Origin of the sequence: Arthrobacter sp. zg.Y820 (assembly GCF_030125555.1) — a bacterium.
Classification (GTDB): Bacteria; Actinomycetota; Actinomycetes; order Actinomycetales; family Micrococcaceae; genus Arthrobacter_B.
In genome coordinates this window covers 113,020-157,569 of the sequence record NZ_JASKLX010000014.1, presented here as the reverse complement: position 1 = coordinate 157,569, position 44,550 = coordinate 113,020, and the positions used below count along the sequence as shown (strand labels likewise).

31 protein-coding genes and 3 tRNA genes are annotated in these 44,550 nt (G+C 65.0%); 17 read left to right on the top strand and 17 right to left on the bottom strand.

The annotated features are described in order from the left end of the window. Positions 1-86: 86 nt before the first annotated feature. A complete protein-coding gene (locus QNN99_RS16175; protein ID WP_229967990.1) occupies positions 87-1,043 on the bottom strand; it encodes a zinc-binding dehydrogenase in 957 nt (318 codons plus the stop codon). 238 nt (positions 1,044-1,281) lie between these two features. On the opposite strand from QNN99_RS16175, the gene QNN99_RS16170 reads away from it, so the two are divergent. After that, the gene (locus QNN99_RS16170) at positions 1,282-2,184 is read left to right on the top strand and encodes an alpha/beta fold hydrolase (RefSeq protein ID WP_229967988.1); all 903 of its coding nucleotides are present in this window, start codon (positions 1,282-1,284) and stop codon (positions 2,182-2,184) included. 16 nt (positions 2,185-2,200) lie between these two features. On the opposite strand, the gene QNN99_RS16165 is transcribed toward QNN99_RS16170, so the two are convergent. Next, positions 2,201-4,222 carry an FAD/NAD(P)-binding protein gene (locus tag QNN99_RS16165; RefSeq protein ID WP_229967986.1) on the bottom strand — a complete coding sequence of 674 codons (2,022 nt, stop codon included), beginning with the start codon at positions 4,220-4,222 and terminating at the stop codon, positions 2,201-2,203. Positions 4,223-4,392: 170 nt separating this feature from the next. Between QNN99_RS16165 and QNN99_RS16160 the strand changes: the two genes are divergently transcribed. The 3 genes from QNN99_RS16160 to QNN99_RS16150 all read left to right on the top strand — a co-directional run bounded on the left by QNN99_RS16160 (position 4,393) and on the right by QNN99_RS16150 (position 7,223). Then, a complete protein-coding gene (locus tag QNN99_RS16160) occupies positions 4,393-4,734 on the top strand; it encodes a hypothetical protein (protein WP_229967985.1) in 342 nt (113 codons plus the stop codon). Positions 4,735-4,831: 97 nt separating this feature from the next. Next, positions 4,832-6,955 (top strand): prolyl oligopeptidase family serine peptidase, encoded by a 2,124-nt coding sequence (locus tag QNN99_RS16155; protein ID WP_229967983.1) that lies wholly within the window; start codon positions 4,832-4,834, stop codon positions 6,953-6,955. A 180-nt stretch (positions 6,956-7,135) separates the two neighbouring features. Beyond that, positions 7,136-7,223: transfer RNA gene (locus tag QNN99_RS16150), tRNA-Ser, on the top strand. A 52-nt stretch (positions 7,224-7,275) separates the two neighbouring features. Here QNN99_RS16150 and QNN99_RS16145 read toward each other — a convergent pair. The 3 genes from QNN99_RS16145 to QNN99_RS16135 all read right to left on the bottom strand — a co-directional run bounded on the left by QNN99_RS16145 (position 7,276) and on the right by QNN99_RS16135 (position 12,251). Then, positions 7,276-8,067, bottom strand: coding sequence for a fumarylacetoacetate hydrolase family protein (locus QNN99_RS16145; protein ID WP_229967981.1), 792 nt, complete (start codon positions 8,065-8,067; stop codon positions 7,276-7,278). Then, positions 8,045-11,002 (bottom strand): FAD-binding and (Fe-S)-binding domain-containing protein, encoded by a 2,958-nt coding sequence (locus QNN99_RS16140; RefSeq protein WP_229967979.1) that lies wholly within the window; start codon positions 11,000-11,002, stop codon positions 8,045-8,047. The genes QNN99_RS16145 and QNN99_RS16140 overlap by 23 nt, the downstream gene beginning before the upstream one ends. 67 nt (positions 11,003-11,069) lie before the next feature. Next, positions 11,070-12,251, bottom strand: a complete 1,182-nt coding sequence (locus QNN99_RS16135; protein WP_229967977.1) for a pyridoxal-phosphate-dependent aminotransferase family protein — start codon at positions 12,249-12,251, stop codon at positions 11,070-11,072. A gap of 308 nt (positions 12,252-12,559) precedes the next feature. Between QNN99_RS16135 and QNN99_RS16130 the strand changes: the two genes are divergently transcribed. The 4 genes from QNN99_RS16130 (at position 12,560) to QNN99_RS16115 (ending at position 17,164) form a co-directional block, all read left to right on the top strand. Next, complete coding sequence (locus tag QNN99_RS16130; protein WP_229967975.1) at positions 12,560-13,927, top strand: SLC13 family permease; 1,368 nt, start codon at positions 12,560-12,562, stop codon at positions 13,925-13,927. Positions 13,928-13,999: 72 nt separating this feature from the next. Further along, positions 14,000-14,851 (top strand): enoyl-CoA hydratase/isomerase family protein, encoded by an 852-nt coding sequence (locus QNN99_RS16125; protein WP_229967973.1) that lies wholly within the window; start codon positions 14,000-14,002, stop codon positions 14,849-14,851. Next, a complete protein-coding gene (locus QNN99_RS16120) occupies positions 14,848-16,044 on the top strand; it encodes a CaiB/BaiF CoA transferase family protein (protein WP_229967972.1) in 1,197 nt (398 codons plus the stop codon). Before QNN99_RS16125 ends, QNN99_RS16120 begins: the two co-directional genes overlap by 4 nt. A gap of 97 nt (positions 16,045-16,141) precedes the next feature. Beyond that, positions 16,142-17,164, top strand: a complete 1,023-nt coding sequence (locus tag QNN99_RS16115) for an aldo/keto reductase (RefSeq protein WP_229967970.1) — start codon at positions 16,142-16,144, stop codon at positions 17,162-17,164. A 52-nt stretch (positions 17,165-17,216) separates the two neighbouring features. Here the strand turns inward: QNN99_RS16115 and QNN99_RS16110 are convergent, their stop codons facing one another. Further along, positions 17,217-18,008, bottom strand: a complete 792-nt coding sequence (locus tag QNN99_RS16110) for a hypothetical protein (RefSeq protein WP_229967968.1) — start codon at positions 18,006-18,008, stop codon at positions 17,217-17,219. A gap of 86 nt (positions 18,009-18,094) precedes the next feature. Here QNN99_RS16110 and QNN99_RS16105 point away from each other — a divergent pair, with 86 nt between their 5' ends. Both QNN99_RS16105 and QNN99_RS17440 read left to right on the top strand, forming a co-directional pair. After that, positions 18,095-18,919 carry a crotonase/enoyl-CoA hydratase family protein gene (locus QNN99_RS16105; protein WP_229967966.1) on the top strand — a complete coding sequence of 275 codons (825 nt, stop codon included), beginning with the start codon at positions 18,095-18,097 and terminating at the stop codon, positions 18,917-18,919. 71 nt (positions 18,920-18,990) lie between these two features. Continuing rightward, the gene (locus QNN99_RS17440; RefSeq protein WP_331461795.1) at positions 18,991-20,076 is read left to right on the top strand and encodes a FadR/GntR family transcriptional regulator; all 1,086 of its coding nucleotides are present in this window, start codon (positions 18,991-18,993) and stop codon (positions 20,074-20,076) included. Here QNN99_RS17440 and QNN99_RS16095 read toward each other — a convergent pair. Continuing rightward, on the bottom strand, positions 20,021-22,240 hold the full coding sequence (locus QNN99_RS16095) for a RecQ family ATP-dependent DNA helicase (protein WP_229967964.1): 2,220 nt from the start codon (positions 22,238-22,240) through the stop codon (positions 20,021-20,023). The two genes, QNN99_RS17440 and QNN99_RS16095, sit on opposite strands and share 56 nt — an antisense overlap. 126 nt (positions 22,241-22,366) lie before the next feature. Between QNN99_RS16095 and QNN99_RS16090 the strand changes: the two genes are divergently transcribed. Further along, entirely contained in the window at positions 22,367-23,773 is a 1,407-nt protein-coding gene (locus QNN99_RS16090; protein ID WP_229967963.1) for a phosphomannomutase/phosphoglucomutase, read from the top strand. A 5-nt stretch (positions 23,774-23,778) separates the two neighbouring features. Further along, positions 23,779-24,255, top strand: coding sequence for a hypothetical protein (locus tag QNN99_RS16085; RefSeq protein WP_229967961.1), 477 nt, complete (start codon positions 23,779-23,781; stop codon positions 24,253-24,255). 71 nt (positions 24,256-24,326) lie between these two features. Here QNN99_RS16085 and QNN99_RS16080 read toward each other — a convergent pair whose 3' ends face one another. Beyond that, positions 24,327-25,865: an aldehyde dehydrogenase family protein gene (locus QNN99_RS16080; RefSeq protein WP_229967959.1), complete on the bottom strand. Its 1,539-nt coding sequence runs from the start codon at positions 25,863-25,865 to the stop codon at positions 24,327-24,329. A 237-nt stretch (positions 25,866-26,102) separates the two neighbouring features. Continuing rightward, on the bottom strand, positions 26,103-27,995 hold the full coding sequence (locus QNN99_RS16075; RefSeq protein WP_229967957.1) for a phosphoenolpyruvate carboxykinase (GTP): 1,893 nt from the start codon (positions 27,993-27,995) through the stop codon (positions 26,103-26,105). A gap of 307 nt (positions 27,996-28,302) precedes the next feature. Here QNN99_RS16075 and QNN99_RS16070 point away from each other — a divergent pair. Continuing rightward, positions 28,303-28,378 (top strand) — tRNA-Arg (locus tag QNN99_RS16070). Between the two features lie 107 nt (positions 28,379-28,485). Here QNN99_RS16070 and QNN99_RS16065 read toward each other — a convergent pair. After that, positions 28,486-29,697, bottom strand: a complete 1,212-nt coding sequence (locus tag QNN99_RS16065; RefSeq protein WP_229967955.1) for an NAD(P)/FAD-dependent oxidoreductase — start codon at positions 29,695-29,697, stop codon at positions 28,486-28,488. Between the two features lie 149 nt (positions 29,698-29,846). On the opposite strand from QNN99_RS16065, the gene QNN99_RS16060 reads away from it, so the two are divergent. Beyond that, on the top strand, positions 29,847-31,319 hold the full coding sequence (locus tag QNN99_RS16060) for a dihydrolipoyl dehydrogenase family protein (RefSeq protein ID WP_229967953.1): 1,473 nt from the start codon (positions 29,847-29,849) through the stop codon (positions 31,317-31,319). A gap of 30 nt (positions 31,320-31,349) precedes the next feature. Here QNN99_RS16060 and QNN99_RS16055 read toward each other — a convergent pair whose 3' ends face one another. The 3 genes from QNN99_RS16055 to upp form a co-directional block, all read right to left on the bottom strand. Beyond that, the gene (locus QNN99_RS16055; protein ID WP_229967951.1) at positions 31,350-31,874 is read right to left on the bottom strand and encodes a SixA phosphatase family protein; all 525 of its coding nucleotides are present in this window, start codon (positions 31,872-31,874) and stop codon (positions 31,350-31,352) included. 58 nt (positions 31,875-31,932) lie between these two features. Next, complete coding sequence (locus QNN99_RS16050; protein WP_229967949.1) at positions 31,933-32,790, bottom strand: winged helix-turn-helix domain-containing protein; 858 nt, start codon at positions 32,788-32,790, stop codon at positions 31,933-31,935. A 500-nt stretch (positions 32,791-33,290) separates the two neighbouring features. Next, positions 33,291-33,926, bottom strand: coding sequence for a uracil phosphoribosyltransferase (upp, locus tag QNN99_RS16045; protein ID WP_229967947.1), 636 nt, complete (start codon positions 33,924-33,926; stop codon positions 33,291-33,293). 84 nt (positions 33,927-34,010) lie between these two features. On the opposite strand from upp, the gene tadA reads away from it, so the two are divergent. The 3 genes from tadA (at position 34,011) to QNN99_RS16030 (ending at position 35,193) form a co-directional block, all read left to right on the top strand. Next, positions 34,011-34,481, top strand: coding sequence for a tRNA adenosine(34) deaminase TadA (gene tadA, locus QNN99_RS16040; RefSeq protein WP_229967945.1), 471 nt, complete (start codon positions 34,011-34,013; stop codon positions 34,479-34,481). Positions 34,482-34,543: 62 nt separating this feature from the next. Continuing rightward, entirely contained in the window at positions 34,544-35,029 is a 486-nt protein-coding gene (locus QNN99_RS16035; RefSeq protein WP_229967943.1) for a pyridoxamine 5'-phosphate oxidase family protein, read from the top strand. A gap of 76 nt (positions 35,030-35,105) precedes the next feature. After that, positions 35,106-35,193 (top strand) — tRNA-Ser (locus tag QNN99_RS16030). An 890-nt stretch (positions 35,194-36,083) separates the two neighbouring features. Here the strand turns inward: QNN99_RS16030 and QNN99_RS16025 are convergent. The 4 genes from QNN99_RS16025 to QNN99_RS16010 all read right to left on the bottom strand — a co-directional run bounded on the left by QNN99_RS16025 (position 36,084) and on the right by QNN99_RS16010 (position 44,161). After that, positions 36,084-41,438, bottom strand: a complete 5,355-nt coding sequence (locus QNN99_RS16025) for a multicopper oxidase domain-containing protein (RefSeq protein ID WP_229967940.1) — start codon at positions 41,436-41,438, stop codon at positions 36,084-36,086. Between the two features lie 44 nt (positions 41,439-41,482). After that, positions 41,483-42,280 (bottom strand): DUF2182 domain-containing protein, encoded by a 798-nt coding sequence (locus QNN99_RS16020; protein ID WP_229967938.1) that lies wholly within the window; start codon positions 42,278-42,280, stop codon positions 41,483-41,485. A gap of 68 nt (positions 42,281-42,348) precedes the next feature. After that, positions 42,349-43,170 (bottom strand): DUF1326 domain-containing protein, encoded by an 822-nt coding sequence (locus tag QNN99_RS16015; RefSeq protein WP_229967936.1) that lies wholly within the window; start codon positions 43,168-43,170, stop codon positions 42,349-42,351. Between the two features lie 49 nt (positions 43,171-43,219). Beyond that, positions 43,220-44,161, bottom strand: a complete 942-nt coding sequence (locus QNN99_RS16010) for a hypothetical protein (protein WP_229967934.1) — start codon at positions 44,159-44,161, stop codon at positions 43,220-43,222. Positions 44,162-44,550 lie beyond the last annotated feature (389 nt).

Here is a 44,550-nt window from a genome sequence, read left to right as displayed (position 1 = left end):
CAAACACCCCCCCCACCCCCCCCGGCGCCCCGCACTTTCGGGGGGGGGGCCGCCGTCGTGCATTGGAAGTGCGGTAAATCGGAAGGCTAGTTGCCGAACCGGGCGACGAGGCGCCCGAGGATCTGGTTGTTCTTGAGCCGCTCAAGGCCCGCATCGATCTGGTCGAACGGAATTTCCTCGTATCCGGGCTGGATCTCGCCGCGGAGCATCAGGTCGAAGACCTCCTCAATGTCGGCCACGGTGCCGCCGAGGGAGCCCTCAATGGACTTGCCCAGGATGGTGTTGGTGGCCACTGTGAAGGTGGGCTTGCCGAGGCCCACCTGGACCACCTTGCCGCCGCGCTTAATGGCGTTGACGGCCTTCTGCGTGGTATCAAAGCCGGCATAGTCCACGATGAGGTCGAAGGTTCCTCCGGCCCGCGGATTCGCGGCATCCACCCACTCTGCGGCGTCCTTGACGCAGGAGACGGCGCCTACCTCCAGGGCGTTCGCCCAGGCTTCTTCCTTCATTTCAGCCACGTGCACCTCGGCGCCGGCCAACACCGCGGCGCGGGCACCGATCTGCCCGAGGCCGCCGAACCCGATCACGCCGACCTTCATGCCCTTGGCGGCGCGGCCGACCTTGATCATGGCGTGATAGGACGTCATTCCCGCGTCGGTTGCCAGGGCGGCCAGGGAGAGGTCCAATCCGTCGGGAACCCGGGCCAGGTCGCGGTAGTCCGCCGCGAGTTTGTCGGCAAAGCCGCCGGGAGTGAACATGCCGGCCGGGGGCTGGATGCCCGAGGAGCACACTCCCACGACGTCGCCCACCTTGAAGCCGGTGACCTCGGATCCGAGCGCGGTAATGACGCCGGCGTTTTCGTGGCCCTGCGTCATCGGCAGGAACGGCATGGCGGAGTCCCCGACCTCCATGTACATCAGGTCGGAATGGCACAAGCCCGCCGCCTGAACGTCGAGGATGACCTGAGTGGGACCCGGAACCGGCTCCGGAACTTCGTTGAGCTGAATCGGCTTGCGATCCCCCACATACTGCCAAGCTTTCACGGAAGGCTTCCTCTCTTGACGGATCGAGGGGCACCAGGTCCCTGCGCGCGCCTTTCTGTCGGCACAGCTCGTGCGAGCATCCTCTGCCACCAGTTTAGGTCTGGGCCGGCGGGCACCCGTTCCCACCCGCGCCGGCATCTGGAAGGATGCGGACCGGGAGGCTGCCGGGCGGCAGCATTTCGTTCCACGCAGGTTTTGTTCCACGCAGGTTTTGTTCCACGCACCTAAGGAAAAACGCATGAAGGCAAACAGGCAGCGGACCGTGGAGACCGACGGCGCCCGGCTGGCCGTGTTCGAGTACGGCCAGCCGGCGGCACCGGCGACCCCCACCGTCCTGCTGGTTCACGGCTATCCCGATGACCACACGGTGTTTGCCGGCGTCATCGAGGATCTGGCCGCTGACCACCGGGTGATCGCCTACGACACCCGCAACGCCGGGGCATCCCGGCTGACCAAGGAATTCCGCGGGGGGACCGGCACGGGGCCGGAGGAGATCGCGGCCGGCAGCCCGCTGGCTCCCTACCGCCTCCCGGTGCTCGTCGCGGACCTCTGCGCCGTGTTGGCGGACGCCGGCGGGCCGGTTCATTTGGTCGGCCATGACTGGGGTTCCATCCAATGCTGGGCAGCGGTTCGTGATGCCCGTGCCGCGGGCCGGGTCCTCAGCTTCACCAGCATTTCCGGGCCGGACCTCGGACATCTGCGCCGCTGGTTTCGGCAGTGCCTCCGCAGTCCGCGCCGCTGGCTTCTCGCCGTCGGGCAGGCCCTGCGAAGCTCGTACGTCGCCTTTTTCCAGCTCCCCGTGCTGCCTGAACTGCTCTGCCGCCGGCTCGGGCCGCAGTACGCCCGGCGGGCGGGAACCAGCGCCGAAGCAGCAACCGGCAATGCGGTCCGCGGCCTCCAGCTTTACCGCGCCAACCTTCTTGGTTCCGGCGTTTCCGCGCGGGAGCCGCTGCCTCCCGTCGAGGTTCCGGTGCATGTGCTGGTGCCGCTGCATGATCCGTTCCTGTCGCCGCGGTTGACGGACGGTCTTGCGGCGGAGGTCCCGGACCTGCGGATCAGCGCCGTGGACGGCGGACACTGGTGGCCCGCCGAGAACAGCGCCGCGTTTTGCCGGATGCTCCGGCAGCTCACCGGCTCGTAGGGCCCGCGCCGGGATCCTAGGGGTGAGGCAGAGCCTGGGCGTTCGCCAGCGGCTGCTTTCCTGCGGTGCTTCCGGCTCCCGCGCCGCCGCGGGCGGCCGAGGCCAGCAGGGCGTCAGCGATGTCGGCGGCATCCCGCAGGGTCCGCGCACCGGCCCGGGCGGGAGATCCGGCCTCGGCAGCGATCGCGGTGCCCCACTGCACCGACGAGAGCTGCAGCCCCAGCACGTACAGGTCCTGCTGCGGTTCGCCGCTGATGCCCACCGGCCGGTACGGCGGCAGGGTGACGTCAAGCCCCGGAGTCACCACCGCGGTGCCGTCCCCGGCCATCATCACCTTGGGCCGGACCAGGCCGGAGTGCAGCATTCCACCGAGCAGCGGAGAAATGTTCCGGTCCACGCGGTTGGCCGGCATCATGGCTTCGACCAGGGTGCGGGCCGCGTATTCGGTGCCCGACCACGGTGAAACCCCGGTGAAGACACCGCGCGCTTCATCCACGTCAAAGCGCGGGTCGGGGCCCACGAAGTGCACGATGCCGGCCCGCACCAGGGCGGCCAGCTGTTCGATCCGCTCGGGCGGCGGCCCGCTGGCCAGCCCCTCCACGAGCGGCTCAAACCAGCCGCGCAGCTCGGTGAGCCAGGACGCTTCGGCGAGTCCGCCGTCGGCCACTATCGCTTTCAGCACCGTGCGCCCGGCGTTGAGCGCGCCGATCATCATTTTCAGCGGATCGTCCTCACCCGCGTCGGAGCCGGCGGCGTCGTCCTCCAGGTACGCGAGGACCGCGTCGTCGAGCTCACGGGCCCCGCGGTACGGGCGCCGGCCCAGCGGCTGGGCCAGGGCTTCAAGATTGGTGCGCCGGGCGGCGGGAACACAGCGGCCCAGGACCTCTTCCTTGGCTGCGTCCCAGTCCGGACCGGGGAGGTCCAGCGCGGCTCGCAGCTCGTCGAGGAAGGCCGACGCCGGCGTCAGCAGTTCGTCAGCGGCCACCCGGGCCAGCGTCGAGTAGTAGGCCCAGACGGCGTCGCGGTGCAGCAGGGGCCACAGATCATGGTCAAAGCCGGGCAAAATGCCCTGCTCCCGAAAAGCGGCTGCAGTTTCTTCGGTGAAGTAGCGCAGCTTGACGCCGCGCGGCACGTAGGACTCCAGCCGGGCCTTTGCCCGGTACGGAGTGCCCCGGCGTGAGGCCGCCACCAGGACGGGCTCGCGTCCGCTGGGCTCGTACCGCAGGGCGCGGCCGGCGGGTTCTCCGCTGGGCACAAAGCGGCCGCCGCGGCCGGAGGTCACCTGAATCATGATGTCGAAAAAATTGAGCCCGAGGCCGCGCACCAGCACCGGCTCGCCGGCCGGAAGCACTGAGAGGTCCACGTCGGAAGGCACGGCCGGGGGCAGGTACCGCAGGTTGTGGCGGTCGGCGGCGTCACGCAGCCGGTCCTGGTCGGCGCTCAGCGCGGCAGGCAGATGACCCAGGGCGAGGACGACGGCGTCAGCGGCCAAGGTGCCTTCCCCGGCGACCTCCACCGACCAGCCCGAACCCGGTTCCGGACGGGCGAGGCTGAGAACTTCGGCGCGCACATGCACCAGCCGCACCCCTGCGGCCGAGGCCGCCTCCCGGAGACGGGCGTAGGTCCACTCCAAATAGCGTCCGTAGACGGCCCGGCTGGCAAACGCGCCGGGGGTCAGCCCGGCAAGTTCTTCCCGATCCGCTGCCGGCAGGTCCGCGCCGGCGTCCGATTCAGTCATCCGGATCCGCCACTGCTCGAAAGACAGCCCGGTCGGTGATGCCGCCAGCTCGGCGGCCGTGGCGCCGGCCGGAACGACGGTGGGGAAAAGGGCGGGGGTGTTCATCAGGAACAGCCGGGACTGTCCGGTGCGCCAGACATGGCCGGGGCCGGGGTTGAACGGATCAAGGACGGTGATGGTCAGTGCCGGCCTGGCGTCGGGGGCAAGGGCCAGATAGCCGGCCAGCGTGCGCTCCACGACAGAGATTCCCCGCGGACCCGCCCCGATCACGGCCACGTGGAAGCTCTGCGTATTCGTCATGCTTCTAGAGTATCCGGCCCGTATGGACTGAACGGTCGGAGCCTGGCCGGGACGGCGCCCGGAGAGGAAGTTCGCGGCAGCCAAAGCCCGCGCTGCCCTGTTGTCCCCTCGCAGGATTGCGTAGCCTGCAGAGAGTTCTGCCCTACGCCTCGATTGAAGGAAGAACCCCCATGTCCCCCTCCCAGGAAGCGGTGGATCTGTTGCACGAGATTGCGGCGGTGCTGCGGGACGACGGGCCGATAGCGGTGGGAACCATGTTCCGAAGCCCCGGGCTGCGGTCCGGGAAGAAAATCGTGGCCTTCCTCGGCTCCGGTGACGTTCTGCTGGTTAAGCTCCCCCGCACGCGGGCCGCGGCCCTGGTGGCGGAAGGCTCCGCCGAACCCGTCACCATGGGCAGCCGCACCATGCGGGAATGGGTCGAAATCCCGACACAGACGGACCCCGACGCCACGCGCACCGCGTGGACGGACTATGCCCGGGAAGCATTCAGCTTCGTGCGCGGCACCGCCTGACGCACCTTTTCCCAGCCGCAGGGGAACCGCGCGGGGGAAGCGCGCAGGGAACCCGCAATCGACCGGCCTCCCCCGGCCGCCGCCCTAGGATGGGCACATGACTTCCTCGACTTCCGACCTGCCCGCCGGCCCCTATGCAGACGACGAGTTCCTCTGGCTGGAGGACATCTACGGGCACAAGCAGCTGGACTGGGTCCGCGCCGAGAACAAGGTCACCGAGGACCTGCTGGCCGAGACCGGCTTCGAGCAGACCGAAAAGCGCCTGCTCGAGGTCCTGGACTCCACCGACCGCATTCCCATGGCGGCCAAGCGGGGCGGGCAGTACTACAATTTCTGGCGCGACGCCGAGCATCCCAAGGGCCTGTGGCGCCGCACCACCTGGGAGAGCTACCTCTCCGACGACCCGCAGTGGGAAATCCTGCTGGACCTGGACGAGCTCAGCCGCACCGAGGGCATCGAGTGGGTCTGGGGCGGCTCCGCGTTCCTTCGTCCGGCCGACGGCGTGTCCTACCGGCGGGCCCTGGTGGTCCTCTCCCCCGACGGCGGCGACGCCGCCCGCTACCGGGAGTTCGACGTCGTCGAGCGCGCCTTTGTGCCCGGCGGCTTTGACATTCCAGCGGCGAAAAACCGGATCAGCTGGGCCGGGCCGGACGAGCTGTACGTTGGCACGGATTTCGGTCCCGGCTCCATGACGACATCCTCCTATCCGCGCACCAGCAGGATCCTGCGCCGCGGCATGCTGCTGGCGGACGCCGCACCGTATTTCGAGGTCCCCGAAGACCACATGATGGCAGTGGTGGCGCGCGACCAGACGCCGGGCTTTGAACGTGACATCGCCGTGGACATCGTGGACTTTTACAACAGCTCCACGTTCCTGCGCTCCAACGATTCGTGGGTCCGCTTGGACGTTCCGCTGGACATGAATGTGGACATCCACCGGCAGTGGCTGGTGCTGCGCCCCCGCACCGATTGGGAACTCAACGGCACCGTGCATGCTGCCGGATCCCTGCTCGCCGCGGATCTGGACGCGTTCCTGGCCGGCAGCCGGGAGCTGGCGACGCTCTTCACCCCGGACCCCGCGACCTCGCTGCAGTCCTGGAGCTGGACCCGCGACCAGCTGCTGCTGAACCTGCTGCGGGATGTCTCGTCCGAGATTTCGGTGCTGGATCCGGCCGGCGGCTGGACGTCCACGGTCCTGGATGCCTGCCCGCCCCTGCATACCGTGGACGCCTATGCCGTGGATGACGAGGACGAGGAGTCCGGCAACGACTACTGGCTCATCAGCACCGGCTTCCTGACGCCGTCCACGCTGTCCCGCGGAACCCTGGGGAGCTCCTCCGGCGGGGGCGCCGCAGTGGTGAAGGAGTCGCCGTCGTTCTTTGACGCGTCCTCCTGCACCGTGGAGCAGCACTTTGCCGTGTCCGCCGACGGCACCCGGGTGCCCTACTTCCAGGTGGGACCGAAGGACCTGGTGCTCGACGGCGGCAATCCCACGCTGCTGAACGGTTACGGCGGCTTCGAGCAGGCGCTGACCCCGACCTACAGCGGAGTGGTGGGCCGCGGCTGGCTGGAGCGGAGCTTTACCGACGACGGCGGGGCGCAGCGTTCGGGGGTGTACGTGCTTGCCAACATTCGCGGCGGCGGGGAATACGGACCCGACTGGCACCGGGCTGCGCTGCAGGAAAACCGGCACCGGGCCTATGAAGATTTCGCCGCAGTGGCGCAGGACCTGACGGACCGCGGAGTCACGTCACGGCAGCACCTGGGCTGCACCGGCCGCAGCAACGGCGGACTGCTGGTCGGCAACATGCTCACCACCTATCCGCACCTGTTCGGCGCCGTGTCCTGCGGGGTGCCCCTGCTGGACATGCGCCGCTACACCAAGCTGTCCGCCGGTTACTCGTGGATTGCCGAATACGGCGATCCTGACGACCCGCAGCAGTGGGAATTCGTGCGGACCTTCTCGCCGTACCACCTGCTGAAGGCGGATGCCGATTATCCGCCCACGCTGATTTGGACGGCCACCAGCGATGACCGCGTCGGCCCGGTCCAGGCGCGGAAGATGGCAGCGCGGATGAAGGCTCTGGGCGTGGAGAACGTCTGGTTCCATGAGGCGCTGGAGGGCGGACATGCCGGAGCATCGGACAACCGCCAGGCCGCCCGGATGTACGCCATGTCCTACGAGTTTCTCTGGGAAGCGCTGACCGGGCGGCTGAAGTAACGTCGTCTGCCCGGGGCGCCGGATGCCGGTTTGCCCCGGGGCGTGCGTATCGCCTAACCGGAGGCTTTGACCGGTCCGGGTGGACGCTACTCCCCGGACAATTCCGCGACGTTTTGCTCTTACCCTCCCCTTATGGGTAGTCTTGTCAGGCTGGCAGCGGAAGCTATCAGAGAGCATTTTGGAGACGTGCCAGAGCGGCCGAATGGGCTTCACTGCTAATGAAGTGTGGGCCTAAAGCCCACCGGGAGTTCAAATCTCCCCGTCTCCGCGCTAAGACCCCCGGGCAACCGGGGGTTTTTTTGTGCCCGGAGAGACGTCCACTAGTCGCTTGCGGAACCTGAGGAAGGCCACTGGACCGTGTTCGACAGCACCCCGATGCCGCTAATCTCCACCTCGATTGAGTCCCCCGGCTTCATCTGACCCACACCCGCCGGGCTGGCCGTCAGCAGAACATCCCCGGGCTGCAGAGTGATCCATTGGGTAATCCAAGCCAGAAGTTCACCAACCCCGAACACCATGTCGGATGTTTCACAGTCCTGAACCGTCTCGGAGTTAAGCCGCGTCTGCAGCCGCAGCGACTCCGGCGCAACGCTGGTTTCAATCCACGGGCCCATGGGACAGAACGTGTCGAGGCTTTTGGCTCTGGTCCATTGCCCGTCGGCGCGCCAATCGCTGGCAGTGACATCGTTGGCGCAGGTGTAGCCAAGGACGTAGTCGTCAAAAGATTCTGGTTTCACGTTCCTTGCCACGCGGCTGATAACAACGGCGAGTTCGCCCTCATATTCCAGCCGCTCCAGGCCCAGCGGGTGTTGAATGACATCTCCCGGGCCAGCCAGGGAATTGCGCCCCTTCAGGAAAATGACGGGTTCTGCAGGGACAGGCTTTCCCAGTTCCGCCAGCTGGCTGTGGTAATTGCCTCCGGCACAGACAATCACTGACGGATCACAGGGATTCAGCAGCATGACGTCGGCAAGATTCGTCAGTTCCGTCCCGCGCGAAGGGTTCTCCCAGCCGCCGGCGAGCTCATAAATCCGGGACCCTTCCAATATGCCAAACATCGGCTGCCGTCCTTTTGCTGCAACGGCTTTCTCAACGAACCGAATGATCCGCACTTCGCGCCTCCCCGCTGGTTTCGGTCAATGCCTCTTGGATAAGCTCCAGCGGATGCCAGGCAGACCTGCGGGTCCCGTGGAAAATCTGCTCGCGGCAGGAAGTTCCGGTGGCCGCGATCACTGTCTCTTTACCGGCTTCTTCAATGGCGGGAAACAGGCGGTCAGCGCCAACCTTCATGGAGATTTCGTAGTGCTCCGCCTCATAGCCGAAAGACCCCGCCATTCCGCAGCATCCGGCGTCAAGATCGACAACCTTCACCCCGGGGATGCGGCGCAGCAACGCCATGGTGGCCGCTGTCCCCACCTCAGCCTTCTGATGGCAATGGCCTTGGTACAGAATGGTCCGTCCTGACAGCCAGGAGTGTTCCGCGAGCGTCAACCGGCCCTCATCAATGGCTTCCGTCAGCAGCGTCTCAATCTGCTGGACTCTTTGGGCCACAGCCTTGACGTTTTCATCCTCCGGGAGCAGGGTTACGTGCTCGTCCCTCAGCGTGTACAAGCATGAAGGCTCGCAGCCGACGATGGGTGACCCCGCGGACGTCCGAGTGTTGAGGTCCCGCGCCATCGCTGCGGCCTTCCCCTTAGCCTCGTCGACGAGGCCCTTGGACAGCGCGGACCGGCCACAGCATCCGGTGCTGGCCAGCTCCACATCCCACCCCGACCGTTGCAGCAGCCGTATTGCGGTTTGCCCTATGTGCGGTTCGGCGTAGGTCGTGAAGGAGTCGGCCAGAAAGTTGATGGTTCCTTGGCTGGCCGGAGTGGTGGAGGCCTCGCTGTGCCGATACCAGCGGACGAGATTCATGAAACGGTAATGCGGCAGTGGCCGCGCCGCCGATATGCCGATGGTCCGTTCACCGATTTTCCGCAGCAGCGGAATCCGGCCCGGAATGTTTGACAGTGGAGCGAATGCGGACCCGAGCTTGTTCAAGGTTCGAATGGCCCCAAAGATTCTGGTCCGCAGCGGAACTCCATGAATCTCGTGATAGTGAGACAGCGTCTCGCTCTTCAGTTTGGCCATATCAACACCCAACGGGCATTCAGCTTTGCACGCCTTGCACATGAGGCACAGATCCAGAATCTCGTGCAGCCGCTCGTCGCCGAGCGCCGCCTGGGGATCGGGCTCTGAAAGTGCCTTGACCAAGGCGTTGGCCCTGCCCCGGGTCGAGTGTTCTTCCTCCCGGGTGGCGATGTAGGAGGGACACATCGCTCCTGTTGTGCTCTTGCGGCACAGGCCGATGTTCATGCAGCGGTCGGCGGCGCCGCGCATGCCCCCGACGACGTCAAAGTCGAGGCGGGTTCGAAAACCGACGGCAGCCGGCAGCATCGCATCCCGCAGATTCTCGGTCATGCTGGGGGCATCAACGATTTTGCCGGGATTCATGATGTTGCCAGGGTCAAAAATTCGCTTGACTTCACGCATGGCCTCATAAAGCTCGTCCCCGAAAATCTCCCGGTTGAACTCGCTGCGGGCCAGTCCGTCCCCGTGTTCGCTTGAGTTCACGCCCCCGAATTCCGTAACGAGGTCTTTGACCTCTTCAGCGACCGCTCGCATGCGGGCCACTTCATCTGGCTTGGACAAGTCAACGAAAGGCCGAATGTGCAGACAGCCCACGGAACAGTGCCCGTAAAATCCGGCCCGCATCTGGTGCCGGTCCAGGATGCCGGCGAATCGGGCCGTGTATTCAGCCAACCGTTCAGGCGGGACAGCCGTATCTTCCACGAACGCGAGCGGACGGTTGGAGCCTTCGCTTGCGGCCATCAGGAGTCCAAGACTCGATTTTCGGACCTTGAGCAGGTCAGCCTGTTCCGCTGCCGTGGACAACTTCAAAGTGGCGTAGCCCCGCCCGTTTTTCTCCCAGAGGGATACCAGCGTGTCCAGGCTCTTCAGGACCTCGTCCCGGTCATCCCCCGTGAAGGACACGAAGAGCAGAGCTGCGGGGTCCCCTTGCAAGGTATGGCCCAGGTTCGCATACTCGATCTTCTGCCGGGACAGATCCAGAATCGTCTTGTCCATGAGCTCCACCTGAGCAGGTTCACAGCTCAAAGAGTCCGCGGTCGCTTCAATTGCCTGCTGAGTCGTGGAGAAATGGCCGACAGCGTAGACGGTATGCCGGGGCTTGGGCACGAGGTCAACCTCGGCGTGGGTGGCAATCACAAGTGTGCCTTCGGAGCCCACCACGAATTTCGCCAAGTCGAATACCGATTCAGCCAGCCTGTCCAGCCGGTAACCGCTCGCCCGCCGCCAAAACGGAGGAAAGCCGCTGGCTATGGCCTCTGCCTTTTCAGTCAGCAGAACCGGCATGTGCCGGTAGATCCGGCCTTCCAGGGTATCGGCTTCGGCTCGGCGCTTCCGTTCATCTTCATCCACCGGTTCCAAGCGGGCAGTGGATCCGTCGGCCAGCACCACTTCCAATGCGCGGATATGATCGATCGTCATTCCATAACGCAGTGAACCGCTGCCGGCAGAGTTGTTTCCCAGCATGCCTCCGATGGTTGCCCTGTTGCTGGTTGACGTGTCGGGGCCAAACATCAGACCGAACGGTTCTGCCGCTCGGTTAAGTTCGTCTTGGACAACTCCGACTTCAACCCGGGCTGTCCGGGCCACAGGATCAACGTTCAGGATCCGGTTCATATGGCGCGAGAAGTCCAGGACAATTCCGGCTCCCACGGTTTGTCCCGCGAGACTGGTACCTGCACCCCGCGGAGTGACGTGTACGCCGAAGTTCCCGCAGATTCGAACCGCTTGGGCCACGTCAGCGCTGTGCAGGGGAAAGACCACACCCATCGGACGCATTGTGTACATGCTGGCGTCACGGGCAAACAGATGCCTGCTGTAGTCATCGAACGCGACCTCGCCCTCGAGTGCCTGCTCGAGTTCTTCAACAAACCCCGCAGGAATTGTTGTTTCCTCTGACGAAACATCCATTGCGGTCATGCTTGTCTCCCTCGCTTAGTGGCGTCGGTGCCGCTGATACCGGGCCTGCCCGTTCCCTGCGCCGCCTCTAGCCCTTCTCCAGCACGGCCATCGCTGCCTCCAGCCCATCCTGTTTGATCGGAACCCCGCTGAGATTCAGGCCCATCTGCACTCCGCCCAGTGTTCCCACCAGTGTCAGATCCTCAAAGGCACCCAGATGCCCAATCCGGAAAACCCTTCCAGCGAGCTTTGACAGCCCGGCTCCGAGGGACATATCGAACCGCTCCAGTATCGTGGCGCGGACATCGTCCGCGTTGAAGGCCTCCGGCATCAGCACTGCTGTCAGAGATCCTGAATACTCCCGCGGATCTTGGCACAGGACCTCCAGTCCCCACGCCTCGACTGCGGCCCGGGTCGCACGGGCGTGGCGCTGGTGGCGGGTAAAAACATTCTCCAAGCCCTCTTCCTCCAGCATCCGAAGTGCCACTTTGAGCCCGTAAAGCAGGTTCGTCGACGGCGTATACGGCCAGAAGCCGTTTTTGTTGGCAGCGAGGATGGGACGCCAGTCCCAGAAGGATTTGGGCAGGCGCGCTTTTTCCGAAGCTGCCAGGGCCTTTTCACTGACCGCGTTGAAGCTGAGTCCGGGGGGCAGCATCAGCCCTTTCTGGGAACCGGAAACCGTTACGTCAACCCCCCATTTGTCGTGGTGGTACTCAATCGCACCCAATGAGGAAATGGTGTCCACAAGCAACAGCGCGGGATGCGACGCAGCGTTCATCGCCTCGCGAATTTCACTGATGCGGCTGGTGACTCCGGTGGAAGTCTCGTTGTGAACGCAGCAAACAGCTTTGATTTCCTGACCGGAGTCAGCGGACAGTTTTTCCTCAACCACGGCTGGGTCAATGCCATGCCTCCAGTCACCCGGCACCATGTCGACTTGCAGCCCGAGATCCTCTGCCATCTTCATCCAAAGAGCGGAGAAGTGCCCGGTTTCGAAACAGAGCACCCGGTCTCCCGGGCTCAACGTGTTTACGAGCGCAGCTTCCCAGGCCCCGGTGCCGGAAGCCGGATAGATGATGACGGGGCCGCTGGTGCCAAAGACCGGGCGGATGGCTTGGAGAATGTGGTGCCCAAGTTCTTGAAACTCAGGCCCCCTGTGGTCGATGGTTGGAGCGGCTATGGCCCTGAGGACTTCGTCCGGGCAGTTCGTCGGTCCGGGAATCTGTAAATAGTGGCGTCCGCTTGTGGTTGCTGCTCGAGACATTCCCATATTTCGTCCTCCCAGAGGGGGCATCAGCACAGCGTCGGCACAAAGCTGCGAAATGGAATTCCATTACCGCACGGAACGCTAGCACCGGCGTGCAGGCCCGTCCAGCACTGCTTTCAGCCCCGCGCGAAGCAGTGCTGCCCAACTTTTCGGAGTTACCAAAAGGAGGTTGACGGGTGTTCTTCTGCGCAACATACTCTCCCCAACGGTATGCATCTCCGATCACGGACAAGAGTTCCGCCCGTTGGACGGCGGGGCCGATCTGTACCGGCTCACGGATCATACGACCCTCAAAGATGTGGGAGACCGAAATGAGTATTGAACTCTTATCGATCCTGGTGCTGGCCGCCTTATTCTTGATCGCAACCGTCCGCCCCGTTCACATGGGTGCCTTGGCGCTGGTTGCAGCATTCATCATGGGAACCATGGTCATCGGTGAGGACGTTGACACCGTCCTGCTGGGTTTCCCGGCAGATCTCTTCGTAATTCTTGTCGGCGTTACCTATCTTTTTGCGCTGGCAAAGGCGAACGGCACCATCGACTGGGTTGTGGTCAAATCCGTAAAGATGGTGGGCGGACGAATCGCGCTGATTCCATGGGTAATGTTCATTATTACCGCCCTGATAACGTCCGTTGGCGCCGTGGTCCCTGCCGCCGTAGCAATTATCGCCCCCGTCGCAATGGGCTTCGCTGTCCGCTACAACATCCGTCCCATCCTTATGGGCCTGATGGTTATCAACGGCGCGAGTGCGGGCGGGTTCTCACCGATCAGCGTCTTCGGCAGCATTGTCAACGGAGTGGTCGTCCGGAGCGATCTGCCCGGCAACCCGGCGCTTCTGTTCCTGTCCTCGCTGCTCTTCAACGTCGCGCTCGGCATAGTTGTCTTCTTCATGTTTGGCGGACGCAGCCTCTTGGGGCAGCGGGACCTTGGTGACGGAACTGCGCGGGCGGCCGGAGGAACCGCAGACGAAGGGGACGGGCCCCGCCCGGCAGGCAAAGGCTCCAGAACCACCCGAGCCGCCAATGCGACCGTCCAGACCATGACGCCCTCCACCGGGGAAGCCCTTGTGACAGACGTGCAGTTGGACCGGCATAAGGTCTTCACGCTCCTTGGCATAGGGACACTGGCCGTTGCTGTCCTCGGTTTCGGATTCGACGTCGGTTTCACCGCAGTCACGATCGCAGTCGTCCTGTCGCTGCTTTCCCCTGAAAGCAACAAAGGTGCCGTGAGCGCCATCGCCTGGCCCACCGTCCTGCTGCTCTGTGGGATCGTCACCTATGTGGCGCTGATGGAGCGAATCGGAACCATCGACTGGCTCGGCAACGGTGTCGCGAACATCGGCACACCGCTGTTCGCAGCCATCCTGATCTGCTTCATCGGTGCCGTGGTATCGGCCTTCGCCTCGACGACAGGGATACTCGGCGCGCTTATCCCGCTTGCCGTTCCGTTCCTTCTCACCGGTGATGTCGGTGCCGTCGGGATGATCATCGCTTTGTCCATCTCCTCCTCGGTGGTCGACTCCAGCCCGTTTTCGACATCCGGCGCCCTGGTAGTGGCCAACTCGCCGGAGGCGCAGCGCGACGCCGTCTTCCGTCAACTCATGGTCTGGGGTTTTTCCATGGTGGTGGTCGCGCCGATTGCCACTTGGCTGATCTTCATCGTTCCCGGGTGGAGCTAGGCGTGGCTGCACCCGTCAGTCGAATATCCACCAATGCCGCGAACACCCAACCTTGAAGAGTCAGGATCTCCTTTGATCGACAACCTGCTATCGTCCTTCGATTCGCCCGACGGCAATGTGCCGGCTGGAATCTTATGCCGAACCGAGGAAGAGGTGGCCGTGGTGGCCATCACGAGCGGCCGCTCACGCAATGCGCTCTCTCTTGGGATGTGGCGGGAGCTCGAAGAGGTGTTCACCAGTCTGTCCGCAAATCCCCGGCTGCGAGCCATCGTGCTGCGGGGCGCGGGCACCGCGGCCTTTGCCGCCGGGGCCGACATCAGCGAGTTCCCGGCGGTCCGGTCCACCGCCGCGCAGGCAGCCTCCTACAACGCCCAGCTCTCCCGGACCCTGCGTGTCATAGCAGGCACCGAGATTCCCACACTGGCCATGCTTCAGGGCTTCGCGGTGGGCGGCGGCTGCGAGTTGGCCTCGGCCTGCGACCTTCGGATCGCCGCCGACAACCTGTCCATTGGAATCCCTGTGGGCAGGCTCGGCGTCATCCTCGGGCTGACGGAGTCACGGCTGTTGGTCCGCCATATCGGCGTGAACGGACTCAAGCGCCTTCTTTTCAGCGGAGAGCTGCTTTCCGCGGAGGAGGCCTTGAGGATGGGTTTGGTCGACAAAGTGGTGCCGGCCGGGGAACTCACAGCGAGTATTTCCACACTCGTGGCTGCGATAACGTCTTCCTCCGCGACCACCATGACAGCGGCGAAGGTGGTCACCGATTTGGCTGGGGAGGTCAACGACCTGGCGGCGGAAAGAGTGCAGGACCTCATGCTGCGGGCCTACGACGGTGCCGATCTCAGGGAGGGCGTTGCTGCTTTTCTCGGTAAACGGCCTCCGGCTTTCGGCGACGTTGTCCACAGCGCGGATTCAGTGAAATGAGGCCCCTCGAGGGATTGGTTGTCCTCGATCTTTCGCGCTACATTGCCGGTCCGACTGCCAGCATGATGCTTGCCGACCAGGGGGCTGAAGTCATCAAGGTCGAGGCGCTGCCGGACGGCGACCCTTCGCGGCAGTCCGGCCCGTTTGTCGATGGCGGAGAGAGCGTCTACTTCATGTCCGCCAACCGCAACAAGCGGTCCCTCGCCGTGGACCTCCGGTCTGCTGAAGGACTGGCAGCGGTGAAAAGGATCGCGGCGACCTGCGACGTCGTCATCGAGAACTTTAAACCGGGGACCATGGCACGGATGGGCCTTTCCTTCGAGGCCCTTTCCACAACAAACCCGCGTTTGGTTTACTGCTCCATCAGTGGATTTGGCAGCGGGCCCGCAGGGTCCTCCATGGCCGGTTTTGATCAGAACGCCCAGGGAATGAGCGGTTTCATGAGCGTTACCGGCACCGATGCCACCGGGCCGCTGAGGGCTGGCATTCCCGTAGCGGATACCAGTACCGGACTGATTGCAGGGTTCGCCGTTCTGGCCAAGCTCCTCGAACGGGACAAGACCGGCTCCGGGGGAATGGTTTCCACCTCCCTGATGCAGTCCATGACCTTCCTGATGACGTACCAGGCCCAGAAGTTCCTCAGTCTGGGAATGGTCGCGTCCAGGGAAGGGAATGACCACCCGCTGATTTTTCCTCAGGGCACCTTCAAGACCGGGGACGGATACGTCACCATTGCGTCGGGCAACCAGCGAATGTGGGAGAAGCTCGCCGATGCACTGGACCTGGGGCATCTGGTGAAAGACCCCAGGTTCGGCACGAACGAGCTCCGCTTGGCGCATCGGGTCGTATTGCGGGGACTGATGGAGGAGCAACTCGCCCTCGACGATTCGGCCACCTGGATCAAAGCGATAAATGACGCCGGTGTTCCCTGCGGACCGGTGTTGGGTGTCGACGAAGTCTTTCGCCATCCGCTGGCGGCCGAACTGGAACTCACCGGAACGGTCAACCACCTCACGTTGGGTGAGATGCGGGTGCTGGGGCGGCCGGCAGATACCGGAGATGACGAGTGGCTGATCTCCGCGCCGCCTGTGCTTGGGGAACACACCGGTGAAATCTTGTCCCAGTACGGCTACACCGCCCAAGAGATTGCTGAGTACGCAAGAATGGGGGTCATCCTTCAATCCAACGGGTGAGGCTGCGGACAGGGAGTCCGGCCGCGGATAGTATGGCATCCCGGTCGTGAAGCTCTGCCCGTCACCTGCCCGTCACCTGCCAGTCAAAGGACTCTCCATGGAAATGCGCCTCCTGGGCCGCAGCGGCACCGTCGTCAGCAGCTACGCCCTCGGCACCATGACCTTTGGCAACGAATCCGACCAGCGGGTGTCCCACAACCTGTTGAACACGTATGTGGAAGCCGGCGGAAACTTCATCGACACCGCCGACGTCTACACCACCGGCGCTTCCGAGGAGATCATCGGCCACTGGCTCTCGGCCCGGCCCGAGGCGGCGCGGAACGTTGTGCTCGCCACCAAGGGCCGGTTTCCGATGGGGGCCGGGCCCAATGACCTGGGCACCTCGCGCCGGCACCTGCGCCAGGCGCTGGACGCCTCGCTCAAACGGCTGGGAGTGGACCACATCGACCTGTACCAGCTGCACTCCTGGGATCCGCTGACCCCGCTGGCGGAAAGCCTCGGTTTCCTGCAGGACGTTGTTACCGCCGGAAAAATCAGTTACTACGGGCTCTCCAACTTCACCGGCTGGCAGCTGACGAAGGCCGTGTACACCGCGCGGGCGCACGGCTGGAACGAACCGGTCACGCTGCAGCCGCAGTACAACCTGCTGGAACGCGAAATCGAGTCCGAAGTGGTGCCGGCAGCGGTCGACGCCGGACTGGGCCTGCTGCCCTGGTCACCGCTGGCCGGCGGCTGGCTCACCGGAAAGTACCGCCGCGAAACGGTCCCCGCCGGCAAGACCCGCGTCGGAGACAACCCCACCCGGCAGTTCCAGGGCTGGGATCTGCGCAGCAACAACGACCGGACCTGGCAGATCCTTGACGCGGTCAAAACCATCGCCTCCGCCCACAGCGCCAGTTCGGCGCAGGTTTCCCTCGCCTGGCTCGCCGCGCAACCGGGGGTGACCTCGGTGATCCTGGGGGCGCGCAGTGTCGAGCAGCTCACCGATAATCTGGGTGCCGCCGCGCTGCAGCTCTCAGCCGGCGAGCTGCAGCGGCTCACCGATCTCAGCCGACCCGCAGTCGGCAACTACCCGTATGGAGCAGACGGGCGCAACCAACGGGCGCGGGAACTGGACTGACCCAGGTGGAATGACGCAGATGGAATGACTCAGTGGCGGCGCGGGGCAGGCGTTAGAAGTCTTCCGGCCGCAGATCCTTGACCCACTTGCTGATTTCATCTTCTTCGGGTGTGGAGGGCGTCTTGTCTGCCGGCCCGCCTTGGGGCTTCCCGGCCGGTGCCGGGGTACTTTTCGGTGCCGGGGTACTTTTCGGTGCCGGGGTACTTTTCGGTGCCGGGGTACTTTTCGGTGTCGGGGTATTTGTCGGTGCCGAGGAGCTGTCGGGGTCCGAGCCGGCGGAGCCTTCCGGATGGGCGCTGTCCCGGCCCGCGCCGGGGTCCGCAGGACGGGAGGTGTCCGGCGCATCGACATCACTGCCGGGAGCGGCAGCCGTTTTCCCCTGCTCGCCCGGTGCTGACGGTGCGCCCGGTGCTGACGGTGCTTCCTGGACCGGAGCTGCCGGACGCGGAGGTTGGAACGGCTGGGGATGCGTGGCCAGGTTTTCCACGGCAGCACCCGCGGCCCGAACACCGACTCCGGTGAACTGCGCATAGAGTTTTACGGCCTGTATGGGGCGGCCCTGCGCGATGGCGGCGTACACCTGCTGGTGCTGGGCGGCGTCGAGCCGGGCGTTGGCTTCCCGCGCCGCCTCCACGGAGGTCCGGGGACCGGCCGATGCGGCCTTGGCTCCGGTTGCTTTGCGGGGAGGCTTGAACTGCTTCGCGGTGCGCGGCTGCTCCTGCTCTGCCCCGTTCGCGTCCGGCCCGTCTCCGTGGACCTGCTTTTTCCGGCGCTGGGCACGACTCACCACGAAATTCACCACAACAATGGCCACGACAAACAGAACAATCACCAGAAACTCCATACAACGATCCTAGCTTCGCCCACGGCACCGGAACCTTCAGGCCGGTATATTGACCTGCGAACCGACCGCCGATCGACGGAGATGCCATGAGCCCCACCACTCCCCTGCGTTCACTGCGCGTGCATGTTGCCGAAGGCATTGCGGAGGTCGAGCTCATCGGCCCCTCGAAGGGCAACGCCATGGGGCCGGATTTTTGGAAGGAGCTCCCCGACGTTTTTGGTGCCCTCAGCGAGGACGACACCGTGCGTGCCATCCTGCTCTACGGCTCGGGTGGGAACTTCAGCTACGGGCTGGATCTGCCGGCGATGGCACCGGTCTTTGCTCCGATGCTGGCCGCCGATGGCATGGATGCCCGCCGGCGCGAAGAATTCCGGCGCCGGATCAGGGACCTGCAGGATTCCGTCAGCTCTCTGGCCCGGTGCGCCAAGCCGGTCATCGCGGCGGTGGACGGGTGGTGCATCGGGGGCGCCATCGATGTCATCGCTGCCGCGGACATCCGCATCGCCTCCCCGTCTGCCGTGTTCAGCGTGCGCGAGGTGAGGGTCGCCATTGTTGCTGATTTGGGCTCTCTCCAGCGCCTGCCCGGCATCATCGGCGAAGGTCCCGCCCGACACCTCGCCCTGACCGGTGAGGACTTCGGCGCCGACCGCGCCCATCAGCTGGGTCTGGTCACGGAAGTGGCGGACGACGTCGTCGGCCGGGGACGCGAGCTGGCCGCCGTGGTTGCCGCGAATCCTCCGCTCGTGGTCCAGGGCGTTAAGCACGTCATGAACCACGGCCCGCACGCCGCAGTCCAATCGGGCCTGGACTATGTCCAGCTGTGGAATTCGGCGTTCCTGGCCAGCCGTGACTTCAATGAAGCAGCCACCGCATTCGCCGAACGCCGCCCGCCCGTCTTTACCGGCAACTGAGGTTCCTGCCGCGGCGGAGGCCTGCCCTCCGGCTGTCTGAGCCTGCCGCCGCGGGCGCTTAAGATAGTCGGGTGGCTGTTACCGATGAAGCGATTACCAAGATCAAGGAAATGCTCATCAGTGGGCGGCTCAAGGCTGGTGACCGGCTTCCTCCGGAGAACGAGCTGAGCGACCAGCTGGGCCTGTCCCGAAGCTCGCTGCGGGAGGCGGTCAAAGCGCTTGAGCTGATCCGCGTCCTCGATGTCCGGCGCGGTGACGGCACCTACGTCACCAGCCTGGAACCCGGTCTGCTGACCGAAACCATGGGCTTCATGGTGGAGATCCATCAGGAAACCTCCGCGCCGGAACTTCTGGAGGTTCGGCGCATCCTCGAACCCGGTGCCGCGGCCCACGCCGCCGCTCGGATTGATGCCCGGGGGCTTGCAGCGCTGCGGACCTGCCTGGATTCGGTGCCACCGCAGGCAACCGCTGCCCAGCTGGCTGCCCACGACTTCACGTTCCATTCCCGGATTGCCCGCGCCTCGGGCAACCCCTATCTGGCGGGGCTGCTGGATTCGCTGACCGGCAGCGCGCTGCGGCTGCGGGCCTGGCAGCGGATTATAGAAGCCGGCGCGGTGTCCGCTGTCCTCGGCGAGCATGCCGCCATTCTCGAGGCGCTGACACTGGGCGACGCCGAGCTGGCCCGTTCCCTCATGACCGTCCATGTGGCGGCCACCGAGCGGTGGCTGCGCCGGCAGCCGGAAGAAACCAGGGCGGTCCAGACTCCCGCGTTCCGCCCGGAACCGGCAGCAGGCGCAGCAGTCGCAGCAGTACCGGTGCCGCCGGAGCCGGCAGCAGTCGCTGCCCCGGTTAATGTTCCGGCCCCGGCGGTTAATGTTCCGGCCCCGGCCCCGGCGAAGCCGGCTCGCGCGCCCGCTTCGGTGCGCACCAAGGTTCGGACGCAGGCGGCGGCACCGCTTCCTTCCGGGATGCCCGAACCCCGGGAGGAAGTGGCCGTTCCGCCGCAGACAAACCGGCCCACTCCCACTCCCGCTCCCATTCCAGCTCCCGCTCCCCAGATTGCGCGGATCGCGCCCGAGCCGGCGTTGTACGAGCTGTTCGCTATGCCTTCAGCGCCAGCACAAAAGGCAGCACGGAAGCCGCGCCGGCCTGCCTGAGCACCCGGCCGGCTTCGGTCAGGGTCCAGCGGCTGTCAGCAAAGTCGTCCACCAGCAGGACAGGTCCGGGATTGGCCGCAAACCAGGCCGCTCCTTCTTCGGGAACGGCAAACTGGTCCCAGACGGAAGCCAACCGGAAGGCGCTGTTGCCGCCCGACCCGCCGGTGGGACCGCCGTGCGGGAGCTGCAGGGCACCCAGATACGGGATGCGGCCCAGGCTGGAGATGCCGTGTGCCAGGGAACCGACCAGCTGCGGACGCGACCGCGACGGAATGCTGACAACGGCCACCGGCCGCTCCTCCCAGCCCCACTGCGCCAACACCTGCACGCAGCCCTTCAACAGGGCTTCATCCGCCACGGTGTCGCCGGCCTCCGGAGCGAAAATCTCGCGCAGCCGTCCGCCCCATCCCAAGTCGGTCAGGCGGGCCAGCGCCCGTCCGGTGGACAGCGCCAGGTCCGGCTTGATCTTTCCCTTTACCGGCACCCCCAGACGGTCCATGCCGGAGGGATACATGCCGCGCGGGTCCACATCCACGCCCACCCGGCTCAGGGCCTGATCGGCGTGATCGGTGGCTTCGGCGGCCACCTCGCCGGAGAACCAGCGGCCGGCGCAATTGTCGCAGCGTCCGCACGGGGCCGCGGCCGGATCGTCGAGCTGGACGGACAGGAATTCCATGCGGCAGCCCGTGGTGCTTTCGTAATCCAGCATGGCCTGCTGTTCCTTCACGCGCGCCGCGGAGATCCGCTCGTACCGCTCCCGGTCATAACTCCAGGGCTGTCCGGTGCCGCGCCAGCCGCCGGACACCCGCTCCACCGCGCCGTCCACCGCCAGGACCTTCAACAGCAGCTCCAGCGGCGAGCGTTTCAGGTTGACCCGCGTTTCCAGAGCTCCGGTGGACATCACGGCGCCCGAGGCCAGCTCCGTCAGCACGGCGTTGGCCGGCCCCTCCGCCGGCATGGAGGAGGTGGCGAAGTACTCCCAGATGTCCTTGTCCTCCGTCCCCGGCAGCAGCAGGACGTCGGCGCTGGGGGTACCACGCCCGGCGCGGCCCACCTGCTGGTAGTACGCCACGGGGGAAGAAGGTGCGCCCAGATGGACAACGAACCCCAGGTCCGGCTTGTCGAAGCCCATGCCTAGCGCGCTGGTGGCCACCAGCGCCTTGACCTCGTTGTTCTTCAGCGCCGCTTCGGCCTGCTCCCGGTCGGCCGGGTCCGTGCGTCCGGTGTACGCGACGACGGGATGGCCGGCCTTCTGCAGCAGCCGGGCGGTGTCCTCGGCCGCGGACACCGTGAGGGCATAGATGATGCCCGAGCCCGGCAGCTCGTCGATGTGGGTCAGGAGCCAGCCCAGCCGCGCTTTCGGGGTGGGCAGCCGCAGCACTCCCAGGCGCAGGGACCGGCGGGCCAGCGCCCCGCGGATGGTGAAGACGTCCTCACCGCCGGAAGCCAGCTGCTCCTCCACGTCCTTCACGACCCGGGAGTTGGCCGTTGCGGTGGTGGCCAGCACCGGCACCGAGGCCGGCAGCTGCTCGATCAGGCTGCGGATGCGCCGGTAGTCCGGCCGGAAGTCATGGCCCCAGTCCGAAATGCAGTGCGCTTCATCGATCACCAGCAGCCCGGAGCGGCGGATCAGCTCGGGCAGATGGGTCTCCCGGAAACCCGGGTTGTTCAGGCGCTCCGGTGACACCAGCAGCACGTCCACCTCGTCCGCCTGCAGCTTGGCGGAGATATCCTGCCATTCCAGCTGGTTGGCGGAGTTGATGGCCACGGCCCGGACACCGGCACGGGCTGCTGCCGACACCTGGTCGCGCATGAGCGCCAGCAGCGGGGACACGATCAGCGTCGGTCCCGCCCCGCGGGCACGCAGCAGCAGGCTCGCCACGAAATACACCGCGGACTTGCCCCACCCGGTGCGCTGGACCACCAGGGCCCTCCGTCCGCCGGCGACGAGTGCCTCAATGGCCTCGTACTGGCCCTCATGGAACTCAGCGGTGTCGTTGCCGACCAGGGCCCGGAGCAGGCGGGTGGCTTCGGTCCGAAGCGCCGGATCGGCGGCTGCGGAGCCTTCCCCGACGATGCCGGCGGCATCCTGCGGCGCGGCGTCCCGCTCGGCGTTCGAACCGTTCTGCGGGTCTGGGTTTTGGGTTTCTTGCTGGAATTCCATACCTCCACTATTCCAGCCGGGGCTGACGATTTCCTCCAGCCGGAAACCGGCGTGGATACCGGAAGCTGTGTCCAGCCCCTGTGGACAAGCACCGAAGGATGGAACGCTGGCCTATAGACTGTCCGGGTGACTAGTGCATTCGATCTTTCCGCGTCCTTTAAGGCCTACGATGTCCGCGGCGTCGTAGGCGAGACCATCACTCCGCAGATAGTCAAGGCCGTCGGTGCCGCTTTTGTGGACGTGCTTGACCTCTCCGGCCAGACGGTTCTGGTGGGCGGAGACATGCGTCCGTCCTCCCCCGAGTTCATCAAGGACTTCGCTGCCGGCGCCACCATGCGCGGTGCCCATGTGCTGCTGCTGGACCTCATCTCCACCGATGAGCTCTACTACGCCTGCGGTGCCCTGGATGCGGCCGGCGCCACCTTCACTGCCAGCCACAATCCGGCGCAGTACAACGGCATCAAGATGGCCAAGGCAGGAGCCGTGCCGATCTCGTCCGAGACCGGCTTGCGTGAGATCCAGGCCATGGCCGAGCAGTACCTGAACGCCGGCACCATTCCCGCCGTCGAGAACCCCGGCCGGATCAGTGTCCGCGACATCCTGCGGGACTATTCCGAGTACCTGCGCAGCCTGGTGGACCTGACGGACATCCGCCCGCTGAAGGTGGTTGTCGATGCCGGCAACGGCATGGCAGGCCTGACCACCCCCGCCGTCATTGGCGACAGCCTGCTGCCGGCGCTTCCGCTGGAGATCATCGACCTCTACTTCGAGCTGGACGGATCCTTCCCGAACCATCCGGCCAACCCGCTGGAGCCGGAGAACCTGAGGGACCTGCAGGCCGCCGTCGTCGAGCACGGCGCTGACCTGGGCCTGGCCTTCGACGGCGATGCAGACCGCTGCTTCGTGATCGACGAAAAGGGCGACCCGGTCAGCCCCTCGGCCGTCACCGCGCTCGTGGCCCGCCGCGAGATCGCCCGCGCCAAGGCAGCCGGCGAGACGACGCCGGTGATCATCCACAACCTCATCACCTCCCGTGCGGTTCCCGAGCTGGTGGAGGCCGACGGCGGCCGTGCCGTCCGCACCCGCGTGGGCCATTCCTTCATCAAGGCCCTGATGGCCGAGGAAGGCGCCGTCTTCGGCGGTGAGCACTCCGCCCACTACTACTTCCGCGACTTCTACAACGCCGACACCGGCATGCTGGCGGCCATGCATGTCCTCGCCGCGCTGGGTGAGCAGACCCTGCCGCTCTCGGACCTGGCCCGTGAATACGAGCCGTATTTTTCCTCCGGCGAGATCAACTCCGAGCTCTCCGACGTTCCGGCGGCGGTTGCCCGTGTCCGCAGCGAATTTGAGCGCGACGGCGTCACCGTGGACACCCTCGACGGATTGACTTTCACCTCAGATGACGGACAGTGGTGGTTCAACCTCCGCGCGTCGAACACCGAACCCTTCCTTCGGCTGAATGCCGAGGCCGAAGACCTCCCCACCATGGTGCGGGTCCGTGACCGCGTACTTGAACTAGTTAGGAACTAAACCCAATGGCTGATGTTGAACTGAACGGCGAAGAGCCCTCCGCCCAGGTCCAGGAGGACCTGAATTCCCTGCTGGGCACCGCTCTGGGCGTGGCTCAGGAGCAGCTGGAGGCGCAGGGCGCCTTCCTGCCCGCCGCACTGGTTGTCCAGAACGACGGCGAGCTGCGGATGATTGCCGTGGCTCCCGAGGAAAGCGACGAAGACCTCGACGCCGATGCCATGATCGATGACATCTACCAGGTGCTGACCGAGCAGAAGGGCGACAACCGCGCCGCTGCCGTCTTCTCCGACATCCACCTGCCGGATGAAGCCACGGATGCCATCCACGTGGTGGCTGAGCACTCCGAGGGTGTCTGCATCTCCGCGATCCAGACGTACTCCGAGGTCGACGGCGAGTGGACGTTCGGCGAACCGCAGTGGGAGTCGGGCGACCAGCTCATCTGGGGCACCGAAGAAACCGCAGCGGGCACCGACGAGGCCTAAGCCTCAGCTTTCGCCTGAGCCGCCGGGCCGGCGGCGCCGTGCGGTTGCATGGTGCCGCCGGCCTTTCGCTGTCAGCCGGCCTTTTGCCGGCCGAAGGACCGGCGAACCACGGACCGGCGCTCCTGCCCGGTTCCGTGCAGAATCCCCAGCGCGGCGCGGGCCAGCCTCATATCCCGTTCGGACCGGCGCATCCGCAGCAGGTCCAGCGGCGGTGCGAAACGCTGCTCGGTCATGGCCTTGGGCGAGCTGAACTCGCGCAGGCCATCCGCACCGTGGGTCCGCCCGAAACCGGAATCCTTGACGCCGCCAAAGGGCAACGCACCGACGGCCGCGAAGCCCAATACCGAATTCACTGTCACCACACCGGCTTCAAGCCGCTCCGCCAGCTCCCGGGCATTCGCCCTGCTTCCGCTGAAGACTGAGGCACCCAGTCCGTAACCGGTTCCGTTGGCGCGGTCCACTGCCTCCTCCATGGAGTCCACCGGATTCACGACGACGACGGGTCCGAAGGTCTCGCGCTGCACCGCCTCGTTGTTCTCGGGGACGTCGGTGAGCACCACGGCGTCAATCCTCCTGCCCTCCCGGACGGAGCCGGGCCCGCCCAGCGCCGCCCGGCCGCCCGCGGCGAGGGCGGCGTCGATATGCGCCGCCACCACGTTCACCTGGCCCGGGAGGGTCAGCGGCCCGTAGTCGGCTCCGTTTTCCGTTCCGGCCACCAGGGCCCGGCCCTCCTCCACCATCAGCGACAGGAACGGCTCGTACACGGCCCGGTCCACGTACACCCGTTCCACGCCGGCACAGGTCTGCCCGGCGTTCACCATGCCGCCGAACACCGCGGCGGCGGCAGCCGCCGGCAGGTCCGCGTCGGCCGCAACGAGCATGGCGTCCTTGCCCCCGCATTCGGCCACCATCGGCGTGAGCGATTCAGCGCAGGCGGCCATCACCTTTTTGGCGGTTTCGGTGGACCCGGTGAAGGCGATTTTGCCGCATCCGGAGCGGACCAGGGCTGCGCCGGTGTCCGCTCCTCCGGTCACCACCTGGAAAACCGGGTGCCCGCCGCTGATCTGTTCCCATTTGCGCCCGATCCACAGGGCGGTGCCGGGCGTCAGGTCGCTGGGCTTGAGGACCACCGCGTTTCCTGCCGCCAGGGCAAAGGAGACGGACCCCATCGGGGTGTACACCGGATAGTTCCACGGCCCGATCACGCCCACCACTCCGTACGGTTCGTAGCCGAGGGTGGCCTTCTGGTTCAGCGCCGCGAGGCCGGACGGCACTTTGCGCCGGCGCAGCACCTTTTCCGCATGTTTGGCGGCCCACTCCAGGTGGCCCAGGGCGAGCAGAATTTCCAGCAGTGCGTCGCCCTCCGGCTTGCCGGTTTCGGCGGCCATCACCGCCGCGAGCTCATCGGCGTCGTCGGCGATAACCTGCTTCCACGTCCGCAGCAGCTTTTTCCTGCCGCGGAACCCCTGCTCCTGCCACCACCGGGCGGCTTCAGCGGCACGGGCGACGGCGAAAGCAACGCCCGTGGGTCCGTCGGCTCCGGTACCGCCCGCCGGCGCGGGAAGGAAGGATCGGGGCGGGGCACTGCCGGTCTGCACGCTGCTGCTCATGGGACCACTCCTGGCCTGAAAATGAAGCACGGCTGGGCAAGGAAAATGCTACTCCCGGGCGGCCGGCCGCGGAGGCATCTCCCGGAACTTTGACCCGTTCAACCCGTCGCCCCGTCACCCCATTCCCTTCTGAACCCTCCGGCCTGAACCGTCCGGCGCCGGAGACGCCGATGGCCCCGTCCGCAAAGGGGACGGGGCCATCGGATCAAGACTGAGCCGGCGAGGGCTCAGGGAAGGCTACGCCGAAGCGAAACGCTCCTTGAGGGTCTGCAACTCAGCGACGAGATCCTCGGGCAGTGACTCGCCGAAACGGGAGTACCACTCCTCGATCCCTGCGAGCTCCTTCTTCCATTCCTCGGGGTCCACGCGCACGGCGGCCTCGACGTCGGCCGGAGTCATGTCCAGGCCGGTGAGGTCCAGGGATTCTCCGGTGGGCACAAAGCCGATCGGAGTTTCCACCGCGTCGGCGGTTCCTTCGATCCGCTCGATAACCCACTTGAGCACCCGTGAGTTGTCGCCGAAGCCGGGCCAGGCGAACCCGCCGTCGGCCGTGCGGCGGAACCAGTTGACCAGGAAGATCTTGGGCAGGGTTTCCTGGTTGGCCTTGCCGCTGAGGGTGATCCAGTGGCGCAGGTAGTCTCCGGCGTCGTAACCCATGAACGGCAGCATGGCCATCGGATCGCGGCGGACCACGCCCACTTGGCCTGCGGCGGCCGCTGTGGTTTCGGAGGACAGGGTGGAGCCCATGAAGATGCCGTTGGTCCAGTCGCGGGACTGGGTCACCAGCGGGACCGTGGTCTTGCGGCGGCCGCCGAAGAGGATGGCCGACACCGGCACGCCGTTCGGGGAATGGTATTCCTCGGCGAGCATGTCGATCTGGTCGATCGGCGTGCAGAAGCGGGAGTTCGGATGGGCGGCGGGGTGGCCGGCCTCCGGCGTCCATTCGTTGCCCAGCCAGTCGGTCAGGTGTGCCGGAGCCTCGTCCGTCATGCCCTCCCACCAGACGCCGCCGGTGTCGGTCAGCGCAACGTTGGTGAAGATGGAGTTGCCCTTGGCGATGGCGCGCATGGCGTTGGGGTTGGTGCTCCAGCCGGTACCGGGAGCGACGCCGAACAGGCCGGCCTCCGGATTGGTGGCGCGCAGCTCGCCGTCGTGCCCAAAGCGCATCCAGGTGATGTCATCGCCGAGGGTCTCGACCTTCCAGCCCTCGATCGTGGGATCCAGCAGCGCGAGGTTCGTCTTGCCGCAAGCGGAGGGGAAGGCCGCCGCCACGAAGTAGTCCTTCTTCTCCGGACTGGTGAGCTTCAGGATGAGCATGTGCTCGGCGAGCCAGCCTTCGTCCCGGGCCATGATCGACGCGATGCGCAGGGCATAGCATTTCTTGCCCAGGAGGGCGTTGCCGCCGTAGCCGGAACCGTAGGACCAGATGGAACGGTCTTCGGGGAAGTGCACAATCCACTTGTCGTCGCTGCAGGGCCAGGCCACGTCCGCCTCGCCCTCGGCCAGCGGAGCGCCGACGGAGTGCAGGGCGGGCACGAAGAACGCATCCAGCTCCTCCATCTTGCGCAGCACGTCGGTGCCGATGCGCGCCATGATCCGCATGGAGGCAACCACGTAGGCGCTGTCGGTGATTTCGACGCCGAACTTGGGATCTTCTGCTTCGAGATGTCCCATGACAAAGGGAATGACGTACATGGTGCGTCCGCGCATGGAACCGGAGAACAGGCCGTCCAGCTTGGCCCGCATCTGCGACGGTTCCATCCAGTTGTTGGTGAACCCAGCGTCGTGCTTGTTCTCGGAGCAGATGAAAGTCTGTTCCTCGACACGCGCCACGTCCTTGGGGTCGGAGAACGCAGCGAAGGAGTTCGGGAACTCCTCCGGGTTCAGCCGAACCAGCGTTCCGGCGTCGACCAGTTCATCGGTCAGGGCCTTGTTTTCCGCCTCAGACCCATCGACCCAATACACGCGATCGGGCTGCGTCAGCTCGGCTACTTGCTGAACCCAAGCCAGCAGAGCCTCGTGGGTGGTGGGTGCTTCCGCAGAAGCCCCCGGTGTGTTGCTGTCCAAATGGCTCGGAGCAACGTTATCGCCGCTCTCATCGAGAACTAGCTGACGCGCGTCATCGCCCATGACTCTTCCCTTCGTTGGGTCAGTGGTGTGTTTTTGATGCTAGTTGTCGGCATGCCGATGACTCCCGCGGGAAAGGTAGTACCTATAATGGCGGTCATGCAATGTTTGCCTAGAATTCAACAAACTTGTGGTGGCCAGCATACGTCGATGTGACGAACGTCATATAGACCGGTCTAGTTGTCGGAGGTCACACTGACGGATTAGGCGGCTCTCAGAAACTGGGCTATAGTTGTTTACGGCCAAACAGCCACGGACAAACTTTGAAGGAAGGCCTCAACGGGGCCTGAAGTTCAGAATAATCCTAAATGCGTGCGTAGCTCAACGGATAGAGCATCTGACTACGGATCAGAAGGTTGGGGGTTCGAATCCCTTCGCGCGCACCAGTGAAACCCGGTCTGACCAGTAGAAATACTGGTCAGACCGGGTTTTTTCTTTGTCTGAAGACAGCCGGCAAAGACCCGGAATTCCCGGGCCGGCGGCGCAGCTCGGATCAGCGGGCCAGTTTCCGGAGGTCGACGCCGGGGTCCGCCAATCTGGCGGGATCCACCAGGATGCGGCGGTCGATGATGCGGCGGGCGGCCCGCACCGTGAAGCCGCCGTCGATGGCGGCGCAGCCTTCCACGCGGCCATCTGCAGCCAGCCGGAAACTCGCTACGGGCACCCCGTCTATTTCGCGGGTCACGGTGTGCCCCTCCCCCACCATCGAGCCGACCCCTTCAACGTGGACTCCGTGGCGGTCGGACCAGAACCAAGAAGCACCGTGGACCGGCAGGTCCTGCCCGAGGAGGGCAGCGGCAGCGGTGGCGCCGGTGTTTCGCGCATGTTCCCAGTGCTCGGCCCGGCGCAGGAGGGTCCCGTCGGAGTGCCTGGTGCGGGCTGCGTCTCCGACGGCATAAACGTTGGGGTGGCTGGTGCGCTGGCGGTCATCCACCAGGATGCCGTTGTCGATGTCCAGACCGGCAGAGGAGGCCAGCGCAGTCTCCGGAACGATTCCGATGCCAACCAGTATCACGTCGGCGTGGATGGCCGTGCTGCCCTCGACCTCAACCCGATATCCGGTACCGTCCCCGACGATGGCCGCGGGAACTGCGGTAACCGCACGGATGCCGCGGGCGGCATGCATCCGGTGCAGGCGCTGCGCCAAAGCATGTCCCACCGCCGGCACCAGCGGCGGATCAACCGGGTCGATCAGCGTCACCTCCGCACCGACCGCCAGTGCTGTTGATGCGGTCTCGGCGCCGATCAGGCCTGCGCCGATAATTACCAGCCGCACGCCCGGATGCAGCCGGGAGCGCAGCCGGTCTGCGTCGGTGCGGTTCCGCAGTCCAAGCACTGTTTCCAGCTCCCCGCCCGGGATCTCCAGCCGGCGGGCTGCCGCACCGGTAGCCAGCACAATTTTGTCGGCGGCCAGCTCCCGGCCGTCCTCAAGCAGCACGATGCCCTCGTCGGGCTTCAGGCCTGCAGCTTTGCCGGCCAGGATCGCGATCCCCTGTTCCTGATACCAGGCTTCCCCGGCGAGCAGAATCTGTTCGCTGCTGCGCGTCCCGAGCAGATACTCCTTGCTCAGCGGCGGACGGTCGTAGGGCAGCCCTTCGGGGTCGATGATGGTCACCCGGCCGCCGAAGCCGCGGGAGCGCAGCTCGCGGGCCGCTGCGAAGCCTGCCATGCCGCCGCCTGCGATGAGGACGGATTCCAGGGCCATGTTTGTTTTCCTTGCTGAAGAACGGGAGCGGTGCTTCCAGCCTAGGCGTGCCGAGCGGAAATCTCTCGCCACGCGTTCCTCGCTTCCGGCGGAACAGCCTTTCGCAAGGCAGCCTTTTCCCGGGGGCCGCCGCGTGCCAAGCTCTGTGCATGACGGATCAGAGCGGCACGGGATACAGCGGTTCGGACGAGTCCCAGCGGTCGCGGCACAGGGACACCGACGTCGTCGTGCTCGGCGCCGGAGCGGTGGGGGAGAACGCTGCCGCCCGGGTGGCTCAGGGTGGGCTGGACGCCATTCTCGTGGAGCCGGCCCTGATCGGCGGGGAGTGTTCCTACTGGGCCTGCATGCCCTCCAAAGCGCTGCTGCGGCCGGGAACCGCGCTGCACGCCGCTCGATCCGTGGCCGGATCCCGTGAAGCCGTAACCGGTTCCCTGGACGCCCGGGCCGTACTGGACCGCCGCGACAGCTTCACCTCGCATTGGAACGATTCCGGGCAGGAGGAGTGGGTAAGGGACACCGGAATCGGGCTGGTGCGCGGACACGGACGGCTTACCGGGCCGCGCGAGGTCAGTGTCCGAGGCGACGACGGCGGCATGATCACCATCGCGGCCCGCCATGCCGTCGTCCTGGCCACCGGCTCCGTGCCCACTCCACCCCCGGTGAAGGGACTGGACCAGGTTGAGTATTGGGGCACCCGCGAGGCAACCTCGGCGCAGGAGGTGCCTGGCCGGCTGATCGTGCTCGGCGGCGGGGTTGCCGGCACTGAGCTTTCGCAGGCCTGGGCGCGGCTCGGCTCCCGGGCCACCCTGGTGGCCCGGCACGACATCCTGGACTCCTATCCGGAGCCGGCGCGCGAACTGGTCAAGGCCGGCCTTGCTGCAGACGGCGTGGATGTCCGCACCTTTACCGGAACGGATTTTGTGCGCAGCGCTGCAGGCGGCGGCGTGGAAATGGGGCTGGCGGACGGTTCGGTGCTGGCGGCTGACCGGCTGCTCGTGGCCACGGGCCGGGCGCCTGCGCTGGCGCATCTGGGTCTGGAAGGGCTCGGCTTTGACGCTGCGCGCTTGGACTCAGACGACACGGGGCTGGTGAAGGGCAGCGACTGGCTCTACGTGGTGGGCGATGCCGCCGGAAAGGTGCTGCTGACCCATCAGGGCAAATATGAGGCCCGTGCCGCCGGAGCCGCGATCACCGCCCGGGCCCGCGGCGAGCTGGCCGGAACCGGCGCACCGCCCGCCTGGAGCCGGGAAGTCTCGACTGCCAATCATGTTGCGGTGCCGCAGGTGGTGTTCACGGATCCGGAAATCGCCATGGTCGGCCGGACTCTGGAGCAGGCCCGGACCGACGGCATCAATGCTTCGGAAACGTCACTTGAGCTGTCGGTGGCCGGATCGGCGCTGCATGCCGACGACTACCGGGGCTGGGCGCAGATGGTGGTGGACGAAGACCGCAAGGTGCTCGTCGGCATGACATTTGCCGGCCCCGACGTGTCCGAACTGCTGCACGCTGCCACCATAGCGATCACGGGAGAGGTGCCCCTGGATCGGCTGTGGCATGCCGTCCCCTCGTATCCCACCATCAGCGAGGTCTGGCTGAGGCTGCTGGAAAAGTACGGGCTCTAGGGTGCGCCGGTTACGCCGACGCGGGAGCGGTCAGGCCCGGCGAACCACGAAGTCAGTGACCCGGGCATCGCGCCCGTCCAGCTCAGCCCACGGCTTGTCCGATTCCATGACGGTCAACCCGGCGGTCGGATAGTCCATCGCCATCTCCATTACTGCATCTTCGTTGGACTCCACTGAGGCCAGCCGCATCGCGAGGTCCTGCACTCCGGGGAGGTGGGAAATGACCAGCAGGCTGGTCACCGTCTCCGGCACACTGTTGATGACGCTGAGGATCTGCGCGGCCGTGGCGCTGTAGAGGCCGTCTTCGAGCTTGGGTGTGGGCCCTTTGTCTCCGAGTTCCTCACAGATCCAAGTGCACGTTTGCCGGGTGCGCAGCGCAGACGAGCACAGGATGAAGTCGGGAATGGAGTCGTTTTCCACCATCCAGCGGCCGGCCAGCGGCGCGTCCAAGTGCCCCCGGCTGGAGAGGGGCCGTTCGTGGTCGGACACGTCCCGGGGCCATGCCGCCTTCGCATGCCGCAGGAGCATCAGTTTTTTCAGGTGGTGGCCGCTCATTCGCCCAGTCTATCGGCGGTGCCGGTGCCGGAATTCCGGAACCGGCACCGCCCCTGGATCAGATGCTGTATTCGGGTGCCGCCCAGACCACAACTTCGGGGTGCTCGTAGAAGCGGTAGCCTTGGCCGCGGACAGTCCGGACGGTGTTTGCCAACCGGCCGAGCTTGGAGCGGAGCCGCCGGATGTGCACATCGATGGTGCGCTCGTTGGGCACTTCCTCGGCATTGCGCCACAGTCCCGCCAGCAGTTCCTCGCGCCCGACCGTCCGGGTGGCGTTCTCCACCAGGTAGTTGAGCAGCTCGAATTCCTTGAAGGTCAGGTTCAGGGTGTCCCCGTCCAGGTGCACTTCGCGCCGCGACAGGTCGATCAGGACTCCGGACGGACGCGGTGCGCTCTGGGTCGGCGCCAGCGGTGCGGCCTCCTGGCGGGGGCGGCGCTGCGCCGTCGGGTCCCCCAGCGCCTGGCGTACGACGTCGATATCGGCGCCGGCGGCCTCCGCCGGCGCCAGGGCCACGGCGGCATGGCTCTGGGCGCCCGGGCACAGCGTCTGAATGTAGGCGCGCACTTCCTGGGCCAACTTGGTCAGGGACGTTCCATTGGCGGCGGCCGTGTCCTCATCGAGGCCGACATAAATAACGAACCCGCGGGCCACCGTGTCGTTGCTGACCGACTGGGGGCCGGGAATTCCGTTGGGCGTCACGACGGGGGTGGGCGCCGTCATGGGTGAAGCATCGTTTCCCGGAGCCACCGCTTGAAGCGGGCGGGCCGGCTGGCCAAAGCCCTGAACGCCGTATTGCGGGGAGTAGGCCTGCCCGCCGTACTGGCGGAATTCCGCGGCCGCACCCTGGCGGACGGCTCCGGCGCGATTCTGCGCGTTGCGCAGTGAGATGTGTACGTACCCTGATGCTACTGACATGTTGCAACCTCAATGTGAATGACCGTCATCACGCTCGAATGCTGGGGGTGTGCCCGGGTCGAGATGGCGCAGTTTCGCCCGTCATTGGGCCTGAGTGGTGCCTGAGAAATGGGGGTGGGTAACTCAGGCGTGCATTCGACAACAGCACGGCTTCTCGCCGGCGGAGCCGATGAGAAGCGCTGCGACAGGTGCTGCTGTGTGGATGTTCACATTACGGATTATTGCATGTAACAAAGGCGTACGCGCAAGTAACAATGCGTCCCACGTCTCACTATGTGGACGATTGTTGGCTATTTGTGATGCAGTTCACATTCCCTACCCCGGAATCCGGCTTTTGGCACCCACTGCCGCCCCATGCTCCGGGCGGCCCGCTGGCCGCACACGGCGGCCGAATGGGAAAAAGAGAGCACCCGCCCATAAGCGAACTTACAGACGGGTGCGAGTCAAGCATGCGAGAGGTGTCCACATGCTGGACAGTAGGTATTGAGGGCGGAGCCTGTTTAGTCGACGACGCCGTACAGTCGATCGCCGGCATCACCCAGTCCCGGGACGATGTAGGACTTTTCATCCAGGCGCTCATCGATGGAGGCCAGCACGATGGTCACATTGGCATCAGCCAGTTCGTGCTTCAGCACCTCGAGGCCCTCGGGGGCGGCCAGCAGGCAGATGCACGTGATGTCTGCGGCTCCGCGCTTGAACAGGAACTTGATGGCCTCCCGGAGGGTTCCGCCGGTGGCCAGCATCGGGTCCAGGACAAAGACCTGACGTCCGGTGAGGTCGTCCGGAAGCCTCTCCGCATAGGTGATTGCTTCGAGGGTTTCCTCATTGCGGGCCATGCCCAGGAATCCAACCTCCGCCGTGGGGACCAGCCGGGTCATTCCTTCAAGCATTCCGAGTCCGGCACGGAGGATCGGCACCACCAGCGGGGTGGGCTTTACCAGGCCGGTCCCGACAGTGGACGTGACCGGAGTCTCGATCTGTACGGGCTCAACGCGGACGTTGCGGGTGGCTTCATAAGCCAAAAGGGTGACGAGTTCTTCCGTGAGCTGGCGAAACACCGGTGAAGGGGTGTCTTTGTCGCGGAGAACGGTGAGTTTGTGGGCAACAAGGGGGTGATCCACTACAAGTACGCGCATGCTTCAAAAGTACCATTCCATGCTGGGACTCCCTCTGCGGCACGGCTGCCCTGCGGCCCGGTTGAACTGCGGGAAGATAGGAGCATGAAGCCCCCTACAGCGCAGCATGAGGCGTGGATGGATCTTGCGCTTATCGAGGCCCGCGGAGCCTTGGCGACCCAAGACGTGCCGATCGGCGCCGTCGTCGTTGGTCCGGACGGAACGATAATCGGCACCGGACGCAATGAGCGCGAAGCCACCGGCGACCCCACGGCCCACGCCGAAGTGGTAGCCATCCGCGAAGCCGCAGCGGCCATCGGTGAGTGGCGGCTCGAGGGGTGCACTCTGGTGGTGACCCTGGAGCCCTGTGCCATGTGTGCCGGGGCGATTGTGCTGGCCCGCATTCCACGGGTGGTCTTCGGCGCCTGGGACGAGAAGGCCGGAGCCTCCGGATCGGTGTTCGACATTCTCCGTGAGCGCAGGCTGAATCACTGGGTGGAAGTTTTTCCCGAGGTCCGGAAAGCGGAGTGCGCGAAGCTGCTCACTGATTTTTTCGGCTCTCGGCGATCGGGCTGACACGGGCGGGTTCCGTACGTAGGCTTACTAACTCAGAACCCGATACCCCAAGGAGTTCACCAATGAGTGCAGATCAGGCAGGGCTGGATACAGTCGTCAAAATCCTTGAGCACGCCAAGATTGCCCAGCTGACGACCGTGGATCTTCAGGGCCATCTGGTGAGCCGTCCGCTGGAGCTGCAGGAAACGGATTCGGACGGCAACCTGTGGTTCTTCACCCAGGATCCCTCGCCCAAGGCGGACGAGATTCGGACCAACCCCAACGTGAACGTCTCCATCCATGATTCCAAGGGGTACCTCTCCATCAGCGGAACGGCGTCCATCACCAAGGATGAAGGCAAGATCGAAGAACTATGGAAGTCCACCGCTGCTGCCTGGTTCGAGGCGGGGCGGGAAGACCCGTCCATTGCGCTGATCAAGGTGGACTCGGACACCGCTGAATACTGGGCAACGGACGAGCCGCGGGTGGCAACGGCCTTCAAGATTGCCAAGAGCGCCGTCACCGGCGATACGCCCAACATCGGCAAGAACGACGTCGTCGATCTCTAGTCATCTCCGCCACCGCAGCGGGCGTGGATCCGCCCGTTTTGGGGCAGGGCGTTTTAGCCGGTAAGGTTGACGCGTTGGTGACGTGTCCGAGCGGCCGAAGGTGCAACACTCGAAATGTTGTTTGGTGAAAGCCAACGTGGGTTCAAATCCCACCGTCACCGCCACATGGAAAAGACCCCGCTTCCCTTGCAATCCAAGGGAAGCGGGGTCTTTTTCCTTGTCGTGAGTAAGTCCGGCGGTAACGCACCAGCAACAGGATTCTCAGAGCGGCCCTTGACGTCGCGCCTCGGCCGCCCGGACTGCGTCAGTATCTGCAGGCACCGAGCACTCAGCGGTCAGAGAAGTTTTTCGAGTAGGAGCATGGGCCTTAAAGGGGTTTGTGCGGGCTGTCAGCAGCCTCAGTCCTCGTTGGTTCCGGCTGCTTTGCCCTTCGACGAGCTGGCACCGGTTACTAGCGAATGCGCGGAGTAGATGCAGGGTTCGGTGACAGTCTCGAAATGAGTAGGTGCATGGCCAGGCCGTCATCACGACCCAGATGTTAGTGGACCATTGGTGATGCGGCGGTGACGGTGGGTCCAGTCGATCCCATCGTTACCGCAAGCTGAAACATGTACGCATGACAACTCTGGTCAATATCTGGAATGGGTCAATATCTGGAATGCGACCAGAAGGGCACGCGAAGCGTGCGTAATTTGAGTGCGTAGGGCTCGATGAGCCTGGCTCGGGCTTGCCGTCGAGTTCGGCATTGGCCCCAATCCGGCCTGAATTAGCCCGACTACGGCCCACAACCGGCCAGTATCTGCCCAGTGGGTATCTGGCTGGTCGGAACCAGCCCAAAAAGCCCACTTCCAACTCGGATGCGGGCTGAAAAGGGGCTTCGTCGAAGGCGGGCACTCAGGCCCGGGCAGAATTTGGCCGCGACCCGCCCGGTGGGCCGGAACTGATCAATTAGTTCTCCTGGGCCCGGATCATCGTGAACAGGAGCTCAGGCTGCTTGCCGGAGAAGGCCCCTCAACTCCTCGCGACAGCAGTCCGTCCAAGGCCTCCTCGAATGTCACGAGAGTCCATTTGTCCGGGGTCTCCGCCGTTGTGACCCGGCCAACTTGGATAATCTTTGGGCCCAGCGTGGCCACAGCAGCTGCAATGATATTTTTTGCGTTTCCCTTCGAGATTTGGCGTTTTGATCACCCATCCGGACGATGCCCCACATCCCCTGACTGACAGCCCAGCGGAAGGAACCGCTGCGGTAGGCGTGGTCTCCTGGATCCCAGCGTCCTTCGGGCAGCATCACCAGGTCCTGGGTGAAGCCGGCTGCGATGGCGGTAACCGATCCGGCTTCGGGACTGCTCTTCTTTGCCTTCCGCACCCAGGGGGCGACGTCCCAGGCGAAGTTGTGCACGGTGAAGGTGTGATTGCGGGGCTTGTCGCCGGCGCAGACCAGGCGCCACCAGATGGGCAGGTCCCTGCTCGCGTGCTGGATTGGGGCGGTGGGGTTGGGCAGCGCCATGGGATTCTGGTGTGGAGTCAGCGGAGACCGGTAGCTGATGGCCTTCTGCCCGGCATCCACGGGAGGGTCGCTCGGAGAGATGTCAGGAAGTGGCTGGTCGATATTGCCGTTTAGGAAGTGACGCAGCCCGTCCTGTAGGAAGAAAACAAATTCTTGGGCGATGACTTCGTCACCGCTCTCCAGGTGAACGTGGGCGCCTGTCCACTTCGGCTTGTCCTCGTTCTGCGGGTCGACCGGGGTAATGTCGCTGGGCTCGATCACGACAGCTCCGATTAAGCCGTGGTGCCGGTGATTGCGGATGTCACCCATATCGAACAGGTAGCAGGTTTGGCCTCGTTCGCGCCCGTCCTGATATGTGTCGAAAGCTAGGGCCGGATCCGCGTACCACCAATACTCCCGCCAGTTCGCGTCCCGGTGCCCTATGCCATGGTCAGTGCGGTGCACCACCACATTGACTGCGTCGTGTCCGCCGTGCACGACATGAGCAGCATCGTCCACGTCCAGGGCGGCTACGGTGCTGTCCTGGTTCAGCCCCACGTACGCGCCGTCGTCGCTCTGCACGTCGTAAAGCAGCAAGTTGGGGTGCAGGGAGACTCGAGGACTGACCGTTCGACGGTCCGGGTAACCCAGGTGGTCACGGTGCTCCACGGGCAGCCGCGGCGGGCTCACTTCCGGTCCGAAGTCCGGGAGCCGAGGATCTTTCGTGGCGAAGTCTTCGTCAGGGAGGTTCTCCTGCGGCAGCAGGAGCTCGTTGATGAGGGTGATCCTGATCCATTCCCCGGGATGTGCCCGCAGGACCAGCGGCTGGTCGGAACCGTCCACATCCACCGCCCGGAGATTGCCCGTCTCGCTTCCATCGTCCCTGGTCTCAGCGACGAACTCTTCGGCCGTACGGTAGATCAGGCCCCACGGGTCGGTCAGTGCTTGGCCAGCGTACTGGTGCTCGTGGCGCTGGGCGACTACCACGTACTCCCGCACCTTCCCAGCCGACCACGTTCCTCCGGGCACCCGGAAGGGACGTGTGGGCAGGAATCCGTTGGACTGGGAGAGGCGGAACTGATCCAGTGCCTCCTTCAGTTCCTGGTCGGTCGGAGGTGCAACGCGCCCGCCGCCGTCCTCCGTCCCGGGGACGACCTTGGTGATGCGCGGCAACGGGGGAAGTTCACGGAAGTTCTCCGAGCTGGGCTGGAGCGAACGGATCAGTCCCCAGCATCCCAGCCACAGGTCGTCCATGACAGTGAACTGCCACAGGTGGTCACCGACCCCGTACGGGCTCGTCGCCAGAGGCTTTCCGTCAGCTCCGATTTCCGGCGGGTTGATGTCCATGGTGAAGGCCTCGGAGATGCCCAGCGTCTGCTGGTTCACCCACGGCGACTGTGGGTTCTGCCAGTCCTTGCGCCATCGCATGCCGTTGAGCATGAAACTGTGCTGCTCTTCGTGGGAGCCCTGGAAAATCCGGATGCGCAGTCGTTCTCCTGGATAGGTGTAGATCACCGGTGTGTCGGGGTCACCCTTGTGCTTCGGCGGCACAGGCAGTGGCGGCGACATGTGCGGAGCCTGCACGTCGAGGACCTTTCGCTGCTCCTCGTCCTCGTTCTTCAGCGAGGAGCGGCTGGAGCTGAACCACTCGGAGGGGTCCTTGCCGCGGTATCGCATGGGGGTGCACCGGTAATTGACGCCCATAACACCGGGATCGTCATCACCGCCCAGCAGGTTCGGCTCATTCAGCGGATCATCCTCCGATTGAGGTTGAGCAGGGATGGGGTTCGGAGGACGATCGTCCTTCGGACGGTTCAGCGGCACAAAGTCCCCAAGGGCCAATCCAGCTTCCCGGAAGGGGTCCTTTAAAGCTACGTCCCCATCCCCGTTTGAAGTTCGCGGTATGATCACGGCCTGGGAGCCAACCCATGCGGGGGTGTGCCGGTCCGGTAGGTACCAGCGGGTGCCGTTGGGTTCGGCGATCAGGGCTGCGAACAGACCGCGCTTCTGCCGGAAGTTCGCCAGCAGGTGGTCGTGGAAAAAGCAGGGGCCGAACTCCTCATCCACCACCCACCGGTGCAAGGAAACATTTGCAGGGGGATTGTTGATCTTGCCGTCCGGGATGGCTTCGAGGGAACTGGCGCCGGAGAGGTAGTTCCAGCCGGTGGCCGAGCCGTCGGCAGCGAGCACATCGAACTTCACCAGGTGCACGTGCAGACCACATTCAACTGGGTGGCCGGGAAAGTCGAAGTGGTCGCCCTCGACGGTGCCCACCATGTTGCGCAGGCGCAGTTCCACGATGTCGCCGTGATTGGCCCGCGGGAAGAACGCGTCGGCCCCGCCTGCGTCTTCGGTTGCCGGGGGTTTGAAGGGCACTGGATCCCCAAGCCGGTGCCCGTCGTCGTCGAGACGGGTGACGGTGATTTCTTTGAGCTGATAGTGGTGTACGTGCGGGTCGTACCAGCCGGCGGAGTTGTAGATCATCCCCCGTTCCGCCATGTCGATCTCGTAGTGGATAATCCGTCGCTCGGGAACCTTCGCCTTGGTGTTCCAGTCCCGGGCGAGGCCGTCCAGATCGACGAAAAGAGCACCGGGTTGATCACCCGACCGGCAGTTGGGTGCGAAGGCCGCCCGTTCCTTGTCGGAACAATGCGGCATCTGCAGCAGCTGGCGTCGCCCGTTGACCGGGACGTTCCTCTCCGGGTCCTTCCCCGCCTCTACGTCTTCCTCGTGGGGTGAGGGCGGCGGCGGAGATTTGCGGGGGTAGGTGGCGTCGATGAACCACGGAAATCCGGGTTGTTCGGCGGTCGAGGGGTTGGGGTCACGTCCGGGCAATGGCTTCAGTTCGGGACAGGGAGTGCCGTCGGGGTAGGCCCGCTCCCCGTCGACCAGCCGGTCGAAGCTGCGCCACAGTCCCCACATGCCGTGGTGGAAGTGGGGGTAGAGGTGGCAGTGCCAGATGATGTCGCCCACCGCATGCTGGCGGCTGCCCGAGCCGTAGAGCGGGTCGATGGTCATGGCGGTCTGCGGACCGATGGACACCGAATCCAGCAGCTGGGAACCGTGGTGCTCGCCCATCTTCCACACGGAAGGCTCAGCGGTGTCCTGGGCGACGGCTCGCCACTGATGGACGTGCAGGTGGAAGACATGGGTCTCTTTGACCCCGGCGTGCACCAGCCGCACCCGGCTGGGGTCCCCGCGGTAGGTGCGCAGAATCGGCGTCACCGGTTCGCCGAACAGCCAGGAGCTGTGATGCTGCTCCTCGCCGGAGACGCGTTCGAGGAAATCGCCGTTCTTGTCTTTGGCCACCCAGAACTCTTCTCCGAGGGTTTCCTCATCGATCCTGATTTCAACGGCTGAGTGGTCGATCCTGTTCTTATCGGGTTCTGCCTTCGGCGCGCCTTTACGCAGGCGCCGGTGCAGCCGATAGGGAAGGCGGTTGTGCATGGGTTCAGCGCGGTAGGACAGGGGCATGGCCGAGTGGGGCAGGGGGTGGGGGATGCCGTTATGCGTCTCGGGTTCGTCGTGCATGAAGACGGTGAACTCGCGGAAACTGCAGTTGCCGGCGAATTGTTCCGGATTGTCCTTGGCATGGTGGAAGTCGACGAAATTGTCCTCCCGCCATTTCCGGCACCGGTTGCCCGCCTGGCAGTCCTCATGCTGCTCGTCGCGGCAGCCCTTTTGGAGAGCCACCACTTTCCCGTCCTTGAGGCGGTGTTCGTCGCGGGGCACGACGTCGGCGTAGAGCCCATCGGGGTGATCTGTGCCGTCGAGCCGTTCCCCCGTCTCAGGGTCGTACCACCTCGCCCCATCGGGCTCGACGACCAGAGCGGCGAACAATCCGTGGTTGTTGGTGCCACGGTCGGTTCCGCGGATGTCGCCCAGATCGTTGATCGGCCACACGCCCTCCCGGGCGCACAGCCAGCGGTACGTCATTTTAGATTGGTAGGGAACAGTGGTGGGGTCGTTGTCGCCTACGCGCGCCCCATCTCCGTACTGGACGCCTGAGCCGGTGCCGCGTCCCGGGACGGTGCCCCCGAGCCCGTCTCCTTGCACGTGCATGCCCACTTCGCGGCCGCGGATGCTGTTCTCGAAACGCACCTTAAGCTGCTCTCCCCGGCACGCCCGCAACACCAGCGGACGCACCAGTGGGATGGGCTTAAGCGGGTTGCACCGGTTGTAGGCCAGGGTTTGTTCACCTTTGCCGATCAGGTCAGGGCTGTGATCGTTGAACATCAACCGTTCGATGTCCTCGTCCCGCAGCTGAGACCCGGGACGCTGCCTCCGATACCAAGCCAACATCTCCGGCCACCCCTGGCGGATCCTTTCCAATTGCCCTTCGATAGCCCGCTCGGCCTCCTCGAGCTGCGCCAGCCACTCCCCCATGGTTTTCCTCAGGCCATGTTCGAAAACATCATGTTCATTCTCCGCCTGTTGCTCCTCTAGCCGCTCCGGATCCGGCGGGGCCTTCGAGGAGAGGCTGGTAATCCGCCCATCAGTCAGCTCCCGCAAAGCGGCAACCAGTTCGTCCACCGTGGCACGGTAGTTCTGGCGTATCGCACGATCATCCGGATCCAACCGGAGACCGCGGGCGTCCCGGTCTTCCCGGTCAAGAACCTCGGACTCGCCGCCGAAGTCCTTCAACAGATACTTATTCTTCTCCGGTCCTTCGGACAGGATCCGGCGCATCTTAAGGAGCCGCGGCACTGCGTACACCACGGTTTCCATGAGCTGGGTCTTGCGGTGCATCTTGGTCAGGTAGTCGCCGTTTTTCTCCCGTTGTTCCTTCACCCAATCCAGGAGGGGCTGGTACACGCGCAAGGTGTAGAGCAGACCGTTGGGATCGTGGTCGCCCTCGAGCGAGTAGACGATCGGGAAGGACATGGCCACAACGTGGTACGTGCGGAATTGGGTAGACGACATGTTGAACTCCGTGATCGAGCCGCTCAGCGGCAGAAAAGGTCACATCAAATGGGACCATGAAAGGCGGGAAGCAGCGCCGTAGCGGCTCCCAGAGCGATGAGGGCGAAACCGGTAGGCCATACCAAGCGCCGACCCCACGAGACGAGGCGTTCTGCGGCCATGACTACGCTCAACGCGACCATCGCAGGCAGTGCTGCGGTGCCGACGGTGAAGCAGATGAGCATCAGCGCCCAACAGCACCCGATGCATGACAGCGCGTATGCACCGGACAGGGCGAAAATCTCCGCGCTGGAAGAGCGCCGACCCTGCCAGTGCGCCAGCACGAAGCTGCGCGGGCTCCGGCAGCCGCGCAGGCACAAATCTTTCAGCGGGGTGAACTGATAGCCACCGGCCCCGATCAGCACGGCCCCTGTTACCCAACGGGGATCGATCGCCAGCCATCCGCTGGAAGCCAACGCCCGGACACCCAAATCGCCTGCGACGAGAACCGCCCCGATGACCATCCACGCCCCGATAAAGGTCATGGCGCTCCAGATGGTCAGACGCCACGGATCCGGACGGTGCGAGACCAGTCGTCGCACCGTCTGCAGCAGCGGGAGTGCTGGCGGAAGCATCATGGCAACCACCATGAATCCCCAGCCGCCCAGGGCTACTGCACCACCCACCAGAGCAGGAGGAATCACGAACGCGGCCGTACCACCATGCTGAGCGTGTGTTTCCGCGGCTAGCCCAGGGGCGAGCACTTCAGAGGTCACCGTGTGGCCTTCCGGCCCGTGGCCCCCGGGCCCGTGGGTCAACAGCAGGACCCCCCAGGCCATCGCCGCCATCACGATCGTGCTCAAAACAAGGAGGTTCATGTCGAGGGGGCGGCTCGCCCCGGACTGGTGGGGCGCCGCCGGGGAGGTAGGGGTCATGATGCTGGTGCTTCTTCACCAGGCATGCCGGTGCGCACGCCCGCGGGAGCTTGCTGGGCTGCGGGGTGGCGGTAGTGAAAGGTGCCGCGCATGCCCGAGCGGCCCTTGACGTTGATGTTGCCTCCGGGCAGGGCACCGACGTTGATGATTAGCTCATCCCCCGCCTGGGCAGTCACCGGGTTCTGGGCCTGTAGCTCGTAGGTGAGCGCGGTGTTGGACAGCTCCAGCGGCTGACTCTTAGCGTTCTCGGCCGCGTCAAACCGCTCCGGCTGCCCTGTCGCGTGAATCAACAGGTCTTGAAGGGGTTCCGCTTGCGGTTCCTGCGGGTTTATTCGGGTACGGGTGACTGTAGCCGTCCAGCGGTGTTCGTCCTTGTCCGCGCGGCCGTCCTTATCGAACTTGAAGGAGATACTGGCCCGCTCGGCCCCGACCACCGTTCCGCTCATCTCGGCCAGCTCAGCCAGCGGGCCTATGCCCCCTCCCTTCTTGGTGGGGTGTTCGGCGAAGGTGCCCCGCAAGGCCTTAAAAAGCTCCTCATCCGTGGTTTCCGTGTTCTTGCACTTCGAAACGTCGATGTAGATCATCGAAGTGGCCGGTGCTGAACTGCCGCGACGGTTGCCCGCGTGGATCGCGACACTGACGACCTTGCACCCAGTGACGACGAGGCCATCGATCTCCGACTCGGTGCCGTCCCCGGTAAACTCCCACAAGACGAACCCGGTGCAGTGTCCCTCCACAGGGTCGTCGTCCACCCAGCAGGGGCAGATGACAGTGCAGTCGCAGGCCTCAAGAAAGTTACCTGTCAGTGTGTATTCCATGACGGTCCTCTGATTCTTGGATGTTGAGACAGCGCCCGGCAGGATCCGGTCAGGCCACGATCCGGACAATCGCTGTGCTGGTGCCGCCAGCGGCGGAGACGACCGTGACCGTGGACGGCGGTGCATCGAGAGCAAAGACTCCGACCGGGCCGGACAGCCCGCCACGCCCTGTGACAGTTAGTGCCGGGGCGCCGCTCTGATCACTGGAGATTGCACTCACGGTGAGCGTCTGGTTGGTGCTGTCATAGTCGGCCTGCGTGATCGCCACCGCATCGGTGACCCCCACGGTTACCGGCAGAGCAACAGGATCAGTCCGGTTGGTCACGGTGACCTGCGTCGGAACCGTGCTGCCCGCAGATATGCGGGAGAGGTAGTTGGGGGTATTCCCACCCTGCAGGGGCGTCTCCGGACCACCTCCAAGTGATACTCCGAGCTGCTGTCCGGGAACGGATCGGGCGAACACCTCCACCATCACCACCCCATCCGCCGCTCGGCGGTAGACCGCGCGGGTGATCTCCACCCCATGGATCGTGGCGATCCGGCCCTGCAGCACGAATTGGTCCGTATAGACCTTGTCCGGGTTCCCAGGATCATTCGGATCTGGATCAGCCCCAGCTGTCCCCGCCCCGGGGCCTTCCACCAGGACGAAGTTAGTGTTGAACGGGCTGCCCGTGATCGTGTGCTCTGTGGCGCCGTCACCGATGTAGCCCTCGGGCAGAGCGGGATCGGGCATCCACTGCAGGAAGGGGGCGATCTGCCCGCCCAGAGCCCCGGTAAAATCCAACGGTGCCAGGCCGATGTCCTCCGTCGCAGTCACTCGACCCCGCTCATCGGTGGTGACCTGAACCGTGCCGTACGGGTGCGTGAGCGTGTACGTCGTCTCCGGGCGTCCGTCGCGGACCCGGAACCGGATGCGTCCGAAGACGATCTGCTCGCCGTCCACCACGTCTTCCGTAGCAAAAGTAGCCTCCAAGGCGAGGACCACCCTCACTTCCCCGTCCTGCCCTCCTCCGCCCAGAGGTAGCTCCGCCTCCGCCGTCATGTAGAAGGATTCGCCTGGGAAGTTAGCGATGCCTCGCAGAGTTCCGCTTTCATTCAGGTCAGCGATGATCGGGGTTCTCGGGTCATCGCGCTGCCAGGCCAGATCCAGACGCGTACCCGTAACGTCTTCGTACCACAGTGGATAGCCCGTCCGGGGATCAATAGGTCCTACATCACTTAAACGCTGCACATTCCCCGGCACCGCACACCCCACGATCGCACAAGAATCTACAAGAGGTATATGCAAATAAACATAGAGTGAGTACGGCCCGTGACCTGCTGTAACGCAGTCACAGTGACATAAACACTGGACAGTAATCGCGCTGCTGGAGAAAGCTT

Bases quoted from the DNA above. Each gene is read 5' to 3' on its own strand.
- QNN99_RS16095 (WP_229967964.1), bottom strand. From the start codon at position 22,240: ATGGAATTCCAGCAAGAAACCCAAAACCCAGACCCGCAGAACGGTTCG.
- QNN99_RS16055 (WP_229967951.1), bottom strand. From the start codon at position 31,874: ATGAGCGGCCACCACCTGAAAAAACTGATGCTCCTGCGGCATGCGAAG.
- upp (WP_229967947.1), bottom strand. From the start codon at position 33,926: ATGCGCGTACTTGTAGTGGATCACCCCCTTGTTGCCCACAAACTCACC.
- tadA (WP_229967945.1), top strand. From the start codon at position 34,011: ATGAAGCCCCCTACAGCGCAGCATGAGGCGTGGATGGATCTTGCGCTT.
- QNN99_RS16170 (WP_229967988.1), top strand. From the start codon at position 1,282: ATGAAGGCAAACAGGCAGCGGACCGTGGAGACCGACGGCGCCCGGCTG.
- QNN99_RS16080 (WP_229967959.1), bottom strand. From the start codon at position 25,865: ATGAGCAGCAGCGTGCAGACCGGCAGTGCCCCGCCCCGATCCTTCCTT.
- QNN99_RS16065 (WP_229967955.1), bottom strand. From the start codon at position 29,697: ATGGCCCTGGAATCCGTCCTCATCGCAGGCGGCGGCATGGCAGGCTTC.
- QNN99_RS16165 (WP_229967986.1), bottom strand. From the start codon at position 4,222: ATGACGAATACGCAGAGCTTCCACGTGGCCGTGATCGGGGCGGGTCCG.
- QNN99_RS16140 (WP_229967979.1), bottom strand. From the start codon at position 11,002: ATGACCGCAATGGATGTTTCGTCAGAGGAAACAACAATTCCTGCGGGG.
- QNN99_RS16085 (WP_229967961.1), top strand. From the start codon at position 23,779: ATGGCTGATGTTGAACTGAACGGCGAAGAGCCCTCCGCCCAGGTCCAG.
- QNN99_RS16130 (WP_229967975.1), top strand. From the start codon at position 12,560: ATGAGTATTGAACTCTTATCGATCCTGGTGCTGGCCGCCTTATTCTTG.
- QNN99_RS16115 (WP_229967970.1), top strand. From the start codon at position 16,142: ATGGAAATGCGCCTCCTGGGCCGCAGCGGCACCGTCGTCAGCAGCTAC.
- QNN99_RS16035 (WP_229967943.1), top strand. From the start codon at position 34,544: ATGAGTGCAGATCAGGCAGGGCTGGATACAGTCGTCAAAATCCTTGAG.
- QNN99_RS16050 (WP_229967949.1), bottom strand. From the start codon at position 32,790: ATGTCAGTAGCATCAGGGTACGTACACATCTCACTGCGCAACGCGCAG.
- QNN99_RS16075 (WP_229967957.1), bottom strand. From the start codon at position 27,995: ATGGGCGATGACGCGCGTCAGCTAGTTCTCGATGAGAGCGGCGATAAC.
- QNN99_RS16025 (WP_229967940.1), bottom strand. From the start codon at position 41,438: ATGTCGTCTACCCAATTCCGCACGTACCACGTTGTGGCCATGTCCTTC.
- QNN99_RS16160 (WP_229967985.1), top strand. From the start codon at position 4,393: ATGTCCCCCTCCCAGGAAGCGGTGGATCTGTTGCACGAGATTGCGGCG.
- QNN99_RS16015 (WP_229967936.1), bottom strand. From the start codon at position 43,170: ATGGAATACACACTGACAGGTAACTTTCTTGAGGCCTGCGACTGCACT.
- QNN99_RS16105 (WP_229967966.1), top strand. From the start codon at position 18,095: ATGAGCCCCACCACTCCCCTGCGTTCACTGCGCGTGCATGTTGCCGAA.
- QNN99_RS16110 (WP_229967968.1), bottom strand. From the start codon at position 18,008: ATGGAGTTTCTGGTGATTGTTCTGTTTGTCGTGGCCATTGTTGTGGTG.
- QNN99_RS16155 (WP_229967983.1), top strand. From the start codon at position 4,832: ATGACTTCCTCGACTTCCGACCTGCCCGCCGGCCCCTATGCAGACGAC.
- QNN99_RS16135 (WP_229967977.1), bottom strand. From the start codon at position 12,251: ATGGGAATGTCTCGAGCAGCAACCACAAGCGGACGCCACTATTTACAG.
- QNN99_RS16060 (WP_229967953.1), top strand. From the start codon at position 29,847: ATGACGGATCAGAGCGGCACGGGATACAGCGGTTCGGACGAGTCCCAG.
- QNN99_RS16120 (WP_229967972.1), top strand. From the start codon at position 14,848: ATGAGGCCCCTCGAGGGATTGGTTGTCCTCGATCTTTCGCGCTACATT.